62 protein-coding genes, 1 tRNA gene and 1 pseudogene (1 of these 64 cut by a window edge) are annotated in these 56,179 nt (G+C 67.6%); 37 read left to right on the top strand and 27 right to left on the bottom strand.

All coding sequences use genetic code 11. From position 1 onward, the window contains the following. Positions 1–121: 121 nt before the first annotated feature. From ACWDKQ_RS01955 to ACWDKQ_RS01975, 5 genes are all read right to left on the bottom strand, one after another. Positions 122–301 (bottom strand): helix-turn-helix domain-containing protein, encoded by a 180-nt coding sequence (locus ACWDKQ_RS01955; protein WP_450136897.1) that lies wholly within the window; start codon positions 299–301, stop codon positions 122–124. Next, positions 298–870: an IS607 family transposase gene (locus ACWDKQ_RS01960; RefSeq protein ID WP_450136898.1), complete on the bottom strand. Its 573-nt coding sequence runs from the start codon at positions 868–870 to the stop codon at positions 298–300. Before ACWDKQ_RS01960 ends, ACWDKQ_RS01955 begins: the two co-directional genes overlap by 4 nt. 154 nt (positions 871–1,024) lie before the next feature. Then, complete coding sequence (locus ACWDKQ_RS01965) at positions 1,025–1,834, bottom strand: Fpg/Nei family DNA glycosylase (protein ID WP_450136899.1); 810 nt, start codon at positions 1,832–1,834, stop codon at positions 1,025–1,027. Between the two features lie 18 nt (positions 1,835–1,852). After that, positions 1,853–2,182, bottom strand: coding sequence for a hypothetical protein (locus ACWDKQ_RS01970; protein WP_450136900.1), 330 nt, complete (start codon positions 2,180–2,182; stop codon positions 1,853–1,855). Between the two features lie 3 nt (positions 2,183–2,185). Further along, positions 2,186–2,656 carry a ribose-5-phosphate isomerase gene (locus ACWDKQ_RS01975; protein WP_450136901.1) on the bottom strand — a complete coding sequence of 157 codons (471 nt, stop codon included), beginning with the start codon at positions 2,654–2,656 and terminating at the stop codon, positions 2,186–2,188. A 130-nt stretch (positions 2,657–2,786) separates the two neighbouring features. On the opposite strand from ACWDKQ_RS01975, the gene ACWDKQ_RS01980 reads away from it, so the two are divergent. The 6 genes from ACWDKQ_RS01980 to ACWDKQ_RS02005 all read left to right on the top strand — a co-directional run bounded on the left by ACWDKQ_RS01980 (position 2,787) and on the right by ACWDKQ_RS02005 (position 9,428). After that, positions 2,787–3,044, top strand: a complete 258-nt coding sequence (locus tag ACWDKQ_RS01980; RefSeq protein WP_450136902.1) for a hypothetical protein — start codon at positions 2,787–2,789, stop codon at positions 3,042–3,044. A 1-nt stretch (position 3,045) separates the two neighbouring features. Next, entirely contained in the window at positions 3,046–3,255 is a 210-nt protein-coding gene (locus tag ACWDKQ_RS01985) for a hypothetical protein (protein ID WP_450136903.1), read from the top strand. A gap of 233 nt (positions 3,256–3,488) precedes the next feature. After that, entirely contained in the window at positions 3,489–4,070 is a 582-nt protein-coding gene (locus ACWDKQ_RS01990; RefSeq protein WP_450136904.1) for a YbaB/EbfC family nucleoid-associated protein, read from the top strand. 18 nt (positions 4,071–4,088) lie between these two features. Next, complete coding sequence (locus tag ACWDKQ_RS01995) at positions 4,089–4,394, top strand: ESX-1 secretion-associated protein (protein WP_450136905.1); 306 nt, start codon at positions 4,089–4,091, stop codon at positions 4,392–4,394. After that, positions 4,394–8,587, top strand: a complete 4,194-nt coding sequence (locus ACWDKQ_RS02000) for a WXG100-like domain-containing protein (RefSeq protein ID WP_450136906.1) — start codon at positions 4,394–4,396, stop codon at positions 8,585–8,587. The genes ACWDKQ_RS01995 and ACWDKQ_RS02000 overlap by 1 nt, the downstream gene beginning before the upstream one ends. 7 nt (positions 8,588–8,594) lie before the next feature. Beyond that, on the top strand, positions 8,595–9,428 hold the full coding sequence (locus tag ACWDKQ_RS02005; RefSeq protein ID WP_450136907.1) for an immunity 49 family protein: 834 nt from the start codon (positions 8,595–8,597) through the stop codon (positions 9,426–9,428). A 63-nt stretch (positions 9,429–9,491) separates the two neighbouring features. Here the strand turns inward: ACWDKQ_RS02005 and ACWDKQ_RS02010 are convergent, their stop codons facing one another. The 3 genes and pseudogenes from ACWDKQ_RS02010 to ACWDKQ_RS02020 form a co-directional block, all read right to left on the bottom strand. Next, positions 9,492–10,151, bottom strand: a complete 660-nt coding sequence (locus tag ACWDKQ_RS02010; protein WP_450137015.1) for an endonuclease V — start codon at positions 10,149–10,151, stop codon at positions 9,492–9,494. A gap of 88 nt (positions 10,152–10,239) precedes the next feature. Continuing rightward, positions 10,240–10,574, bottom strand: a pseudogene (locus ACWDKQ_RS02015) (aldehyde dehydrogenase family protein). Positions 10,575–10,692: 118 nt separating this feature from the next. After that, positions 10,693–11,307, bottom strand: a complete 615-nt coding sequence (locus tag ACWDKQ_RS02020) for a mycothiol-dependent nitroreductase Rv2466c family protein (protein WP_450136908.1) — start codon at positions 11,305–11,307, stop codon at positions 10,693–10,695. Positions 11,308–11,572: 265 nt separating this feature from the next. Here ACWDKQ_RS02020 and pepN point away from each other — a divergent pair, with 265 nt between their 5' ends. Together pepN and ACWDKQ_RS02030 are read left to right on the top strand one after the other, a co-directional pair. Continuing rightward, positions 11,573–14,146, top strand: a complete 2,574-nt coding sequence (gene pepN, locus ACWDKQ_RS02025; protein WP_450136909.1) for an aminopeptidase N — start codon at positions 11,573–11,575, stop codon at positions 14,144–14,146. 168 nt (positions 14,147–14,314) lie between these two features. Beyond that, positions 14,315–15,061: a response regulator gene (locus ACWDKQ_RS02030; RefSeq protein WP_450136910.1), complete on the top strand. Its 747-nt coding sequence runs from the start codon at positions 14,315–14,317 to the stop codon at positions 15,059–15,061. 300 nt (positions 15,062–15,361) lie between these two features. On the opposite strand, the gene ACWDKQ_RS02035 is transcribed toward ACWDKQ_RS02030, so the two are convergent. The 4 genes from ACWDKQ_RS02035 to ACWDKQ_RS02050 all read right to left on the bottom strand — a co-directional run bounded on the left by ACWDKQ_RS02035 (position 15,362) and on the right by ACWDKQ_RS02050 (position 17,544). Further along, positions 15,362–15,865 carry a DUF5130 family protein gene (locus tag ACWDKQ_RS02035; protein ID WP_450136911.1) on the bottom strand — a complete coding sequence of 168 codons (504 nt, stop codon included), beginning with the start codon at positions 15,863–15,865 and terminating at the stop codon, positions 15,362–15,364. Continuing rightward, a complete protein-coding gene (gene ctaJ / locus ACWDKQ_RS02040; protein WP_450136912.1) occupies positions 15,852–16,112 on the bottom strand; it encodes an aa3-type cytochrome oxidase subunit CtaJ in 261 nt (86 codons plus the stop codon). The genes ACWDKQ_RS02035 and ctaJ overlap by 14 nt, the downstream gene beginning before the upstream one ends. A gap of 347 nt (positions 16,113–16,459) precedes the next feature. After that, the gene (locus tag ACWDKQ_RS02045; protein ID WP_450136913.1) at positions 16,460–16,780 is read right to left on the bottom strand and encodes a hypothetical protein; all 321 of its coding nucleotides are present in this window, start codon (positions 16,778–16,780) and stop codon (positions 16,460–16,462) included. Between the two features lie 113 nt (positions 16,781–16,893). Beyond that, positions 16,894–17,544 (bottom strand): HNH endonuclease, encoded by a 651-nt coding sequence (locus tag ACWDKQ_RS02050; protein ID WP_450136914.1) that lies wholly within the window; start codon positions 17,542–17,544, stop codon positions 16,894–16,896. A 225-nt stretch (positions 17,545–17,769) separates the two neighbouring features. Between ACWDKQ_RS02050 and ACWDKQ_RS02055 the strand changes: the two genes are divergently transcribed. The 7 genes from ACWDKQ_RS02055 to ACWDKQ_RS02085 all read left to right on the top strand — a co-directional run bounded on the left by ACWDKQ_RS02055 (position 17,770) and on the right by ACWDKQ_RS02085 (position 25,666). After that, the gene (locus tag ACWDKQ_RS02055; RefSeq protein ID WP_450136915.1) at positions 17,770–19,887 is read left to right on the top strand and encodes a prolyl oligopeptidase family serine peptidase; all 2,118 of its coding nucleotides are present in this window, start codon (positions 17,770–17,772) and stop codon (positions 19,885–19,887) included. 169 nt (positions 19,888–20,056) lie between these two features. Continuing rightward, positions 20,057–21,028: a mechanosensitive ion channel family protein gene (locus tag ACWDKQ_RS02060; protein ID WP_450136916.1), complete on the top strand. Its 972-nt coding sequence runs from the start codon at positions 20,057–20,059 to the stop codon at positions 21,026–21,028. A 133-nt stretch (positions 21,029–21,161) separates the two neighbouring features. Continuing rightward, positions 21,162–21,545, top strand: a complete 384-nt coding sequence (locus ACWDKQ_RS02065; RefSeq protein ID WP_450136917.1) for a globin — start codon at positions 21,162–21,164, stop codon at positions 21,543–21,545. Positions 21,546–21,674: 129 nt separating this feature from the next. After that, positions 21,675–22,736 carry an alpha-amylase family glycosyl hydrolase gene (locus ACWDKQ_RS02070; protein WP_450136918.1) on the top strand — a complete coding sequence of 354 codons (1,062 nt, stop codon included), beginning with the start codon at positions 21,675–21,677 and terminating at the stop codon, positions 22,734–22,736. A 92-nt stretch (positions 22,737–22,828) separates the two neighbouring features. Further along, entirely contained in the window at positions 22,829–24,127 is a 1,299-nt protein-coding gene (locus tag ACWDKQ_RS02075; RefSeq protein ID WP_450136919.1) for a heparan-alpha-glucosaminide N-acetyltransferase domain-containing protein, read from the top strand. A 108-nt stretch (positions 24,128–24,235) separates the two neighbouring features. Then, positions 24,236–24,502, top strand: a complete 267-nt coding sequence (locus ACWDKQ_RS02080; protein WP_450136920.1) for a hypothetical protein — start codon at positions 24,236–24,238, stop codon at positions 24,500–24,502. Between the two features lie 3 nt (positions 24,503–24,505). Continuing rightward, positions 24,506–25,666, top strand: a complete 1,161-nt coding sequence (locus tag ACWDKQ_RS02085) for a hypothetical protein (RefSeq protein WP_450136921.1) — start codon at positions 24,506–24,508, stop codon at positions 25,664–25,666. A gap of 98 nt (positions 25,667–25,764) precedes the next feature. Here the strand turns inward: ACWDKQ_RS02085 and ACWDKQ_RS02090 are convergent, their stop codons facing one another. From ACWDKQ_RS02090 to ACWDKQ_RS02105, 4 genes are all read right to left on the bottom strand, one after another. After that, complete coding sequence (locus tag ACWDKQ_RS02090; RefSeq protein ID WP_450137016.1) at positions 25,765–26,556, bottom strand: tetratricopeptide repeat protein; 792 nt, start codon at positions 26,554–26,556, stop codon at positions 25,765–25,767. 488 nt (positions 26,557–27,044) lie between these two features. Then, entirely contained in the window at positions 27,045–27,842 is a 798-nt protein-coding gene (locus tag ACWDKQ_RS02095) for a hypothetical protein (RefSeq protein WP_450136922.1), read from the bottom strand. A 176-nt stretch (positions 27,843–28,018) separates the two neighbouring features. Then, positions 28,019–28,216, bottom strand: a complete 198-nt coding sequence (locus ACWDKQ_RS02100) for a DUF397 domain-containing protein (protein WP_450136923.1) — start codon at positions 28,214–28,216, stop codon at positions 28,019–28,021. 23 nt (positions 28,217–28,239) lie between these two features. Beyond that, positions 28,240–29,082 carry a helix-turn-helix domain-containing protein gene (locus tag ACWDKQ_RS02105; RefSeq protein ID WP_450136924.1) on the bottom strand — a complete coding sequence of 281 codons (843 nt, stop codon included), beginning with the start codon at positions 29,080–29,082 and terminating at the stop codon, positions 28,240–28,242. Between the two features lie 136 nt (positions 29,083–29,218). Here ACWDKQ_RS02105 and ACWDKQ_RS02110 point away from each other — a divergent pair, with 136 nt between their 5' ends. Beyond that, the gene (locus tag ACWDKQ_RS02110; RefSeq protein WP_450136925.1) at positions 29,219–29,440 is read left to right on the top strand and encodes a zinc finger protein; all 222 of its coding nucleotides are present in this window, start codon (positions 29,219–29,221) and stop codon (positions 29,438–29,440) included. A 40-nt stretch (positions 29,441–29,480) separates the two neighbouring features. Continuing rightward, a complete protein-coding gene (locus ACWDKQ_RS02115; protein WP_450136926.1) occupies positions 29,481–29,687 on the top strand; it encodes a hypothetical protein in 207 nt (68 codons plus the stop codon). A 325-nt stretch (positions 29,688–30,012) separates the two neighbouring features. Here ACWDKQ_RS02115 and ACWDKQ_RS02120 read toward each other — a convergent pair whose 3' ends face one another. The 7 genes from ACWDKQ_RS02120 to ACWDKQ_RS02150 form a co-directional block, all read right to left on the bottom strand. Next, positions 30,013–30,654: a hypothetical protein gene (locus ACWDKQ_RS02120; RefSeq protein WP_450136927.1), complete on the bottom strand. Its 642-nt coding sequence runs from the start codon at positions 30,652–30,654 to the stop codon at positions 30,013–30,015. After that, a complete protein-coding gene (locus tag ACWDKQ_RS02125) occupies positions 30,647–31,078 on the bottom strand; it encodes an acyl-CoA thioesterase (protein ID WP_450136928.1) in 432 nt (143 codons plus the stop codon). The genes ACWDKQ_RS02120 and ACWDKQ_RS02125 overlap by 8 nt, the downstream gene beginning before the upstream one ends. A 64-nt stretch (positions 31,079–31,142) precedes the next feature. Beyond that, positions 31,143–36,113, bottom strand: coding sequence for an NAD-glutamate dehydrogenase (locus ACWDKQ_RS02130; protein ID WP_450136929.1), 4,971 nt, complete (start codon positions 36,111–36,113; stop codon positions 31,143–31,145). 305 nt (positions 36,114–36,418) lie between these two features. After that, on the bottom strand, positions 36,419–39,247 hold the full coding sequence (locus ACWDKQ_RS02135; protein ID WP_450136930.1) for a hypothetical protein: 2,829 nt from the start codon (positions 39,245–39,247) through the stop codon (positions 36,419–36,421). 107 nt (positions 39,248–39,354) lie between these two features. Beyond that, positions 39,355–41,031 (bottom strand): energy-dependent translational throttle protein EttA, encoded by a 1,677-nt coding sequence (gene ettA / locus ACWDKQ_RS02140; protein WP_450136931.1) that lies wholly within the window; start codon positions 41,029–41,031, stop codon positions 39,355–39,357. A gap of 141 nt (positions 41,032–41,172) precedes the next feature. Continuing rightward, positions 41,173–41,355, bottom strand: coding sequence for a hypothetical protein (locus ACWDKQ_RS02145; RefSeq protein WP_450136932.1), 183 nt, complete (start codon positions 41,353–41,355; stop codon positions 41,173–41,175). Between the two features lie 348 nt (positions 41,356–41,703). Continuing rightward, positions 41,704–43,725, bottom strand: a complete 2,022-nt coding sequence (locus ACWDKQ_RS02150) for a cytochrome c oxidase assembly protein (protein WP_450136933.1) — start codon at positions 43,723–43,725, stop codon at positions 41,704–41,706. Positions 43,726–43,846: 121 nt separating this feature from the next. Here ACWDKQ_RS02150 and ACWDKQ_RS02155 point away from each other — a divergent pair, with 121 nt between their 5' ends. From ACWDKQ_RS02155 to ACWDKQ_RS02175, 5 genes are all read left to right on the top strand, one after another. Next, a complete protein-coding gene (locus tag ACWDKQ_RS02155) occupies positions 43,847–44,404 on the top strand; it encodes a DUF3558 family protein (RefSeq protein WP_450136934.1) in 558 nt (185 codons plus the stop codon). A gap of 128 nt (positions 44,405–44,532) precedes the next feature. Next, a tRNA-Arg gene (locus ACWDKQ_RS02160) sits at positions 44,533–44,609 on the top strand. A 74-nt stretch (positions 44,610–44,683) separates the two neighbouring features. After that, the gene (locus ACWDKQ_RS02165; protein ID WP_450136935.1) at positions 44,684–44,869 is read left to right on the top strand and encodes a hypothetical protein; all 186 of its coding nucleotides are present in this window, start codon (positions 44,684–44,686) and stop codon (positions 44,867–44,869) included. Positions 44,870–44,876: 7 nt separating this feature from the next. Then, the gene (locus tag ACWDKQ_RS02170) at positions 44,877–45,095 is read left to right on the top strand and encodes a hypothetical protein (protein WP_450136936.1); all 219 of its coding nucleotides are present in this window, start codon (positions 44,877–44,879) and stop codon (positions 45,093–45,095) included. Positions 45,096–45,366: 271 nt separating this feature from the next. After that, a complete protein-coding gene (locus ACWDKQ_RS02175; RefSeq protein ID WP_450136937.1) occupies positions 45,367–45,924 on the top strand; it encodes an NUDIX hydrolase in 558 nt (185 codons plus the stop codon). On the opposite strand, the gene ACWDKQ_RS02180 is transcribed toward ACWDKQ_RS02175, so the two are convergent. Then, positions 45,896–46,723 carry an XRE family transcriptional regulator gene (locus ACWDKQ_RS02180; RefSeq protein WP_450136938.1) on the bottom strand — a complete coding sequence of 276 codons (828 nt, stop codon included), beginning with the start codon at positions 46,721–46,723 and terminating at the stop codon, positions 45,896–45,898. The two genes, ACWDKQ_RS02175 and ACWDKQ_RS02180, sit on opposite strands and share 29 nt — an antisense overlap. A gap of 39 nt (positions 46,724–46,762) precedes the next feature. Continuing rightward, positions 46,763–47,287, bottom strand: a complete 525-nt coding sequence (locus ACWDKQ_RS02185; protein ID WP_450136939.1) for a helix-turn-helix domain-containing protein — start codon at positions 47,285–47,287, stop codon at positions 46,763–46,765. Between the two features lie 171 nt (positions 47,288–47,458). Here ACWDKQ_RS02185 and ACWDKQ_RS02190 point away from each other — a divergent pair, with 171 nt between their 5' ends. The 13 genes from ACWDKQ_RS02190 (at position 47,459) to ACWDKQ_RS02250 (ending at position 54,693) form a co-directional block, all read left to right on the top strand. After that, positions 47,459–47,620 carry a hypothetical protein gene (locus ACWDKQ_RS02190; protein WP_450136940.1) on the top strand — a complete coding sequence of 54 codons (162 nt, stop codon included), beginning with the start codon at positions 47,459–47,461 and terminating at the stop codon, positions 47,618–47,620. Then, entirely contained in the window at positions 47,601–48,029 is a 429-nt protein-coding gene (locus ACWDKQ_RS02195; RefSeq protein WP_450136941.1) for a hypothetical protein, read from the top strand. Before ACWDKQ_RS02190 ends, ACWDKQ_RS02195 begins: the two co-directional genes overlap by 20 nt. A gap of 98 nt (positions 48,030–48,127) precedes the next feature. Then, the gene (locus ACWDKQ_RS02200; RefSeq protein WP_450136942.1) at positions 48,128–48,454 is read left to right on the top strand and encodes a hypothetical protein; all 327 of its coding nucleotides are present in this window, start codon (positions 48,128–48,130) and stop codon (positions 48,452–48,454) included. Between the two features lie 518 nt (positions 48,455–48,972). After that, positions 48,973–49,146 (top strand): hypothetical protein, encoded by a 174-nt coding sequence (locus tag ACWDKQ_RS02205; protein WP_450137022.1) that lies wholly within the window; start codon positions 48,973–48,975, stop codon positions 49,144–49,146. A gap of 20 nt (positions 49,147–49,166) precedes the next feature. After that, on the top strand, positions 49,167–49,841 hold the full coding sequence (locus tag ACWDKQ_RS02210) for an SPASM domain-containing protein (RefSeq protein ID WP_450137017.1): 675 nt from the start codon (positions 49,167–49,169) through the stop codon (positions 49,839–49,841). Positions 49,842–49,851: 10 nt separating this feature from the next. Next, positions 49,852–50,589: an AAA family ATPase gene (locus tag ACWDKQ_RS02215; protein ID WP_450136943.1), complete on the top strand. Its 738-nt coding sequence runs from the start codon at positions 49,852–49,854 to the stop codon at positions 50,587–50,589. Next, the gene (locus tag ACWDKQ_RS02220) at positions 50,586–51,422 is read left to right on the top strand and encodes an aminoglycoside phosphotransferase (protein WP_450136944.1); all 837 of its coding nucleotides are present in this window, start codon (positions 50,586–50,588) and stop codon (positions 51,420–51,422) included. Before ACWDKQ_RS02215 ends, ACWDKQ_RS02220 begins: the two co-directional genes overlap by 4 nt. 225 nt (positions 51,423–51,647) lie before the next feature. Next, complete coding sequence (locus tag ACWDKQ_RS02225; RefSeq protein ID WP_450136945.1) at positions 51,648–52,082, top strand: hypothetical protein; 435 nt, start codon at positions 51,648–51,650, stop codon at positions 52,080–52,082. Between the two features lie 105 nt (positions 52,083–52,187). Beyond that, complete coding sequence (locus ACWDKQ_RS02230) at positions 52,188–52,394, top strand: hypothetical protein (protein WP_450136946.1); 207 nt, start codon at positions 52,188–52,190, stop codon at positions 52,392–52,394. A gap of 128 nt (positions 52,395–52,522) precedes the next feature. Next, the gene (locus ACWDKQ_RS02235) at positions 52,523–52,693 is read left to right on the top strand and encodes a hypothetical protein (RefSeq protein ID WP_450136947.1); all 171 of its coding nucleotides are present in this window, start codon (positions 52,523–52,525) and stop codon (positions 52,691–52,693) included. A gap of 63 nt (positions 52,694–52,756) precedes the next feature. After that, positions 52,757–53,698, top strand: a complete 942-nt coding sequence (locus tag ACWDKQ_RS02240) for a quinone oxidoreductase family protein (protein WP_450136948.1) — start codon at positions 52,757–52,759, stop codon at positions 53,696–53,698. A 44-nt stretch (positions 53,699–53,742) separates the two neighbouring features. After that, entirely contained in the window at positions 53,743–54,333 is a 591-nt protein-coding gene (locus ACWDKQ_RS02245; RefSeq protein WP_450136949.1) for a TetR/AcrR family transcriptional regulator, read from the top strand. Between the two features lie 183 nt (positions 54,334–54,516). After that, positions 54,517–54,693 (top strand): hypothetical protein, encoded by a 177-nt coding sequence (locus ACWDKQ_RS02250; protein ID WP_450136950.1) that lies wholly within the window; start codon positions 54,517–54,519, stop codon positions 54,691–54,693. A 277-nt stretch (positions 54,694–54,970) separates the two neighbouring features. Here ACWDKQ_RS02250 and ACWDKQ_RS02255 read toward each other — a convergent pair whose 3' ends face one another. Beyond that, the gene (locus tag ACWDKQ_RS02255) at positions 54,971–55,189 is read right to left on the bottom strand and encodes a hypothetical protein (RefSeq protein ID WP_450136951.1); all 219 of its coding nucleotides are present in this window, start codon (positions 55,187–55,189) and stop codon (positions 54,971–54,973) included. Here ACWDKQ_RS02255 and ACWDKQ_RS02260 point away from each other — a divergent pair. Together ACWDKQ_RS02260 and ACWDKQ_RS02265 are read left to right on the top strand one after the other, a co-directional pair. Continuing rightward, complete coding sequence (locus ACWDKQ_RS02260; RefSeq protein WP_450137018.1) at positions 55,143–55,301, top strand: hypothetical protein; 159 nt, start codon at positions 55,143–55,145, stop codon at positions 55,299–55,301. The two genes, ACWDKQ_RS02255 and ACWDKQ_RS02260, sit on opposite strands and share 47 nt — an antisense overlap. 64 nt (positions 55,302–55,365) lie before the next feature. Then, positions 55,366–55,791 (top strand): DoxX family protein, encoded by a 426-nt coding sequence (locus ACWDKQ_RS02265; protein WP_450136952.1) that lies wholly within the window; start codon positions 55,366–55,368, stop codon positions 55,789–55,791. 1 nt (position 55,792) lies between these two features. Here ACWDKQ_RS02265 and folE read toward each other — a convergent pair whose 3' ends face one another. After that, positions 55,793–56,179: the 3' portion of a GTP cyclohydrolase I FolE gene (gene folE, locus ACWDKQ_RS02270; RefSeq protein ID WP_450136953.1), read on the bottom strand. It continues 210 nt past the right edge of the window; the window shows 387 of its 597 coding nt (coding positions 211–597); the start codon falls outside the window, past its right edge; the stop codon is at positions 55,793–55,795.

Genomic DNA, 56,179 nt, shown 5'->3' on the forward strand with positions numbered 1-56,179 from the left:
AGGTTCGCCAGGCCGGAGGAGTAGGACTCTTTCGAGTTCTCGCCCCACCACGGGGCCACCTCGTCCTTGGCCTGGTTCCCATCCTTGCGCAGCGAATACGCCGACAACGAGATCGAGGGTGTCAGTTCGTCGTCGGCGAGGTCGTAGGACGCTTCGGCTTTGGTTGGTCCATGACCGCTTTGACGCGGTGCAGACCCCAGTTGTAGGCGAAACGCTGCGCGCCGCAGTGCGACCGCAGCTCGTTTTCCTGCGACGGGCTCGGGTCGAGCGCGAACTTGTATGCCTGGACGACCTCGGTCATGTCTGCGGCTGCGCAGCGCAGGCGGCGATGCCGGCCTCTGCTCGTTTCTTCGCCGACCGGCGGCCGTAGAGACGGGCGCACATGCTGGTCAGGACTTCGGTGATGTCGCGGACCAGGTCGTCAGCAACTTCATGAGCGTTGAGCACGACGATGGTGCGGCCGGTCGCGGCCAGCGCGGCTTCGAGGTGTTCGACACCGAACCCGGCGAGCCGATCTCGGTGCTCGACCACGATGCACGCAACGCCAGGATCAGCCAGTAGCTTGGCAAGCTTGGCGCGTCGCCCGTTCAGTCCTGACCCGACTTCGGTCACGGTCGCGTCCAGAGAGATGCCGCGCTTGCTGCATTCTTCGGCGACACGTCCGGCCTGCCGGTGCAGATCATCTTTCTGGTCAGCAGAGGAAACGCGGCAGTAGGCGACGGTGCGGCCGGTCGACTCCTTGGGCGGTTCGACCAGGATTGTTCCGGTAGGAAGCTGACGAGCAGCAACGGGCAGGGTGCCCGCATGGAACCAGTTCAGCGCGGTTCGATACGAGACACCCTGCTCACGTGCCCACTCCTTCAACTTCACGCGCAAAGTTTAGCACGCATAGACACAGACCTACTCAGAACCAGGAACAGTCTCCAGCCCCCAAGTGCCGCTGACGGGAAACCGCGATTTCAATGGAAATCGGACATTCGATTTCCATTGAAATCGCACCGCTTCTGGGAGGCGGGGACGTTCGTCAGTTGGCTTGGCAGGTGGGGCACCAGTAGAGGTTCCGGGCGGCGAGAGCCGCCGTGGCCACCGGGGTTCGGCAGATCAGGCAGGGCATTCCCGCCCGCCGGTAGACGTAGACCTCTCCGCCGTGCCGGTCTTGGCGTGGCGCCCGACCGGTGACCTCCGGCAGGTGCTCCGGCCGCACCGTGTCGATGCGACCCACGCGCACCCCGTCGGCCATCAGCTCGACCAGGTCCGCCCAGATCGTCTCCCACTGCACCCGGTCCAGCGACCGGCCCGGGGTGCAGGGCGGGATGCCGTGCCGGAACAGCACTTCGGCGCGGTAGACGTTGCCGACACCCGCCAGCACCTTCTGGTCCATCAGCAGCGCGGCGATGCTCGTGCGGGACCGCGAGATCCGCTGCCAGGCCTGCTCGGGGTCGGCGTCCCGGCGCAGCGGATCGGGGCCCAACCGCCCGCGCAGCGCGATGACCTCCTCGCCGGTCAGCAACTCGCACGCGGTGGGCCCGCGCAGATCCGTCCAATGTGTACGGCCGATGATGCGCATCCGTACCTGGCCGCGCGGTTCGGACAGCGGGAGCTCGGATTCCGTGAACGTGCCGTACAACCCCAGGTGCACGTGGACGACCCGATCCGGGCCGTAGAAGTGGAAGAGGTGCTTGCCGTGCGCTTCAGCCCGCTCGAACACCGAGCCGTTCAGCAGCGAAGCGCTGGTGGCGAACCTCCCCTGCGGGCTGCCCACCTGGACCTCCGTGCCGGCGAACAGCGCGCCGTGCAACCCGGCGAGCCGGTGCAGGGTGTGGCCTTCAGGCATGTAGGCAGTCCGTCCGCGTCAGGCGAGAATCCACAGCACGACCGACTCCACGAGGTAAGCCGCGACGCACCACAGCACGATGAGCAGGCCCTGCCGAACCGGTCGATCGGAATGCCGGAACACCGTCCCGGCCAGCAACGAGGCGCACAGCGCGATGACACCGCCCACGATCAGCCACAGGCCAACCCCGAGCACGCAATCGGGTTCGGTGCAGACGGCACCGGGGCCACCGGTGAGGACGGGTGCGAGCGCGCGCTGCCCGAAGAAAAGCACCAGCACGCCAGCCGCGGTTCCCGCTGCAGCCACCAGAGGTGTCAGCAGCGCCGCGGTCCGGCGTGCCGGTGTCATCGATCAGCTGCCGGGCAGGGCCGGGGGCTGGCCGGTCTTCTCGTAGTCGGTGAGCAGGTCGATGCGGCGCTGGTGCCGGCCACCCTCGAAGTCGGTGGCCAGAAACGCCTCGACGATCTGCTCGGCCTCCTCGACGGTGTGCATCCGCGCACCGATGCCGGCCAGCAGCGCGTTGTTGTGCTGCCGGGCGAGCTTCGCGGTTTCAACGCTCCAGGCCAGCGCGGCGCGGGCGCCGGGGACCTTGTTCGCGGCGATCTGCTCGCCGTTGCCGGATCCGCCGAGGACCAACCCGAGGCTGCCCTCTTCGGCGACGACGCGGCGGGCGGTCTCGACGCAGAACGGCGGATAGTCGTCCTGGGCGTCGTATTCCGCCGGACCGATGTCGGTCACGTCGTGACCCTTGTCGGTCAGCCACTTGACGAGGTGGTTCTTGAGTTCGTAGCCAGCATGGTCGGAGCCGATGTAGACGCGCACGCGGGCAGTCTGCCAAATGACCCACCACCGCCTTTCACCCCGGTTACGCTACCCGCTGTGACCAGCGCAAACTCCGACGTGCACCTCGACTGGGCGCTGCCCGGCCTGCGAGCCCTGGTGGACTCCCCCGGTGCTGGTGGTGGTCGACGTGCTGTCGTTTTCGACTGCCGTGGACGTCGCCACGACCACCGGGGCCCGGGTGCTGCCGCTGCGCTGGCAGGACGCCTCGATCCCCGCAGGTGCGGTGCTCGCGCAGCCCCGCAGCCTGGACGAGTCGTTCCTGAGCCCGTCGTCGCTGCGCACCCGGACGTGCTGCTGGGATTGCCGTCACCGAATGGCGCGACGCTCTGCGCTGAGGCGTCAGCCACCGGGGCCACCGTGTTCGTAAGTTGTCTGCGCAACGCGGAGGCGCTGGCGCACGCAGCAGCGCGGGAAGGTGGCCGATCGGAGTCATCGCCGCGGGGGAACGTCGGGACGACCAGCTGCGGCCCGCGATCGAGGATCAGCTCGGTGCGGGGGCCGCGGCCAGCGTGGCCGCCGAGGTGAACAGCAGCCGACAAGCACCCGTGCTGCTGGACGAGGTCCTGGAGGCCCGGTGAGGTCACCGGAAATCGGGGCGGGCGGTACGGCGAACGGCAACTCTTCGTCGAGCACCGATGATCGACACGCCCGAACAGGATCAGCCTGAATAACCTGAATCCAGCAATTCGAATTAGCCCACTCGTCGCAACCAAATGAGCCGTTGAGCCGTTTTGTACAATGGAGGGGCACCGATTCCAATCACGGCCCGTCATCCTTTGCCGAACAGGAATTTTCGCGCAGGGGAGGACGTGTGCCCGAGGGTTTCGGCAGGGATATCGGTGCGGCCGAGCGGATGGTTGCGCAATGGCAGGAACGTGCTGCCGAAAAGGCCGAGAAGTTCGGTCGGATGCAACGTGAGATCGAGCAGATCTCCGTCACTGAAACGTCCCGCGACGGCTCGATCCAGGTGACCGTCGGATCGAACGGCATCCTGCAGAACATCCAGCTCTCCGAGAACGCCAACAACCGCCCGATGGCGAAGCTGGGCACCGAGATCATGCGCGCCGTACGGGCGGCGCAGGCGAAGATTCCCGAACTGATGCAGCAGGTGGTGGCCGGCACCGTCGGGCTGGAGGACTCCGCCGCGCAGCACGTGCTCGGCGAGGCCCGCAAGAACTTCCCCGAACCCCCGGCAGCTGAGGAAGAGGCGCAGCAACGCGGGTCCGGCGTGCCGGAGATGCGGTTCGGCGTCGAGGAAGACTACGCGCAACCGTGGCAGCAGCAGCCCCCGCAGCGACCGACCGCGCTACCGCCGCAGCCACCACCACGGCCCGTTCGCCGCCGCCCGGACGACTTCGACGACGACTTCAGCGACCGTTCTTTCCTGCGCTGATCACCGAGGGAGCAAACGATGGCAGACAAGATGAACGTCGTCACCGAGAACTTGCGCGCCCACTCGTCCAGGGTAGACGCAGTGGTGGATCAGCTGAACACCGCATTGGACGCGTCGCAGCAGGTGACGATGGACAACGGGGCGTACGGCATCCTCTGCCAGCCGTTCGCCATGCTGCTGCAGCCTGTTGAGCGCAACGGCGTCGAAGCGCTTCAGAAGGCGACCTCGACGATGGAGGAAATCGCCGAGAATATCCGCGGCGCGGCCGAGGACTACCAGGCCATGGACGACGACAACAGCGCGCTGATCAACAAGGTGCAGTGATGGCCGAAAACAACCTGGTCGTCACCGAAGACACCCTGCAGAAGGACCCGAACGAGACTCCCGACGGCATCAAGGGCATCGGAATCCTCGAATCCGCCCACGACATCAAGAGCCTGGAAGACGGCTCCAGCTGGGTGGAAGCCGGCTTGGCCTACGGCGGCATGGCGATGGAAGTCGTCAGCATGGCCGTGGACCCGATCGGAACCCTGCTCTCCTACGGCCTGTCGTGGCTGATCGAGCACGTCGAGCCGCTGAAGGAGGCGCTGGACTGGTTCGCCGGCGACCCGGACGGCGTCAAGGCTTACGGGCAGACGTGGGGGAAGGTGTCCGAGGCGGTCAGCGCGGCCGTCGAGGAGTACAACAACGCGGTCAAAGCCGATACGGCGGAGTGGACCGGCGCGGCGGGCGAGGCGTATCGCAAGCATGCCGCGGAGAAGGCCGAGGCCGTTGCGGGTGCCGGCGAGTTGGCGGGCACGCTGAGCTCCGTCGTGACGATCATGGGCGAGGTCGTCTCGTTCGTGCGCGAGTTCGTGCGCGATCTGGTGGCCGAGTGCATCGCGGCGATCATCACGTATGCGCTGGAAGCGGTGTGCACCCTCGGGCTGGGCACTCCGGTCATCGTCGCGCAGGTGACCGCGAAGATCGCCAAGGTCACCTCGAAGATCGGCGACGTCGTCAAGAAGCTGATCAAGACGATTAGCAACGTGGCGCCGAAGATCACCAAGATGGTCGAGGTCCTCGGCAAGGTCATCAAGAAGCTCGGCAGCGCGCCGGACAAGATCGCCGAAGGCGTGTGGAAGAAGTTCGACGACGTATTCGGCACGAACGTCGTGGGCAAGCACAACGCCAAGGTCGGCGGCCCGGGCGGCGGAACCGACGGCAACGGGTCCGGGGACAACGGCAGCAACGATTCCGGCAACGACTCTGGTAGCGGGTCGGATTCGGGCTCCGGAAACAACTCCGGCAACGGGTCGGATTCCGGCAATAGCAACGACTCCGGCTCCCGCTCGAATTCTGACAACGGCAACAATTCCCGCAACGGATCTGATTCCAGCAACGGCATCGGCAACGATTTCGGTTCCGGTTCGGACGGCGGATCGGGCTCGCCTGGCAGTGGCACGGATTCCGGTTCGGGTTCGACGAACTCCGGCGCCGACAGCGGATCTCCGAGGTCCACTTCGGACAGTGGCAGGCGGGACTCCTCCCCGAGCAGCTCCGGAAACGGCTCTGACTCCCCGAACAGCAGCTCGACGCCTGACAACGGCACCCGGCACGATTCGCATTCGGACACGCCGAACACACCGAGTTCCACGAGTTCCCCGAGTTCGCCCGACGCCAACCGTCCCACGACGTTCTCCGGCGACCTGTCCAGCGCCCCGAACGCCAGCGGTACACACAGCGGTGGCCATCCGGACGCCCCGAGCAGTTCGCCAAGCAGTCCGGACGCGAGGACCTCAAGCAGTTCGAGCAGCCCCGGCAACGGCAGTTCGCCGAGCAGTCCGGGCACCCCCAGCCATCCCGGCAACGCGCCGAGCAGCGGCGGCGGTCACAGCCCGGACGCCAGCAGTTCGCCGAGCAGTCCCAGCTCGCACAGTCCTGGCGGATCGACCGGCGGAAGCCCGACCGGTGGTGGCGCCCCAGGCGGTGGCCCGTCGCTCGGCGACGGCCCGTCGGCGCCGAGCAACGCGCATTCGCCTTCCACATCGCACCCGAACACCCCATCAAGCACCAGCTCATCCAATGTGGACGCTCCAGCGGCGCCATCGCCTGCCGCCCCGTCTCCCAGCGCACCCCGTGCGGACCAGCCGGGCAGCACTCAGGCCGGTGGCCCGATGGGCAGCCCTGGCGGGCACAGCCCGGGTAGTGCGAGCCCGAGCCGCGGCGGAAGCCGTCCCGGCAGCGGCCCCGGCTGGACCGGCACACCGGGCAGTACCGGCGCCGCCGGACGCCCGCCGTCGACCCCGGGCGGACCGCCGCGGCCCCGCGGCCCGGAGAACAGCGGCACGCGCCCGAGCGCTGCTCCGCGAGGCGGACCAGACACGCCACCCCGCCCCGGCGGACCCGGCGGTTCACCGGACATGCCGCAGTCTCGGCACCCCGGCAGCAACGCTGCGAACGCACCAGGGCGCGGCCCCGACTCGCCATCACGGCCCGGCCCGGATGGCCGGGGCCCCGGCGGCTCCCAACCGCGCGCCGACGCGCCCGGCCCACAGCGGCCGGCAGGCACGAACCCACCTGGCCAGCGCCCGGATGCGGCGGCTCCGAACGGGCCGAACTCACCGGAACCGCCCAAATCACCGGACTCGCCCAAATCACCGGACTCGCCCAAGGCCCCCGGCCCCGACAAGTCGCCGGAAACGAAGCAACTGGATGCCGGCGAAGCACCCGACAAGCCGAAGGACGGGGCGGACTCGCATTCCGAGCCGGACAAGCCGAAGGACGACGCCGATAAGCCGAACGATCCGGACGACGACAAGCCGGAGCAGGGCACACCCGAGTACGACCAGAAGATCAACGACGGCGCCGACACACTCGACAACAACCGCACCGATGCGGGCGCCTCCGGTCACACCGACCCGAACATGCAGGACCTCGCACGCCGGGTCCCGGACGACGGCAAGCATTTCACGGTCGACACCCACATGGGTCCGGACGGCCGCATCGACATCGGGGGCCGCAGCTACTCGCCGGATGAGTTCGCCGACGTGCTGCGCCGCTCCGGCTGGGACGGCGAGAGCCCGATCCGCCTGGTCAGCTGCGACTCCGGCGACTTCGCCAGCGACCTGGCCAAGAAACTCGGCGTGGACGTCACGGCCCCGCGCGGCCTGGCCTGGACCGACACCTTCGGCAACGTCTTCGCCGGCAGCCGAGCACCCGACGGCGGCCCCACCTGGCCCCCGGACGGCGGCTGGGACACCCACCACGCCGACGGCTCCAACTCCCCGGCCAGCGACGACGCCTTCCACCCGTCCAAGAGCGGCGAAAACCCCGGCGAGCGCCCCGACGACGCCGAAGCACGGGATGTCCCGGAACCTGAGTACCCGAAGGGGATGACCAAGGAGCAGAAGCTCCAGAACCAGGACTACGTAGACCACCACTACACGTTCTACACGCGGGAAGACGGAAAAGAAGTCATCGCCGTCAACCCCAACCGTTCACCGGATCTGGACGGCGAAGAGCCGCCGCCTATCCGCCGCAGGCGCGACGAAAATGGCCCCGTAACCGATGAGGACGGCAACCCGGTCTACGAGGAGAATCCGAAAACCAAGCGCAAGGGCGAGAGCCCGGAATTCGCCGACCCGAAGGAGTGGGAATACGGCGAAGGACATCCGAAGCCAGATGGAGATGTCCGCTCTTCGCAGGACGCAACACCCGACGGCGAGTCTTCCAGCAGCGACGGCAGCCCCGACCTCGACGACCAGGACCACCCGAGCACTCAAGACTGGCGCGAGGAGAGCCTGCGCAAGATCGACGAAGCTATCGAGGAGCGTCGCGCCCGAATGAACGAGCGCGATGCCGCGAGGGACGAGTACCGCGAGGGAAGCCCCGAATACAACCAAACCCTTGGAAAGGTCAGCAGCCAATCGGAAACATTCGGGGAGGTCGTCAGCGACCACGCCCAGAAGGAGAAGCTGGAAGCCGACTTCAACGAACCAGGCAGCAACGAGAACACCCTCCACCCGTCGAAAACTCCGGACGGCAGGGACTACATCGAGATCAAGGACAGCGACGGAAACGTCATCGGAACTGCCGAGCAGCGCCAGCCTCCTGGCGCCGGGAGCGGAAAGTTCGACAGCGTCTGGGAAGTCAAGGATCTGCGCACGACGCCGCCCGAAACCAGGTATGACGTTATTGAAGCGAAGGCCCCGCACGCACCACGCGCCTCCCGCGAACTTCCGGACGGCAGGTACGTCCAGCAATGCCGCCGCGATTACCTCGAAGATGTCATCAAGAACTTGAAGCAGCACGACGCGGGAACTCCTGAACATCAGCTCGGCAAGGACCTCCAGCGGGCGCTCGACGAAGAACGTCTTCACTACGAGGAGCTTCGAGCCAAAGATCCCCGTAAAGAAGATGCTCCAGACGGAGAGGATGGCGGAACCGCCGAGGATAGCGAAAACACCGGCAAAACCGTTGACGTGTACGATGGCTGGGTTCGTAAGCCGGTGAACCTGTACGACGACGAGGACTAGGGGCATCGTGGAATACCTTGCGCGTCACGAGGTCGACACCAATAAGATCCAGGCCCGGATAGATTCGCTGGAGCCCGAACTGGAGTGGGCTTTCAGCCGCCTTGGCACAAAGAACGCGATCGTAGACAGGGTTTTCAGCGAATCACTGATGCTGGGAGAACTGCGCTGCGCAGTAGACCCGGCTGCCGAAGCCGCCGAAACACGTCGTCATTTCACTGCAGCACTGGAAGCTGGTTTCGGTCTTTTCGTAGCTTCAGACGGCCCCGCAGACCCCGTGAGCTACCAGATCCTAGGACGAGAATTCACCCTCAAGAAGACCGGACCAAGGCGTTATCACCGAGCGGAAAACTGGCTGATCACGCTCTGGCTCGCGGTAATACTTCGAGACCGCGAGAAGATCGACAAGATTGTATCGGTCCCGATTTCCACCCTGCGAGAATCAGGCGCCGAGTACGACGAATTCATGTACTCGTGGGTAGACTCATTGCAGAAATTCTTCCAGCACAGCACCGGCCTTCAGGACTCCTTCGTCGCAACGATGGACGGCACCAACCCCGATGTCGTCGAAATAGCTTCAGAAGAAGTCCTGCTCGACCTTCTGTACCCCCCGATCGAGATGTTCTACTTCATGCTCCGACGCGACTCAGAGAAATTCAACGAGTCGCTTTCGAGAGCATTGAAAGCACATCACCGCTACTGGTCGAAGCCAGATCGCATGACCAATTCCGACGGAATGATCGCGCTCGGGCCACTCGCGGTCTCCGTGCTTGCGAAGCAGTCGAGCATGGACGTTCAAGTCGAATCGGAATATCTGCCGCAGCATCTCCTTTCCGGAGAGTGAGGCTTTCCGCAACCTCTCGTCATTCTCGTAGGTGCGGAGTCAACCGGAAGGCCGGCGGGTACCTCAGTCCGAGCTTCGCCCCAGGCGGTCCGCCATGCGGGTTGTCTCCGGGAGGCGGTACTGCGGGGCTAGGCGAAGGGTGAGGTCGCAAGCCCCGTCGAGGGTGTAGCGGTGGCCCACCGAGACGAACACCGGCTTCACCCCGCGCTGCGTGCGCAGCGCCCGGCCGACGACTTCGTCGTCCATCCGCAGCGGCGCCCAATCCCCCCGCTCCTCGCCTGGGGGCTCGTAGCGGCCCATCGCCGTCTTGCCGACGCCGATGCTCGGGATCTCCGTCAGCGATCCCAGGTGGCACGCCAGTCCGAAGCGGCGGGGGTGGGCTAAGCCTTGCCCGTCGCAGATCAGGACGTCCGGCACCACCGACAGCCTGGAAAGCGCCTCAAGCAGCGACGGAGCCTCACGGAAGGCGAACAGCCCCGGGATGTAGGGAAAATCAGTCGAGCCGCGCACGACAGCACTGTCCACGACGGACAATGTCGCGACATCGACGACCGTCACCGCAGCGACCAGTTGATCCGAGTCGCGGTACGCCACGTCCAGGCCCGCCGCTGTGCGCACCTCGGCCGGTTCGCCGTCGAACCGGACCAGCGGGCGCAACCGCTCTTGGATCGCAACGGCTTCGACTTCCGTCGAGGGCCACGAGTGCAGGTCACGGACGCGGATCACGCCTCGATCGTATGCCAGGCCGTGCACGCCGGCCGTGAGTCCTTTAGGCAGTCAAATAGGCTGTTTCGGATCCACGACCTCGAGGTCAGCGCTGGATGGACTTGGTTTCCAGCAACTTCTCGATCCCGAAACGGCCGAATTCGCGGCCGTTGCCAGACTGCTTGTAACCGACGAACGGGGCGTTCGGGTTGAACCGGCCACCGTTGACGTCGATCTGACCGGCGCGCAGCCGACGAGCCGCCGCCAGGCCCGCTCCGCCGAGCCGAACACCGCGCCCGCCAGCCGTAGTCGGTGCCGGTTGCGGATCCGCACCGCCTCGTCCTCGTCCCGGTTCGGGAGGATCGACAGCACCGGGCCGAAGACTACTTCGCCGTCGCTGCGACCGCCGGTCGACGGCGCCCGCTGGCGCCGCTGTGGCATCGGCGTGCTCGTGTTACAGGACGACAACGGTCTTTCCCATTTCTGTGGCAACACCCGCCGATCGCCTCGCCGAGCGCGCTGGGGAGGTGCCGGCCCGACACCTCCCCAGCCGGCGACCTCAGTCGAACCGCGGCGACTCGGTGCGGCTGCGCTTGAGCTCGAAGAAGTACGGGTAGCTGGCCAGCGCGAGGGCGCCGTCGAACAGCTTCGCCGCCTCCTCCCCGCGCGGGATGCGGGTGATCACAGGGCCGAAGAACGCCACCCCATCAACGTGAATGGTCGGCGTGCCCACCTCGTCGCCGACCGGGTCCATGCCCGCATGGTGGCTGGCGCGTAACTCCTCGTCGTACTCGGTGCTGCTGGCCGCCTCGGCCAGCGACGCGGGCAGACCCACCTCGGCCAGCGACTCGCTGATCACCTGCTCGAAGTCCTTGTTGCCTTGGTCGTGCAGGCGGGTGCCCATCGCGGTGTAGAGCGGCGACAGCACGTCCTCGCCGTGGTGCTTGGCAGCGGCGATGGCCACCCGCACCGGTCCCCACGCCATCTCCAGCAGCTCCTGGTATTCGGCGGGCAGGTCGCGGCCCTGGTTGAGGACCGACAAGCTCATCACGCGGAAGTTCAGGTCGATGTCGCGGACCTTCGCGACCTCCAAGATCCAGCGTGAGGAAACCCACGCGAACGGGCACGCCGGGTCGAAGTAGAAGTCGACCCTAGGTCGGGCTGCGGCGTTCATCAAGCCTCCAGTGTTCTCTGGGACGGGCGGGGATCGCCCGATGCCCCGGCGTTCGAGAAGTCCGGTCGCGGACGCGTTCCGGATCGCGTCGTCGTGGGTACCAACCCCGGTATAGCCGAATGTCTTCCCACCCGACCAGACACGCCGACGAAGAAGGCGGACCCGCCCGGCAGCACGCCCGCACGCGGACGTGATTTGATGCCTGCGCCAGGTGCGCCAGGGCGCCTCTGGCCTGACGAGTTCCCGACGAGCAACGAGGTGATCCGTGGCCCCGCCGAACCTCACCCGCGAACAGGCCGAGCAGCGCGCGGCCCTGCTGGAGGTCCAGTCGTACGTGATCGAACTGGATCTCAGTGCCGGCGCGGGTGGCCCGGACGTGGAGACGTTCGGTTCCACCACCACGGTTCGGTTCCGCAGCAACGAGGCCGGCGCCGACAGCTGGATCGACCTGGTCGCCGACCGGGTGCACGGCGCCGTTCTCAACGGAGTCGAGCTCGATGTCAGCGACTACGACGAGTCCACCGGCATCCGGCTGCCGAATCTGGCCGCCGACAACGAGCTCGTGGTGCGCGCGGACTGCGCCTACACCAACACCGGCGAGGGCCTGCACCGCTTCATCGACCCGGTCGACGGCGGCGTGTACCTCTACAGCCAGTTCGAGACCGCCGACGCGAAGCGGATGTTCACCTGCTTCGACCAGCCCGACCTGAAGGCCACCTACCAGATCACGGTGGACGCCCCAGAGTCGTGGAAGGTCATCTCCAACGCCACCGCCGAAGTCACCGACTCGGCCAACGGCAAGCGGCACGAATTCGCCACCACCAAGCCGATGTCCACCTACCTGGTGGCGCTGGTCGCCGGGCCGTACGCCGAGTGGCGCGACGTCTTCCCCGGCGAGGACGGCCAGGACGAGATCCCGCTGGGCATCTACTGCCGCGCTTCGCTTGCCGAGCACCTCGACGCGGAGCGGCTGTTCACCGAGACCAAGCAGGGTTTCGGCTTCTATCACAAGGCGTTCGGGGTGCCCTACCCGTTCGGCAAGTACGACCAGTGCTTCGTGCCGGAGTTCAACGCGGGCGCGATGGAGAACGCCGGCTGCGTCACGTTCCTGGAGGACTACGTCTTCCGGTCGAAGGTCACCGGCTACCTCTACGAGCGGCGCTGCGAGACGGTGCTGCACGAGATGGCGCACATGTGGTTCGGCGACCTGGTGACCATGCGCTGGTGGGACGACCTGTGGCTCAACGAGTCGTTCGCGACCTGGGCCAGCGTGCTCGCGCAGGTCGGCGCCACCCAGTACGGCCACGCGTGGACGACGTTCGCCAGCGTGGAGAAGTCCTGGGCGTACCGGCAGGACCAGCTGCCGTCCACCCACCCGGTGGCCGCCGACATCCAGGACTTGCAGGCGGTCGAGGTCAACTTCGACGGCATCACCTACGCCAAGGGCGCTTCGGTCCTCAAGCAGCTGGTCGCTTACGTGGGCCTGGAGAACTTCCTGGCCGGGCTGCGGATCTACTTCAACCGGCACGCCTGGGGCAACGCAACCCTCAACGACCTGCTGCGGGCGTTGGAGGAAGCCTCCGGTCGCGACCTGTCGTGGTGGAGTGCGCAGTGGCTGGAGACCACGGGCCTGAACATGCTGCGGCCGCGGTTCGCCACCGACGACGAGGGCCGGTTCACCTCGTTCGAGGTGGTGCAGAACGGCGCCCGACCCGGCGCGGGCGAGCTGCGCACGCACCGGCTAGCGATCGGCATCTACGACAACGAGGGCGGCAAGCTGGTGCGCAAGCACCGCGTCGAGCTCGACGTCACCGGCGAGCGCACCGGGGTGCCCGACCTGGTCGGCGTGCATCGGGGCAAGCTCGTGCTGGTCAACGACGATGACCTGACCTATTGTTCGCTGCGCTTCGATCCCGAGTCGCTGGCCGCGCTGATCGACCGGATCGGTGACATCGACGAGTCGTTGCCGCGGGCGCTGTGCTGGTCCACCGCGTGGGAGATGACCCGCGAGGCCGAGCTGAAGGCGCGCGACTTCGTGACCCTGGTACTGGGTGCGTCGGCGGAGGGCGGCATCGGTGCCGAGAGCGAGATCGGCGTGGTGCAACGGGTGCTGCTGCAGACCCAGACCGCACTCGCGTCCTATGTGGACCCGTCGTGGCAGGCGGAGGGCTGGCGGCGGTTCACCGGTCGGCTCTTCGAGCTCGTCCGCGCCGCCGAGCCCGGTTCGGACCACCAGCTCGCGTTCGTCAACTCGCTGACCGGATCGGTGCTCTCGGCCGAGCAGGTCGCCGAGCTGCGGGGCTGGCTGGACGAGTCGGCGCCGCTGGCAGGGCTGACCGTCGACACCGACCTGCGCTGGCAGCTGCTGCAGGCGCTGGTCGCGCACGGCGCGGCCAGCGAGTCCGAGATCGATGCCGAGCTGGAGAAGGACCAGACCGCAACCGGTCGGCGGCGCGCGGAGCGGGCGCGGGCGCTGATCCCAACTCCGGAGTCCAAGGAGAAGGCCTGGCAGCGGGCAGTGCACGACGACCAGCTGCCGAACGCAGTCAGCGACTCGATCATCGCAGGCTTCCAGCACCCGATCCAGCGCGAACTGCTCGCGCCGTACGTGCGTCGCTACTTCGAGGAGATCGACGAGGTCTGGCAGCGCCGTTCCAGCGAGCGGGCCCAGCCGACGGTGATCGGGCTGTTCCCGTCGTGGGCGGTCACCGAAGACACGGTGGCGGCATCGGACGCGTGGTTGGCCGACGAGCACCCGTCGGCGCTGCGCCGCCTGGTGTCGGAGGGTCGTGCGGGTATCGTGCGCGCCCTCGCGGCCCGGGAGTTCGACCGCTCCTGACCTCCTGCGGGCGAAAGGTGCAGGGCACCTTCGAGCAAACCACAAGCAACTCATGGCTCGAAGGTGCCCTTCACCGCGTTTACCGGGCAGGTGAACACGAATCGTGTCGTGGCGGATACGGCGAGTAAGATTCCGTTGATCTGCCCGATGCCAGGGGTGGGAGCGTCGATGCCCGAACTGATCTCCGCCATCTCCGAGCTGCTGTGGCCGTTGATCGCGCTGATGGCGATCTTCGTGTTTCGCCGCGCCATCTGGCGGGTGCTGCGCACCGCCGAGAAGCGGGAGCTGGAGTTCGAGATCGGCGGCCAGCGTCTCACCATGCACCAGCTCAACGATCAGCAGAACGACATGATCCAGGACCTGCAGCGGCAACTGAGCCTGCTCAGCAAGCAGCTGGAGGACCGCGACCGGGTCGGCGCCCCGGCGGAGGCTCCGGTGCCTGTTCCGGCACTACCCGAAGCACCCGAGATCTCCGGCAACGGCGACGTGAGGCACGAGGCAGAAATCGAACTGCCGCCGGTGCACTCTCCGGCCGGGCCGGAGCCGCTCGCGGTGCTGTGGGTTGCGGAGAAGCCGGAGGCGCACGCCATCCTGGCGGAGCAACTCCGGGACAACGGCGTGCGGGTGACCATGACGACGACCAATGATGCGGCGCTGGCGGAGCTATCCCAACGCCAGTACCGGCTGATCGTGGAGGACATGGGCCGCAAGGAGAACGGCCGATGGCGCCCCGACGCCGGGCTCGCGCTGCTGCGCGAACTGCGCGATCTGGGCGTGGACACCCCGGTGATCGTATACAGCAGCCAGCGGGCCCAGCAGCAATACGGCGAACAAGCGCGACAGCTGGGCGCGATCGGCACGACGTCGTCGGCCTACGAGATGTTCCAGAACCTCCAGAGCTTCGACCTGATCTGATCTCCTCCGCGCACTTCCGACAGGGGCTGCGCAGCCTGGACGCCACGCGGAACGAGTCGGAAACGCCACCCGAGGCTTGACCGCAGGTGGCGTCGGGCAAGCGGCGTTAGCCGCTTTCTCCTTTCCCACGAAACTCGCGCTACCGCGGGTTCTCAGGCCGCGCCCACCCCGTCGGAGTTCTTGGCGATGCCAGTCCCCAGCATGTCGTATCGGTCGTACCTGAGTCGGGGATGCCGGGGTCGAGCCTGGCGTCTGAGGTTCCGCGACACGCACCGCTAAGCAAACCGAGCTGGGAGCACCTTAGTGGCGGGAACGGGACTGCTGGTAGCTGGTGCCGGCCGTGTCGGCGAGCATCCGCAGGGCCCCGATGAGGCCGTCGATCAGCTCGCCCTCTTTGAAGGACGCGACCATGCTCATCGCGGCGAGCTGGCAGCTGCGGTCCGGGATGCGCCGGTGCGCTTCCTCGCCGGTGAGGATCTCGAACTTCTGCTGGCCCGGCGAAACCGCGATCAGCACGGCGTCGGAGGCTATCGCCCCGAGGTTCGCGTGCAGCTCCTCGGCCTGCTTGCGGGTGTCCGCACCGAGATCGCCGAGGTAGATCGCGAACTCCAGCCCGGTGCTGCGGCTGGACAGCGCCAACGCCTCGTCCAGTCGCGCGAGCTGGCCAGGGCCGAACGGCAGCCGCGGCCGGTCGGGCTCGACGTGGCGGGCGACGGACAGCCGACCGGTGGCCATCATCGCTTCGCCGATGCCGAGCTCACCGGCGTCCGCGGCCGGCCGCCCCGCGATCTCACCAGTTGCCACGTGCGCCTCCCCGAGCAGTGCTGGGCCGCGCATCGCCCTGCGCAGCCTCCGAACCCACGTCTGCCACCGGTGCAGCGGTGTTCACGCCCGCCGGGTTGGACACCCAGAACACCGGGGCGAAATCCCACTCCTGCCCCGCGCGGTAACGCGGACGGGTGAGCCGAGGCCACATCGCGATGAGCACGACCAGGCCGTAGATGGCCGCGGGGATCACCGCCAGGAAGAGAACAGTCTCCAGGACAGTCACGCGAGTACGGTATCCGATGCGCCCTGCTTGGTGCCCTCGACCTGTGCGGCGCATGATCGAAGCCGTAGTTAACGCGGAGCCACCGTTGCGACACGTTCGAGTGATTCGACGGCGAGCAAAGTCGCCCGCAACGCGATTCCCGCTGGTCGGAACCCGATTACAGGTACCTCGAAACTACACGCGGTTACTAGTCAAGAGTGTTGTATATCACTTAAAGTAACTCGTTCAGAGTAATCGCTGCCCCCGAATGGGGTCCAACCAGACGGTTGCAATGCGCGGCGACTTGGCGGCTTGTCCCTGAGGGTTCCTGCTCCTAGTTTTCACCTGTATGGGTCTTGCATATTTGATCACATGCGTTCAAAGCGTCCTTTGAATGCGGGAGGCACACTATGTCGATCATCGAAACCGCCACTCAGAGCAGCGCCCTCACCCTTCTGACGGTTAACCGGCCACTGCTTGAACACGGCGTCCGGATCAGCGGCCGACACGGTGTGCGCATCAGCGGACAGCACGGCGTCCGGATCAGCGGTGAGCAGGGTGTGCGGATTTCCAACGGTGTGCGGATCAGCGGCCGACAGGGCGTCCGGATCAGCGGCGAGCGAGGTGTGCGCATCAGCGGACAGCAGGATGTCCGGATTTCCAACGGTGTGCGGATCAGCGGCCGACACGGTGTGCGCATCAGCGGACAGCAGGGTGTCCGGATCAGCTGATCAGCCCACGTGGCATTGGACCCCCGCCAGCCCAGCGAGCAGCGGTTCTCCGGTCGCCCGAACCAGCACCCTCAGGCCGCAGGCTCACCGAGGTACGGCAACCACAGTGGGTCCGTTTCGGAAAGCCCTGCCAGCAACCGCCAGTGCCGCCCGCGCGGCGCGTGCGGTGCCACCGGGAGACGCCAGCCCAGCTCGCTGAGCGTCTTGTCCGCCTTGCGGTGGTTGCACTTAGTGCAGCAGGCGACGCAGTTCTCCCAAGTGTGCGTCCCACCGCGGCTCCGCGGCACGACATGATCTATCGTTTCAGCGCGAGCACCGCAGTACACGCACCGGTAGTTGTCCCGCAGCATCAACGCCGCCCGGGTCAACGGCACTCGACCCCGGTACGGCACTCGCACGAAGTTGCTCAATCTAATTACCGACGGGACTTCGACGCTGGCAGTCGCGGAATGCAGCATCATGCCGGCCGAGTCGCCGTGCACGACCTCGGCCTTGCCACAGACGAGCAGCACGATCGCTCGGCGCAGCGGGAGCGCGGTCAACGGTTCGAACGTGGTGTTGAGCAGGAGCACCCGGCGTTTTCGCCAGGACGGTGGATGACCGGGAGGCCGGTCCGACTGCGGCGGCGAAGTGCCAGCGCGGCTAGGCGGGCACAAAGACGCCCGCGACGCGAGGCCAGTGGCCTTCAGCGCCGGTTGTCGGATCGGTTGTCGGTCGGGCACGCGACCACCTCCACCGGTGTCGGGCCTAGTCGAACACACAACCCTGTCCGAACGCACGTGTGATTCGACACGCCACGTCTGGTGCCCGTCGAACGCACGCCAAATCATTCCCGATCATGGGCTGCGCAACGATAATGATCATTCCGGGTGAATCGGGTCAGGTTCCGGCGAAATGATCACGCCGAGATCAACGGTCGACCACGGAATGCACGTATCGTCGCTGCCGTGAACGACGTGCAAGCAGCGCATCTGACCTACCCTCGCGCCGACCGCGACGACATCATCGAAGACCTGCACGGCCACCAGGTGGCCGATCCGTACCGGTGGCTGGAGGACCCGGCCGAGCCGCGCACCGAGGCGTGGTCGACGGCGCAGGACGAGCTCGCCCGCACCTGGCTGGACGCGTTGCCCGGCCGCGAAGCGGTCGCGGAACAGATGCGATCGCTGCTGGCCGCAGGTTCCGTGTCGGCCCCGGCCTGGCGCGCGGGGCGGGCGTTTTTCACCCGCCGGGAGCCGGGGCAGGAGTTCCCCGTGCTTTACGTGCGCGAGCCCGACGGCGCCGAGCGGGTGCTGCTGGACGTCACCGAGCTGGACCCGTCAGGGCTGACCACGCTGGACAGCTGGACGCCGAGCCTGGAGGGCGACCGGCTGGCCTACCAGATCTCCGTCGGCGGCGACGAGGAGTCGCTGCTGCACGTGCTGGACGTCGCCACCGGCGACCTCGTCGAGGGCCCGATCGACCGGTGCCGCTATTCGACGATCTCGTGGCTGCCCGGCGGCGAGGATTACTTCTACATCCGGCGGCTGGCACCGGAGCGGGTGCCCGATGGCGAGGAGCAGTTCCACCGCCGGGTGTGGCGGCACCGGGTAGGTGCCGATCCCGACCGGGACCTGCTGGTGCACGGCGAGGGCCTGGACCACACCTACTACTACGGAACCCGGGTTTCGCGGGACGGCCGTTGGCTTGTCGTCGAGGGCAGCCCGGGCACCGCGCGGCGGGATTCGGTGTGGATCGCCGACCTCTCCGAGGGCGGCGACGTGCCGAACCTCCGGCAGGTCGTGGACACCTCCGACGGGTACCGGGTCGGTGCCTGGGTGGAGCGCGACGGCCGCCTGTACGTGATGACGACGCTGGACGCCCCGCGCTGGCGGCTGTGCGTGGCGGACCCGACCAACCCGGAGCCGGCGAACTGGACCGAGCTGATCTCCGAGGAACCCGACTCGGTGCTGGAGGCCGTGCGCTGGTTCGACACCGGTGACGGCGACCCGCAGCTGGTAGTGCTGCGAACGCGGCACGCGGTGTCCGAGGTGACGCTGCACGATCCGGCCACCGGTCGGCGGACCGCAGAGGTCCCGCTGCCGAGCACCGGAGAGGTCACCGCGCTGGCTACCGTGGACGAAGCCACCGAAGGCGACCGCGACCGGCTGTGGATCGGCTGGTCCGACTTCGCCACTCCGCCGTGCGTGCACGCCTACTCTCGCCGCACCGGGCAGACCGTGCTGGACGAGCAGGCGCCGGGCACCATCGAGCTGCCCACGGTGCACACCCAACAGGTCACCTACTGCTCGCTGGACGGCACCCCGGTGCGGATGTTCCTGCTGAGCTCGGCGGCCGAACCCGACCGCCCCCGGCCGGTGTTCATGACCGGCTACGGCGGTTTCTCCCTGTCCCGCGAGCCCGGCTACACGCCGTCCGCGCTGGCGTGGGTCGCCGCCGGCGGCGTTTGGGCGTTGCCCTCGCTGCGCGGTGGCGGCGAGGAAGGTGAGCAGTGGCACGTCGCGGGCATGCGCGAGCAGAAGCAGCACACCTTCGACGACTTCCACGCGGCGGCGCAGCACCTGATCGACGAGGGCTGGACGACCGCCGAGCAGCTGGCGATCTCCGGTGGCTCGAACGGCGGCCTGCTGGTCGGGGCGGCGCTGACGCAGCGTCCGGACCTCTACCGGGCGGTGGTGTGCTCGGCGCCGCTGCTGGACATGGTCCGCTACGAGCAGTTCCTGCTCGGCCGCACGTGGAACGACGAGTACGGCACCGCCGACGATGCGGAGGAACTGGGCTGGCTGCTGTCCTATTCGCCGTACCACAACGTGACCGACCAGACGGACTACCCGTCGGTGCTGTTCACCGTCTTCGAATCGGACTCCCGGGTCGACCCTAACCACGCTCGCAAGATGTGCGCGGCATTGCAGCACGCCACCAGTTCCGACCCGGCGAAACGTCCGGTTCTGCTGCGCCGGGAGACCGAGGTCGGGCATGCCGCGCGTTCGGTGTCCCGTACGGTGGGTCTGGCGACCGACCAGCTCGCCTTCCTCGCGGAGGCCACCGGACTCGCCCTGGACTGAGCCCGAACTCGGTCCCGGCGGTCAGCTGTTCGAGACTCGTGCGCGGCGGGGCGCGCACGATGCTCGGTTGGCCGGTTGCCGACCCGGTGATGTGCCCCAACGCATCCGGCACCCCCATGCCGGTCACCACCGCGGGCATTTGAAAGACAGCATGGAGAACCCCCGACCCATGGATCTGCCGCTTTTGACCCAACCGAACTGTGCCGTGGACTCGCTCTGGTGCCGGACCATTTCCGACTGGACCGGCAACCAGTGGCTGGCGTCCTACGCCGACCTTCTCATCGCCAAGCCCGTGAACATCGTGCTCATCCTGATCGTCGCATTCATCGTGCGATGGCTGGTGCACCGCACGATCAACCGCCTCACCCGCGGCAACGGCAAAACCCCGAAACTGCTGACTCCGCTGAAGGAGCGCCGGGCGGACACGATGACGGCCGAGCTGCTGTCGGAGCGGCGCGTCCAGCGCGCGCGCACGATCGGCTCGGTGCTCAAGTCGATGGCCTCGTTCGTGATCTTCGGCCTCGCCGCGATCTACGTGCTGCAGGTGTTGAGCATCCAGATCGCCCCGGTCCTGGCCTCTGCCGGTGTGCTGGGTGTCGCGGTCGCCTTCGGCGCCCAGAACCTCGTCCGGGACTTCCTGTCCGGCATGTTCATGCTGGTCGAGGAACAGTACGGCGTCGGTGACGTGGTCGACCTCGGCGAGGCTAGCGGCACCGTCGAGTCCGTCGGCCTGCGGGTCACCACGCTGCGCGACATCAACGGCACCGTCTGGTACGTCCGCAACGGCGAGATCCTCCGGGTCGGCAACTCCAGCCAGGGCTTCGCCGTGGCCGTGGTGGACTTCCCGATCTCGCACACCAGTGACGTCCAGAAGGCCATCGAGGTGGCGGCCAAGGTCGCCACCGAGGCTGCCTCGCGGGAGCCGCTGACCAAGGACGTGCTGAACCCGCCGGAAATGCTGGGCGTGGACAAGATCACCTCGGACACCATCACCCTGCGCCTGACCGCCAAGGTCCGCCCCGGCAGGCAGTGGGCGGTGCAGCGGCGGTTACGCGCGGAGATCAAGCGCGCTTACGACGAGCAGGACATCGAGCCGCCGTACCCGTACGGTCGGCCGCTGCCTTCCGGCCCGGTCGTCTAGCCGCTGGTCATTCCGGCCGCGAGTCCTCGGGTCGCCATCGCTGTCGGGAGGCTCGCGGCCGACGTGTGCACAGGTGTGAGGCGTTCGTTCGCCAGGTCGTCCAAAATCCACGCGCTCCTGAGAGGATGGAGCCGTGACTTCCGTGGAGACCTTCTACCAGCAGGTCGGCGGCGAGGCGACCTTCCACCGGATCGTGGCTCGGTTCTACGAGGAGGTGGCCAAGGACGAGCTGCTGCGGCCGCTCTACCCGGAGGAAGACCTCGGGCCCGCCGAGGAACGGCTGCGGCTGTTCCTGATCCAGTACTGGGGCGGCCCGCACACGTACTCCGACCGGCGCGGCCACCCCCGGCTGCGGATGCGGCACGCCCCGTTCAAGATCGGCCCGGCGGAGCGGGACGCATGGCTGCGCTGCATGCGGATCGCGATCGACGAGGTCGACCTCAAACCGGAACACCGCGACCAGCTGTGGCAGTACATGGAGATGGCCGCCAACAGCATGCTCAACTCCTGGTTCTGACTAGCTCGTCCTGCGCGGCGACCCCTGCGGGAGTTACCGTCACCGCCTCGTCGGCGACTCGTGCACGACGCCACTTCAAGGACAAGACTGAGAACATTCGAAGACAGCCACTGAGACGAGGACCTGGTGATGCGACGGGCGGCCGCACAGGCGGGCCGCGGCGAACAGCCGTGGTGGTGGGACGCGGTGTGCTACCAGGTCGACGTCGGCTCGTTCGCCGACGGCGACGGCGACGGGGTCGGCGACCTCGCCGGGCTGACCGGTCGGCTCGGCTACCTGGACCTGCTCGGCGTCGACGCGGTCGTGCTGGCCGGGGCAGCCGGGCTGGATCCGTCGGCAGCGCCGTTCGCCGAGCTGCTCGGCGAGGCACGCAAGGCCAGCATGCGGGTGATGGTCTCGCTCGATGTGGATCCCGCGCGCAGCGACCCCGGACCGGTGCTGCTGCCCTGGCTAGAGCACGGCGCCGACGGGTTTCACCTTGCGCCGCGTCCCGACCCGGCCGGTGCCATCGGCGCAGCGCTGGCCGGCTACCCGGATCGCGTGGTGATCGGCAGCGGACCGGGCGACTGGCACCTGTCGTTCAACCTCGACTTGGCCGTCGCCGGTTTCGACGCCGAACGGGTCCGCAAGGCGATCACGGAGGTGTTCGCCTCCCCCAGGTCGCGCCAAGCGTGGGCGATGGCCAGCCGCGACACCGAGCAGAGCCGGGATGACGCGGCGCTGACCCCGGTCCGCGCAATGGCCCTGGTGCAGCTGGCGCTACCCGGCGCGGTCTGCCTGCGGCACGGCGAGGAGCTCGGCCTGCCCGGGACCCAGCGCGTCTGGATGCCGTGGGAGGGCGACCGACCGCCGTTCGGCTTTTCCACCGCCGAGGCCGACTGGTCGTCGATCCCGGCGGACTGGGTCACGTTCACAGCGGAGGCCCAACTGGAGGACGAGACGTCCACGCTGTCTCTGTACCGGCACGCGCTGGAGACCCGGAGCACGCATCCGGCGTTCACCGGCGACGACGTCGAGTGGTTCGGGGCGCCGGACGGGTGCTTAGCGTTCCGGCGTACCGGCACGACCCTGATCTGCGCGTTGAACACCTCGCCGGCCCCGGTGCCGCTGCCTCCCGGCGAGGTGCTGCTGACCTCACGACCGCTGGAATCCGGGGAGTTGCCGCCGGGCACCGCCGCTTGGCTGGTGTGAGCCCGACCTCGCCTAGGCGACCGGGCGCGAGTGGGCCGGAGCGGGTGCCGGTAAATTTTGGTGAAGCTGCCCCTGACGACCCGCTGGATGCTATGTCTGCCCGTGCGCCCGAGCTGAGCTCCCCTCGGACAACGGAACGCACCCGCCGGTTGGTCGGCGTCGACATCGCCCGGTTCGTCGCGGTGTTCGGCATGTTCTGCATCCACTTCGGCGTGCCGTTCGCGCAGGGCGACGTCGAGGTTTGGGTCGCGCAGTTCTCCAGCGGCCGGTCCACCGCTCTGTTCACCCTGCTGGCCGGGGTGTCGCTGGCGATGATGACCGGGCGCGGCGAGCCGCCGATCGGTAGCGCGCTGCGCGACGCCCGCGTCCGAGTCGCGGTGCGCGCGGTGCTGCTGCTGGTGGTCGGCCTCGCGCTGGCGCGGGCGACCAGCGCGACGGGTTTCCTGCTCACCGTGATCATCCCGTTCTACGGGCTCTACTTCTTGCTGGCGGCGCCTTTCATCCGGTTGCGGGCGCGCGGGCTGCTGATCGCCGCGGTCGTCTCGGCCGCGGTGGGTCCGCAGCTGTCGTTCGTGCTGCGGACCTGGGTCACCGGGGACACGCCGCTGCGCGCGGTCGTCGACGCTATCGACCTGATCGATCCGGGGCATCTGATCGCCGACGAGGGGCTGTTCGACCTGCTGCTGCTCGGCTTCTACCCGGCGGCGTCGTACCTGCCGCTGGTGCTGGCCGGGATGGCCGTCGGGCGGTTGGACCTGCGGTCGACCAAGGTGCGCATCTGGCTCGGCGCGATCGGGCTGGCCGTGTCGTACTCGGGCTACGAGCTGTCGAGCTGGCTGGTGGAGGCCACCGGCACGGTACTGCCGCCGGGACCGAGCGAGGGCACTGTCCCGATCGACCACCCGGAGTGGCTGCTGACCGCAACCGCGCACAGCGGCACCACGTTCGAACTGCTGGACTCCGGCGGCATCGCGCTGGTGATCCTCGCGGTCTGCCTGGAACTGGCCGACCGGACCGGGCGGGCGCTGAAGCCGCTGGCCACGGCCGGGTCGATGGCACTGACGCTGTACGCGATCCACGCGCTGACGCTGGCCTGGCAGATCGTCGTCGGCGGCTGGCCGCTGAGCGGCGTGCCGGACACCCTGGCCAAGCTGGCTAGCATGGGCCCGGCGCTGCCGACGGACGTCCCGAACATGCCGGCGTTCCCACGCGACGGCCACCACCCCGAGGGCGTGGTGGCGTTCGTCAACACCTACATGCCCGAGGTGTTCCTGATCTTCTCGATCGTCTTCCCGCTGGTCTGGAAGCGGTTCTTCGGCCGCGGGCCGCTGGAGGCGGCCATTAGCGAGACCGTCCGGTGGGTGACCGGGCGTTCGGCCCGTCAGCGCTGAACAGGTAGAACGCGGGCTTCGCAACCGGTGGGACTTTCGCCTCTTAACAGCCGCGCGCCGGAAGTCGTTGCGTTGACAAATGGCGTCGCCCATCCGGAGGTGATCTTGATGAGTTTCCGGCACCGGCCCGACGACGCACCGGACGCAGTCGGAATCCCACCCGCCCTCGGCAAAGCCATGGCCAGCTACCGGTCGCTACTCGACGAGTTGGAGGATGGCAGCATCGATGACGCGACCTTCCGCCGCCGCGCTCTCGGCGTCGGGCTAATCGTGCGTGAGCACGACGCCTGGATCCTGGATCTCTCGACCGAACGGTGGTGGCGCTACGACGGCGTTGCGCTGTCGAGCCTGCGGTTCCGGGAAGTCGAGGGCTGAGCGGTGCCGGCCCCGACCGACCCGGCGATTCTCCGGGAACGCCTCGACGGCCTCGCCGACCTGCTCCGCGACGCGGAACCGAGCCCGTCCGGGCTGGGCGATCCTCTCTCGACGAGTCCGCTCCCGGTGGCCGCTCTGCAGGACCATCTGGGCAACGCGACGAGTTGGCTCGGCCGGGTTTGCGCTGCTGTCGCGCGGGAGGGCGCGGCGGTGCGGCGGTGGCTGGTGAGCGAGCCGCTGGGCTCGCCCATCCCGCCCCAGGAGCCGACGTCCCTGCCCCTGCGGAAGCAGTTCCGCCTTTCGCTGGCGACGGCGGCGCTTGGTGCCGGCATCGCCACGGCCGCCTACACGTTGACGGCGCCGCTCGCGGATCCCTTCTTTGGCCTGATCCCGCCGGGCATCTTCAGCCGGCTCCCGCCGTTCGCCGAGAACACGGCGCCCGCGCCGGTAGGCGAGGCGCCCGTGCCCCTGCCCCTGCTCAACACCAACCCGCCTCACGACGTGGTGGTCCCCGGGTTGCCGCTCGTGGCGAGGGCTCCGGGGCCACCCCAACCACCTCCTCCGCCGCCAAGCACGGCTGCTGCCCCGGCTCCGCCAGAGACGGGGGCTTCGGACGGGAAGGCGGGTTCGCCGGACATCAGCACCGGTCGGCAGGACTCGACCGGGCCTGGCGCGGCGCCGCTCCAGCTCTCGGGCGCCGCCGGGCAGCAGGGCGGTGTTGCTCCGGCGAAGCTGGCCGCCCCGCCACCTGGCCCACCACCGGAGATCTCCGGCGGACCGATCAAGGAGCCAGCCGCTTCCCCGCAATCCACACCGACTCACCAACCAACGCACAACACGCCGCCCGATCTGCCGACGCCGACCACGACGCACCACCAACCACCGCAGAACACGGCACCCGATCTGCCGACGCCGACCACGACGCACCACCAACCACCGCAGAACACGCCGCCCGATCTGCCGACGAGAACCACGACTCACGAGCCGACGCGAAGCACGACGGCCGACCCACCGACGCAGACCGCGGCGACTCACCAACCGACGCGAACGCCGGAACCCACGCCGACCACGACGGCGACGGAACCCACTACTGATCCCGCGACGCCCACTCACGTCCCCACCACGACCGCGCCGACCGACACCACGGATCGCGGCACGTCCTGAGCTCGCGTCCGGCGCCGCCACTGGTCGCGCCCCGACGGCCACCTCAACGCAGTTGCCGTTACGAATCCAATTCTTGTCGCACAGCATCGGCTTCGGCATCATTGAGGTCCTCGAAGACCGTGAGTGCTTTGTTCCAAGTGAGTGCGGGCCTGCTCGTGGTCACCGGCAGCGCGCAAGGCATTGCCCAACCCCCGGAGGCTCTGTCCTTCGCCTCGCCGATACCCGATTCCTCGACGTATTCGAAGTGCTTCTCGGTACATGGTCACTGCCGCAGCCGGATCGCCCGAGGCAAGGTTCAGCTCACCGAGCTCGTTCAAGACGTACGACTCCCCATACACTTCGCCGACTTCTCGGTAGAGGTCCAACGCATCCTTGAAGTAAGAGCGCGCTTTCTCGCGTTCGCGTAGGCCCGCATACGCTACGCCGAGGCACCCATTTCCGTAACCTCGACCGTTGAGATCCCCGACCTTTTCCTGCAACTCAAGGCCTCGTTCGGCCATTTCCAGTGCTGCGTCGTACCGGTTAAGTCGACTGCTCGATTCACTGCCGATCAAAAGGGACATTGCGGCATGATAGCGATCACCGGCCCGTTCGAAGAGCTCACGTGCCAACTCGCTGTGGTACACCACCTTTTCGTGCTGCTTCGCTTCGAAATAAGCAATTGCGAGGCCATGCAACAGCTGCGCCTCAGCCTGTCGGTCCCCAAGTTCATGCACGGCCTCCAACGCCAGCTCGAAATTCCTGATCCACTCTGCCAGGTACCCGCGAAGCCGAAAGAAGTAGAACATTGTGAACGCCAAGCTCCACGCGTGGATCCGGAAACCTCGCCGGTGTGCCTGCCTGATGCCGGCAGTTAGATTCGCGTACTCCTCATCCCACCAGCCGAGCATTCGATCTTCATCGTCGAGGGTGCTTCCAGTCACCTCCGAAGGAGGCAGTGCAGGAACGAACTTGCGCGAGTGTCCGACTAGATGACGGTCGATCGCATTGCTTGTGCGAAGGTAGTGGTCAAGAAGTCGACGGATGGCGGCCTCGCGGTCCGGCGCAGCTTCGTCTACGGCTGCGCACTCGGCAGCGTAGGCGCGGAGCAAGTCGTGGAATCTGTAGCGGCCTGGTTCGTGCTGGTCGAGAAGACTGGCATGCGACAGTTCAGCAAGCAAGGCACGAGTTTCGCGCTGTGAGCGTCCAGCCAGACCCGCTGCGGCCGCGAGGCTGATGTCCGGCCCGGTCGGCAGGCCGAGCAGACGGAAAAGACGGGCCGCCTCGGTTGAAAGCGAGCGGTAGGACCAGGAGAAAACCGAGCGCAGGCCTGTTACCCCGCCTGCATCCAAGGCATCGAGTCGCTCCCGCTCGTCCTGCAACTGCGAGACTAGTTCGATCAGTGGAAAGCTCGGATTCTCGCCTGCTCGGGCCGCAACAATGCCGAGGGCAAGAGGAAGCCCGGCGCAGTGCCGGATGAGCTCCCGCACCGCCTCGTGCTCTTCTGCCACCCGCTGATCGCCGAGGTAGCAAGCCAGTAGCAGCTCCGCTTCGTCCATGTTAGTACGTCCAATGAGATACGACTCGCGCCTTCTCGAACGACCAACTCGTGCAACCGGTTCCGGCTGGTAATCAGCGCCAAGCAGCTTGGGCTGCCAGGCAGCAGCGGCCGGACCTGCTCGGCTGTGCGGGCATTGTCGAGCAGGATAAGCATCTGCTTGCCGTGCACCAGACTGCGAAACAGCCCTGCACGAGCGTCCAATTCCTGAGGCATCCGCTCTGTTGGAACCCCCAAGGCGATCAAGAAACTACCCAATGCATCGGCGGCTTCTAATGGCTCGGCGATCGGGTCGAAGCCCCGTAGGTTCACGTAGAGGTCGCCGTCCGGGAACCGATCCCTCACGCGGTGCGCCCAGTGCACGGCCAACGTCGACTTACCTACTCCTGCGACCCCATCAACCGTCGAGATCAGTACGAACCCGTCACTGGTCGCGCCACCGAGTAACGTCGTGAGCGCGTCTTGCTCCACCGCCCGATTTACGAAATAGCGAGCAGCGACCGGCAATTGTCGCGGGATCAGTTCTTCTTCGTGCGCATGGTGGAAGTGCACGTCGCCGTGAATCTGACCGGCTTGCACGCTGTGTCCACCAATCTGGGCTGCCGACTCGTTGTGCACTCCATCACGCACGTTCACCAATCCCCAAACCTTTGATCGACGTGGCCCGAGTGTCAGATACCGCTTCAAGCCCGCTACCGCCGATGAGCATGCCATTCTCACGGTTGCTGCAGGGGCGCGGCGAGAGCGGGTGACGAGTGAGGGGTGCCTTGACCGGCATATCGGTCAAGGCACCCCTCACACATCAGACCAGCGCTTCAGAGCTCGTAGTGGGCGGACTTCGCAGCAGCCATGAAGCCCCGCCACTGACGTGCTGGCACGATAAGGACGCCACCGGCCCGGTCCTTCGTGTCCCGCACCCAGGTCCAGTCAGCCCCCACGGCCACCTCGACGCAGTTGCCGTTACCGCCGCTATAGCTACTCGTGATCCAACGCACCTCAGCTAAGTCAGCCACTGACATGGCTTTCCCTCTCCCGATCAGTCATGCACCAGCGACTCGATGAACCTCACCGATTCAGGAGGCGACAGCGCGACTTCCCGCAGGTTCTCCGCTGCCATGCTATATCCGCGCATCCGCTCTTGATCGTGAATGTAGACGGCGTCGTCTTGGAGTTCGACATACCCGACCGAGTGCGCATGGTCGAAGCCAAGGATCGCGAAGGCACCGGTAAACCCACTGTGGATGCCGTCTTCAGGGCGCAAGACCTGCAACTCGACATTCGGCAACGCCGCCAAACGAATCAAGTGCCGGTACTGCTCTTGCAGGATGGCAGGGTCACCGACATCAAGGCGAAGCGCTGCTTCTCCGACGACAACAGCAAGCTCCAGCGGCTCCGAATCTGTCAGCACAGCCGCCCTGGCCTGCCGGAAGGCGACGAACCGGTCGACATGATCTGGCCGTACCCGAGGCGTGGCCGACGTGACAGCGTGTGCATACGCTTCCGCCTGCAACAACCCTGGAACGAACACCGGCTCGTAAAGAAACTCGCGCGCGGCTTGGCCTTCCAAACCAACGAACGGCTGAAACCAGGTTGCCGTGACATCACTCCAGGGCGCCCACCATGCGCGCTGATCGGCCCGCTCCGCTAGCTCCGTGAGTCTTTCGACCACACCTTCGGGCGCACCGTAGTACTTCAGCAGGGCCACCACTTCGTCGGGCTGCTGTCGATTCCGCCCGCTTTCCAAATGGTTGATCTTTCCTGGGGTACAGCCGATTGCCTCCGCCGCAGCAACGGCGGTTTGGTTCGCCAGCTGCCGATAGTGCCGAAGCTCAACACCGATGAGCCACCGTTGAGCTGCCGGGTCCGTCCACTGCGCCACGGCTCAACCCCTTCCACGAGAACACCAACAGTCTGCATGGCGCTACTCAGAGCAACTACACCTGATCGAAGTATAGACATCAGTAAATTCCTACGTGGATTATTAATAGGTCAGTTGATCGACGGAAGGAGTCGGGATGTTGCCTGGTGGCGCGAAAATCGGGCGGTGGCAGCCGGTCAGCGGTGGTCGGCACGCCTTCGATTCGGCAGCGCGGAAGGCCATGCCGGGGCTGGTCGTCAACGCCTTGTGCGGCGTTGAGGTCAGCACCGACGAACTGCAGCGGATCGCGCCGGAGATCGCCTGGATACGCGAGAGCACCTGCATGGCGTGCTGGCAGGTCCTCGCATCGCGCCAGTAGCGCTCAACCACAACCGGATTCGACAGCGACGGAAATCCCCATGTTCTGGCTCCAGGTCGCGACGCTCGTGCTGATCAACGTCATCATCTTCGGCATGGTCTTCTCGTGCTTACCGCAAGCACGGCACAGCGGCAGCCGTGAAGGCGATTACACGGTCTGGCACCTGATCGCCGAGATCGAGGCGGAACGTCAAGCGGCGCAAGAAGAATCCCGCATCGGACGACATCGCCTGCGCGAGCCGACCTGACGCCCGACCCGAAACCGGATCGCATTCCTGAACCACGTCTGGCACCCGACCCCGCTCCGCGGGTGCCAGACCGCCAGGGTGGGCCGGGCAGTCCCCTCCCCCCTGCCCGGCCCACCTCCCCATCCTCAGATCCGCAAGCTCACCGGGGCATACATGGTGCGATCACTGCGCCACCTTCAGCGCCTCACCACACTCGCCCACACCTGGTCGTAGTCCTCGCTGATATCGACGACAATCACGCCGTCGCCCGCGTCGAAAATCGCGGAGCAGATCCGGGCGGCCCTGCCGCTCTCGCTGATGGCACTCGCCGCTGCTCGGCCGACGGTCAGATCAGCAGCGGGAGCAGGGCGTGGCGGCGGCGGACCACCGCGCCGTAGCGGGAGTCGAGGCGTAGCCAGGCGTCCGTCGCGCTCACCCGGACGATCTCCGACTCCGCCGGCTTGGGCACCAGGAAACCCATGCCGGACAACACGAACAGGCAGCGCAGCGGAACCTTCACCTCGAAACCGGAACCGCTGACCGTGAAGACTTCCTGATCCATCAGGGACGCCGGTGGTGTCCCCTTTGGACCGACGTGGTCCTTGGCCACGTCGATGCCGCGCTCCGCGACCTCCCCGACGAGCTTCGCCGGCAGGTCGTCCACCCTGTGCCAGCCCTCGACCGGCGGCAGTTCGCAACGCCACATCAGATCCCGCGGCGGTCCGGGGTCCATCACCGGGGCACCCGCCACCGTCAACGTGGCCAGCAGCTCGTTGCCGGACACCGTCACGTCGGACGGCTCGACCTCGCCCTCGACCGACCTGGTGGACAGCGCGTCGAACGGCGTCGCCGCCCACACGTCGACGCGGCCTGCGCCAGGCCTGTTGCGCAAGCGCACCAGCGCCTGGCCGTCCAGCCGCACCGCGCGGGCCACGAACGCTCCGAGGTCCTCGCGCTCGACCGGGTCGGGCATCCGCAGCTCAGGCACGGCCCAACCCCGACTTCGCCGGTTCGACCTGCCGCTCCGCGAGGAAGTCCCGCTCCTCCGAGGTCAGCCGCCGCGGCCGCCCCGCCCGCAGGTCATAGGGCACCATCAGGGTTTCCGCGGTGGCCACCGCCTCCTGCACGTAGGCCGTGTAGTCGATGATGAACGACGCGGCCTTCAGCTCCCGCACCGACATCCGCACCTGAAGCGACCTCGCCTGGTACAGCAGCGGACTGTGGTAGTCGATCACGACCCGGGCGACCACCATGCCCTCCGTCAACCCGAGCAGGCCCTGCCGTTGCGCCTCGGTGAACAGCAACTCGGCCCGCGCCTCCTCCAGCAACGTGATCGTCCTGGCATGGTTGACGTGGCCGAACGCGTCCATGTCGGACCAACGCAGGGCCACCTTGGCTACGAACGCGCCCACTGGCGAGCTTCCTTTCTGCCGTTCGGGTGGCCTGCGGCCGGCACGACCGCAGGCCACCCGACATTCACCGGACCATGCTGCGCAGCTGACGGGCCGCCACCGACAGCGTGGCCAGATCCAGCCGACCGGAGTTCTTGATCTGCTCCAACGACGAGTTGGACCGCGCCAGTCGCGACTCGTTGGTCGACTCCCAACGAGCGATCTTCTCCTCCGGACTGTCCTCCGGATCGCTGGTCCGCAGGACGTCGATGGTGATCGCGCGCAGCGACGCGTAGAAATCATCCCGCAACGCCAACCGGGCCAGCGAGTGCCACCGGTTCCCGCGCTCCAGCTCGTTGACCGCCAGCAGCATCCGCTCGACGTCGAGGTGCTCCGCGAGCGAGTAGTACAGGTCCGCGCTTTCCCGCGGGCTGCGCTCTGCCGCGACCCCCGCGTCGCGTTCCGCGAGCTCGGCGATCTCCCGGATGTCCAGCAGCGCGAACGAATCCAGCTGCACGCCGACACGTTCCGCCAGGTCCTCCGGGACGCCAGCCGCCTCCCAGCGGTCGATCATCTCGGTGGCGCCTTCGGCCGCCCGGCCGCGAAGCAGGCCGCGGACCGAGTCGGACAGCTCCGCCACCACTGGCTGGAACCGGCTGATCTCAGCACCGATCGCCAGGGGCTGCGGCCGGTTCGTCAGCATCCAGCGCGCCGCTCGGTCCAGCAGTCGGCGGCTTTCCAGCACCAGTTCGTCGGCCACCGAACTCGGAATCGAACCACCCAGCGCGTCGATCTGCGCCCACAGCTCGCGCAGCCCGAAAACATTGGTGACCACCGCGAACGCCCGAACCGCGTCGGTCGTCGAAGCGCTGATCTCCTCCGACAGGCGGTAGGCGTAGGAGATGCCCGCGCCGTCGACCATCTCGTTCACCAGCAGCGTCGTGATGATCTCCCGGCGCAACGGGTGCGCAGCGATCGCGTCGTCGTAGTGCTGCCGCAGCGGCTTCGGGAAGTACTCCGGGAGCCGACTGCTGAACGCCTCGGCGTCCGGCAGGCCGCTGGCCAGCACATCGCGCTTCAGCGACAGCTTGACGTGCGCCATCAGCGTCGCCAGCTCCGGCGAGCTCAGCCCCTCCCCGGCCTTCTCGCGGTCACGGAACTCCTTCGACGTCGGCAACGCCTCCAGCTTGCGGTCCAGCCCCGTGGCCTTCTCCAGGGCGGCCACCTGACGGGCGTGCACTGACACCATCGGGGCGGCGTGCGCCCGCGAGATGCCCAGCACCTCGTTCTGCGAGTGGTTGTCGGCCAGGACCAGCTCGCCGACCTCGTCCGTCATGTCCGCGAGCAGCTCGTTGCGCTGCTCGCCGGTCAACTTCCCGTCGGCCACCAGGTGGTCGAGCAGGATCTTGATGTTGACCTCGTGGTCGGAGCAGTCCACACCGGCGGAGTTGTCCAGCGCATCGGTGTTGACCTTGCCGCTGGCGCGGGCGAACTCGATGCGCCCGAGCTGCGTCAGCCCGAGGTTTCCGCCCTCGCCGACGACCTTCACCCGCAGGTCGGCTCCGTTGACCCGGACCGCGTCGTTGGCCTTGTCGCCGACCTCGGCGTGCGTCTCGGTCACAGCCTTTACGTAGGTGCCGATGCCGCCGTTCCACAACAGGTCGGTCGGGGCCAGCAGGATTTTCTTGATCAGCTCGGCCGGGGCCAGCTTGCGCACCGACTCGTCGATGCCCAGCGCCTGCCGGATCTGCGGGTTCAGCGGGATCGACTTCAGCGACCGCGACCACACGCCACCGCCGGAGCTGATCTTGGTGCGGTCGTAGTCGTCCCAGGTCGACCGCGGCAGCTCGAACAACCTGCGGCGCTCGGCGAAGGACACCGCCGGGTCCGGGACGGGGTCGATGAACACGTGCATGTGGTTGAACGCGGCCACCAGCTTGATGTGCTCGGACAGCAGCATCCCGTTGCCGAAAACGTCCCCGGCCATGTCACCGACGCCGACCACGGTGAAGTCCTCGGACTGGGTGTCCACGTCGAGCTCGCTGAAGTGCCGCTTGACGCTCTCCCACGCGCCCTTCGCGGTGATGCCCATCGCCTTGTGGTCGTAACCCACCGAGCCACCGGAGGCGAACGCGTCGCCCAGCCAGAACCCGTAGGACTTGGCCACGTCGTTGGCGATGTCGGAAAACTTCGCGGTGCCCTTGTCGGCCGCCACCACCAGGTACGTGTCGTCGCCGTCGTGGCGCACCACGTCCCGCGGCGGGGCCACCTCGCCGCCGACCAGGTTGTCGGTCAGGTCCAGCAGCCCGGAGATGAACATCCGGTAGCAGGCGATGCCCTCGTCGAGGGTGGCCTTGCGGTCCACCGCCGGGTCGCCGGTGGGCGTCGGCGGCCGCTTCACCACGAAGCCGCCCTTCGCGCCGACCGGCACGATCACCGCGTTCTTCACCGCCTGCGCCTTGACCAGGCCCAGGATCTCGGTGCGGAAGTCCTCCCGCCGGTCCGACCAGCGCAGACCGCCGCGGGCCACCGAACCGAACCTCAGGTGCACACCCTCCACCCACGGCGAGTACACGAAGATCTCGAACTGCGGGCGCGGCTCCGGCAGCCCCGGGATCTCCCTGGGCTCCAGCTTCAACGCCAGGTAGGAGCGCTCGCGCTGCTCGGCCCCGGCGAAGTAGTTGGTCCGCAGGGTGGCGCGGATCAGGCTCAGGTAGCTGCGCAGGATCCGGTCCGCGTCGAGGCTGGTCACCTCGTCGATCAGCTTGGTGACATCTTCGGTCAGGTCCGCCTCGCGGGACGCCCTGTCGTCCGCGCCCAGCGCCGGGTCGAAGCGCGCCTCGAACAGCCTTACCAGCGTCGTCGTGGTGGTGCGGTGCGCCAGGATCGCGTCCTCGATGTAGTCCTGGCTGTAGGCGATGCCGACCTGCCGCAGATACTTGGCGTAGGCGCGCAGTACCGAGGCCTGCCGCCAGTTCAGCCCGGCGCGCAACACCAGCGCGTTGAACCGGTCGACCTCGGCGTCACCGAGCCAGGCGGCCCGGAAGGCGTCCTCGAAGCGCTCTCGCAGGGTGTCCAGCAGGCCCCCGCTGGTCGCGCTGTCCAGCAAGCTCGGGTCCAGCCGCAGCCCGAAGTCGTAGATCCAGTACTGCTGGTCGGTGTCGCCGACGATCACCTCGTACGGACGCTCGTCAACGACCTCAACGCCCATGCTCTGCAGCACCGGCAGCACCCGGGACAGGGTGACCCGGCCGCCGACGTAGAGCTTGAAGCGGCGCTGGCCCGCGCTGGCGTCGCGCGGCGCGTAGAACGACATCTTCAGGTCGCGGGGACCCGACAGCGACTCCAGCCGCCGCAGGTCCGCCAGGCCCTCGGCTGCTGTGAAGTCCTCCTTGTAGGACTCCGGGAAGCTCGACGCGCAGCTCTGCCCGATCTGGCTGATCGCTTCCGACAGGCTGCGCGTCGCGTGCCCGTCGCGGCCGGCACCAGACTGCTCGGCGTCGACCTCCTCGATCATCTGGTCGTCCCAGGTGTGGATAGCCTCGTCGAGCCGCCGCTGGATGCGCGCCAGGTCCGGCTCGACCTGGTTCTCCGGGTCGGTGTGCACCACGAAGTGCACCCGCGCCAGGGTGGATTCGCCGACCCGCGTGCTGTACTCCAGGCCGGTGCCGTGGAGTTCCTCCAGCAGCACCTCCTGCATCGCCAGCCGCGAACTGGTCGTGTAGCGGTCCCGCGGCAGGTACACCAGGCAGGAGTAGAAGCGGCCGTACGGGTCGCGGCGCAGAAACGGCTTGAGCTTGCGCCGCTCGGCCAGCGCCAGCACGCCGGTGATGGTTTCCTGCAGCGTTTCCGGATCGGTGGAGAACAGCTCGGTGCGTGGATAGTTCTGGATCTCCTCGAGCATCCGCTGGCCCGAGTAGGACTCCATCGGGAACCCGGCGCGGTGGATGATCTCCCGCACCCTGCGCTGGATGAACGGGATGTCGAGCACGTCTTCGTGCAGCGCGGCGGTGTTGAACAGCCCGAGGAACCGGTGTTCCCCGTTGACCTGCCCCGACTCGTCGAAAGTCTTGACACCGACGTAGAACGGGTGCACCGGACGGTGCACTGTGGACGGTGCGCTGGCCTGCGTGAGCACCAGCAGGTCCTTGGACAGCGCGCTGGCCAGGGCGTCCGGCCCTACGGTCAGGCTGCGCGCCGCGACGCTGTCGCTGCGCAGCACGCCCAGCCCGGAGGCCAGCACGGCCTGCAGCGCTGGTTCGGAACCGTCGATCAGCTCGTAGTGCCGGTAGCCGAGGAACGTGAAGTGGCCGTCGGCCAACCAGCGCAGCAGCTCGGCCCCGTTGTGGACGTCCTCGCCCGGCAGCAGCGGCGGAGTCCGCTCCAGCTCGTCGGCTAGCGCCTTGGCGGTGGCGTGCATCCGCTCGGTGTCCTCGACGACCTCGCGCACGTCGTTGAGGACGTCGTTCAAGCCGTGCTGGAGGACGCTCAGCCGCTCTTCGTCGACGACCCGGTCGACCTCGATGAACATCCAGCTCTCGGCGATCGCGTCGGCCGGTGGTTCCGCCGGGTCCTCACCGGGCAGCACTTCCTGCAGCTCGCCGGCCACGTCGCGGCGGACCACGAAGATGGGGTGGACGATGCGCTGCACCTCGGCGCCATCGCGACCGAGCTCGGCGATCACCGAATCCACCAGGTAGGGCATGTCGTCGGTGACGATCTGCACCACCGTCGCCTGGCTCTGCCAGCCGTCATCGATGCGGTCCGGATTGGAGATCTGCACCAGGGGGCGTCCGGCGACGCGCGCCGAGGCGAGCCGGTAGTGCGACCGCAGTGCTCCGACGAGGTCGGTGGGCTCGTCGTCGACGAGCTCCTCGGCGGGCACGTGCCGGTAGTAGGCGCGCAACAGCTCGGCGAGGTCCGGGGCGAGCTCGACCGCTCTGTCCAGGAGGCGGCGCTTGGCCAGTTCGGGGTTCTCGGAGCGCTCGCCGGCCGCGTCATCCCCATCGGCTCGCGGGCGTTCTCCGGTCTTCGACTGTCCGGGGTTCGAGGTCATCTTCAGGCAGCTCCACGCTTGACGGCACCTCATTGTGCCAACAGTTTCCACCTTAAGACTGCCAGTCCAGGGAGCAGGCGGAGGGCGGCAACGCAGTCGAACACGTGAAAAGCGGCACAATGATCGATGTCTTGGACGTTTCAGAAGGACGATCTTGAGTCCGGTTTGCGCCGAACCCGCCAACAACCGCCCCGGAAGGACTGCGGGATCGCCTACACCGCGCGGCCGCTTTCGCGCGGCGCAGCCGGAGATCACGAAGTGCGCATTTGGGCGAATCGGCGGCGCGGTTTCGGCAGAAAAAGCTTTCAGAACAGCGGATCCACCACTGTGGAGTCCATCGCGGCGCGGCGGTGCCGGGCGGCCAAGCCCGAAACTCGATCGTCCGATGTGGACGAATGTGTCGCATGGGAAACCTGGGAACGGCCGTTGATTCCGGACACACGCGCTTCGCTGTGCCGACCGGACGGCGCGGATTCCTCGGCTTCCGGTTGCTCGCGCCGACCGGTCTCGTAGGCCATCAGCGCCTCGGTCAGCAGCTCGGCGAGTCCGATCTTCCCCGGCGGGCCCGCATCCGCTCCCGCCGACTCGGCCGCGGGCTCAGCTGCCGGTGCCGCTTCCCCCGGCTGCCCTGCGGTGGCTAACTCCGCAGCAAGCGGCACTGCGATGGATGGCTCGGCAGCTGGCGGCGCAGCGTCGTCTCCGTCGCCGACGGGTTCCTCCCTTCGACGCCGTTTCACCACCGGGAGATTCGGTTCGGTCGCCCAGTCCTGGCGGTGGCGGCCCAGCACTTCTGCGGCTGGAGTTGGTGGTGCGACCGCAGGTTCGGATGTTACTAGTACGCCGGATGATTCGACCGGTTCAGCCGAATCGGCCGGATCGGCGTGCCGTGCTCGGCGACGGCTTCTGCGCGGCTCCGCGGACAGCTGGAGGCTGGCGCGAATCTCGGCCAGCGATTTGCCGCGCGCCCGGCGTCCGCCCTCGCGCCGCTGCGTCCCTGGCGGAGCCTCCGACACCGAGGTCCGGCTCGCCAGGGTCGCCTCCGCCGGAGCCCCACCCGTTGGTGTCTTGGCTGCCGGTTCGGTTTCGCGGCTGCCGTGCGCCGGTTCGTTCTGCGGTACGTCGTGGACCTGGTAGCTACCCGGCTGTTCGTTGGCGGGGACGTCGTTGCCCGGCAGGTCTCGGCCATACCGCGAATCCCCGTACCGCGAATCCCCGTACCGCGATTCCCGAGAGTGCAGGCCTTCCGGCGACGATTCCTCAGGTCGGGTGCGCGCTGCCGATCCGGTTCCCAGTAGACCTGCCGGTTCGGCCGGGCCGCCGATCACCGGCAGGATCGCCGTGGCGTCTATCACACCGTGATCGTCGTCGGCGGCCGGCGGACGCAGGTGGGGGTCGTCCGCCGCTGCGGCGAGCACCGCCGTGCTGGGCAGCGGCTCGACCGACGGAGCCCCGGCAGGCTGGAACTCCACCGACAGCGGCTGCTGCGACTCGGCGGGCTGGGGTTCGTACGCCACCGGCACCTCGGTGATGGTGTGCTCGGCGTTCTGCGTCTGATCCGGATTCTCCGACGGCCACCAGCTCGCCTGCGCCGTCGCTGCGACCGGTTCGGCGTGCTCCTCGGAAACCCGTTCTTGGCTCGGAAAACCTTGGTCGGCCGGCTCTGCGAAGGCGACCGCCTCGACCTGCGGCACCTGGATCGTCCGGACCTCTTGGGCATCCGCAAGTTCGGCGGCCGCCTGCCAGTCCTGCTGCCCGACCCCGGCCGCCTGCGGCTCCAACGCCGACGAGTCGAACACGACCGTCTGCGACACCGCCTCTTCGGCGACTTCCAGCACCCCGGTGGTCCGGGATTCGGACAGCTCCTGCCGTCGGTGTCCGCCTTCGCGCAGCTCAGCGGTCCGATTGGTGAGCGTCTCCATCAACTGGCGTGCCGCATCGTGCGTTTCCTCGTACCCCGACCGGCGCCTGGACGTCGCCTGCTCCGGCTCGGAAGGCTCGGGAAAGCCCTCCTCAGGAAGGCCCTGTTCGGGTCGCCGAGGTCGTGGCGCCACGGGCTCCGGCTGCTTGCGTTCCGCTGCCCGGGGCCCGACCAGCTCGGGGCCCGACGCCTCCGGGCCGCCCGGTCCTAGCTCGGCTGCTGCGCTCGATCGCCGAGCCACGTCGACATGGCCCGAGTGGGCCGGGTACTCCGCGAGCAACCCGACTCGCGCGTTGTGCACGGTCGCGCGCCAGCGCCGGTCGGCGGAATACGCGCCCCGGAGCGCACGAAGCGCTTCAGGGAACTCCGCGCCGCGTTCGTGCACGTGGGACAGGGTGTTCAGAGTTTCGGCGAGCAGTCCGTCCAGCTTGTGCCGCTCGGAGATCGCCGCGGTGTCGTTCAGCGTCCGCACCGCCGCACCGTGGTTGCCCTCCGGCAGATGCACGCGGGTGGCCATCGCGAGCCCCAACCAGCCGACCGGACCCGCCGCTGCCGCGCGAACCGGCTGCGCAAGCAGGGATTGCGTCGCTTGAACGACCTCCGTGCGGCGCCCCAGTTCCAGCAGCGACAACACCCGCTCCAGCACCAGCCGAGCGCGCATCTCCCCGCTGTCCGCAGCCGGGTCCCCGAGCTGCCCGAGCAGCGCCAGTCCGGCGTCGGCCACCGCGATGGCTTCGTCGAACTCGCCCAGCCTGCGGCGATGCCCCGCACGCGCAGCGCAGACCCGCGCCTTGAGCAGCCGGGCGGTGTCCCGGCCGAGACCGCACGCCTCGTACAGCCGCTCGGCCTCGTCGAGCGCCTCGGAGCGGTCCCCGTCCTGCCCGCGCACGGGCAGCGACGCCGCCAACGCGAGCAGGGCATGCGCCCGCACCTCGGGCTCGGCCCGGTCCTGCTCCAGCACCGGGTTCAGCACGCGAACGGCGACCACGCCGCTGCCCGCGCTGCTGGCGCACCATGCCAGCTCGACCCGTAGCTCCGCCTCGACCTCGGCGTCGCCCGCCGCCTCCGCGTCGCGGACCGCCGCGAGCGCCCGACTGCTGGCCGCGACACTGCGGCCCAGCCGGTTCGAGGCAAACAACGCGAGGGCCTCGGCGCGTAGCCGAATCGCCCGATCACCGGCGCGCCTAGCGAGCGCAACCGCGCGATCACTGAGCACCAATGCCAACTCGGGTACTCGCCACCGCATCTGCCGTGCGGGTTCGAGCAGTCCCTGTGCCGAGCTTGTGTTCGGTGAAGCGGGCACGCTCGCCAAGGCGCCTCCGTTCAGCCCCGGGTCAGTTTTCGGTGCGTCACGCGGTGCGGGCGGGCCGCGTCCGGCCCCAGTCTCTCGAGCTTGTTCTCCTCGTAGCCACCGAAGTTGCCCTCGAACCAGAACCACTTCGCCGGGTCCTCATCGTCGCCCTCCCACGCGAGGATGTGGGTGGCGACGCGGTCCAGGAACCACCGGTCGTGTGAGATCACCACAGCGCAGCCGGGGAACTGTTCGAGCGCGTTCTCCAGCGAGCTCAGCGTCTCCACATCGAGGTCGTTCGTCGGCTCGTCCAGCAGGATCAGGTTGCCACCCTCCTTGAGCGTCAACGCCAGGTTCAGGCGGTTGCGCTCACCACCGGAGAGCACCCCGGCCGGCTTCTGCTGGTCCGGGCCCTTGAACCCGAAGGCGCTGACATAGGCACGCGACGGCATCTCGACCTGGCCGACCTGGATGTAGTCCAGCCCGTCGGACACGACCTGCCAAACGTTCTTGCCCGGGTCGATGTTCGCGCGGTTCTGGTCCACATAGGACAGCTTGACGGTGTCGCCGACCTTGACCGTGCCGGAATCCGGCTGCTCCAGACCCACGATGGTTTTGAACAGCGTCGTCTTGCCGACACCGTTCGGCCCGATCACGCCCACGATGCCGTTGCGCGGCAGCGTGAACGACAGCCCGTCGATGAGGAGGTTGTCGTCGAAGCCCTTCTTCAGGTTCTCGACGTCGACCACGACGTTGCCCAGGCGGGGACCCGGCGGGATCTGGATTTCCTCGAAGTCGAGCTTGCGGGTCTTCTCCGCCTCAGCGGCCATCTCCTCGTAGCGCGACAGACGGGAACGCGACTTGGTCTGGCGGGCCTTGGCGTTGGAGCGGACCCACTCCAGTTCGTCCTTGAGCCGCTTCTGCAGCTTCGCGTCGCGCTTGCCCTGCACGGCCAGCCGCTCGGCCTTCTTCTCCAGATAGGTCGAGTAGTTGCCCTCGTAGGGGAAGGTGCGGCCGCGGTCCAGCTCCAGGATCCAGCCAGCGACGTTGTCCAGGAAGTACCGGTCGTGGGTGACGGCGAGCACGGCGCCCGGGTAGGTGGCGAGGTGCTGTTCCAGCCAGAGCACGCTCTCGGCGTCGAGGTGGTTGGTCGGCTCGTCGAGCAGCAACAGGTCGGGTTTGCTCAGCAGCAGCTTGCAGAGGGCGACCCGGCGGCGCTCGCCGCCGGATAGGTTCTTGACCTCCGCGTCCGGCGGCGGACACCTCAGGGCGTCCATCGCCTGCTCCAGCTGGGAGTCCAGTTCCCACGCGTCGGCGTGGTCCAGGTCTTCCTGGAGCTTGCCCATCTCCTCCATGAGCTCGTCGGAGTAGTCGGTCGCGAGCAGTTCGGCGATCTCGTTGAAGCGGTTGAGCTTCTGCTTGATCTCCCCGACGCCCTCCTCGACATTGCCTAGGACCGTCTTCTCCTCGTTGAGCGGAGGCTCCTGCTGCTGGATGCCGACGGTGTAACCCGGCGTGAGGAACGCTTCACCGTTGTTCGGCTGGTCGAGTCCCGCCATGATGCGCAGCACGGTCGACTTGCCAGCCCCGTTCGGACCGACGACGCCGATCTTGGCGCCGGGGTAGAACTGGATGGTCGCGTTGTCGAGGATGACCTTGTCACCATGCGTCTTGCGCACGTTCTTCATGGTGTAAATGAACTCGGCCATGACATGAATCGTAGTTGCGCCCCGTGTCGGACCGCGCACGCGGTCCCCCCGCCCCTCACCGTAGGCATCGACCTGCCTTGCACCAGCGGTTATCACCTCCTCCAAATCGACGTTGTCGCTGGTCGGCGGCGAAGACCGCGATCAGCCGCCAGGCAGGCAAACCAGCCCGCGGCCACCTCCCGGAGGTGGTCTTGACATGCCGGGCACCCCCGGCGCCGCGCCGCGCGCCAGGTCCAGCCCGATCGCGTTGGCCTCCGACTCGACGACGGTGCGCCACTGCCCGCCCGCGTAATCGCGGGTGCGCAGCCGTCCGGTCGCCACCACCGGATCTCCTTTGCCCAACACACCTGGCGACCCCGTCGGCCAACCACTTCCAGCAGTTCACCGTGGCATAGAGCCGGTCGCCGTCCACCCATTCCCCGGTGTCCCGGTCGAGCCGGCGCGAGGTGGCCACCACCCGGAAGTTGGCCACCCGGTGGCCGGTCTGTGACTCCCGCACGACGGGGCCGGTGAGGACGTTGCCCACCGCCGCCACTTGCGTCTCGAAATCTGCCGCTCCGCTCGGTCCCGCGGAGGGCGATTTCCGGCCCGCAACCAGAAGATTGCCCGAGCGATGTCACGCGGCGCGACCGATTTACCACGTTTCGCGCACATCCCGGCCGATCGGCCAGGTCACTGGCTACGAGGGGGGTCCTTCTCGGCGAGTTGCCTGAGCATTTCGTTGTACGCGGCCAGATCCGCGCCGCCGTCCGCATCGGCCTTCCGGTCGATCCTCCGGGCAGCCCGGGAATCGGCCCTGGACCACTGAATCAGCAGCGCCAGCATCACCACGACCAGCGGCACCTCGCCCGACGCCCACGCCAGGCCGCCGCCGAGCCGCTGGTCGCCGAGTAGGTCGGTCATCCAGGGCAGGTCGAGGCCGCGGTAGAAGGCCGCCCCGATCACCGTCTGCGACATCATCAGCACGATTCCGAAGAACGCGTGGAACGGCATTGAGGCGAAGACCAGGCCGACCTTGCCCATTGACGGCAGCGGGCGCGGCGCCGGGTCGATGCCGATCACCGGCCAGTAGAAGATGTAGCCGACCAGCAGGAAGTGCGCGTTCATCGCCAGGTGCGCCCAGTGCTGGGTGAGCGCCACGTCGAACAGGCCGGAGAAGTACAGCACGTAGAAGGAGCCGACGAACAGCGCCAACGCCACGAACGGGCTGGTCAGCACCCGCGATACCGGCGAGTGCACCAACGCCAGCAACCATTCGCGGGGCCCAGGCGGCTGCGTCTTCCCCGCGGGCTTGAACACGCGCAGCGCCAGCGAAGCCGGACCAGCCAGCACCAGGAAGACCGGTGCCAGCATGGACATCAGCATGTGCTGACCCATGTGCACGCTGAACAGGGCGGGTGCGTACTTGCCGATGCCCGACGAGGTGGCCATGAAGATCGTCGCGCACCCGCACAACCAGGCGATGGTCCGTCCGACCGGCCAGGCGTCGCCGCGCTTGCGCAGGCGGTAAACGCCCCACAGGTACAGCCCGGCCAGCGCGAGCGCGAACGTGCCGTAGATCAGGTCGAACCGCATGTCGAACAGCAGGCGCAACAGCGTCGGCGGGGCATCCAGCGGGTAGCCGATCAGCAGCTCCGTCCGGCCCGGCACCGCCTTGCTCCCCTCCGGTGGAGGGGTACGTCCGAGGGCGATAGCGACGCCGATTGTGGCGAACATGATCAGTACCTCCGCCGCGCCCAGTCGCAGCAGCGCGGCTGCACCGGCCCCGTCGTCCAACCGCCGGACAACGCTGCGGCGCTGGAAGTACCCGAACGCGCCGAGCGCCACCAGGCCGACGACCTTGAGCACCAGCAGGAAGCCGTAGGTGGAGGTGAACAAGTCCGCTGGCGACACGCGGACCAGCGAGTTGATCACGCCGGAGGACGCCATCGCGATCCAGCACACCAGGGCGATCCGCGAGAATCGCCGGGCCACCAGGGGGAGGTGCGCACCACGGCGGGCGGCGTGCGCCAGCAGCGCCACCAGGCCACCCACCCACAGGACCGCGCCGAACAGGTGGAGGAGCAGGCTGTTGGTCGCGATGTCGTGCGCGCCGCCGCTGGCGGAGTGGCCGGTTGCGATCACCGGGAACAACCCGACCAGACCCAGAACGAAGGCCACCACGGTCCAGCCCCAGGACAGCACCACCCGGCAGACCAGGGCGACCACGAACGCGATCAGCGCGGTCAGCGCCCACGCCTTGGCTTCTTCCAACGCGTCGACCAGGCCGAAGAGCACGTCGACGCTGAGCACGTCCCCCACCGGGCGCCCAGTGGCGTCGGCAGCGATGAACGGCACCATCAGCGCCGCACCCACGCACCACACCGCGGCTGCCCAGCTAGCGGTCCGCACGGCGGCGTAACCGTCGGCGGCCAGCCGACCCGAACGCTTCGCCGGAATCCCGAACGCGGCCAGCATCAGCGAACCGATGCACACCACCGCACCGGATTCGGCCACCACCCGGACAACCGGCAGGCCGTACTGCGTGATCGGCCCAGGGTCGGGCAAGCCGAGCACCGCGTAGGAAGCGCCGGCGGAAAGCGCGGTGAGGGCGGCGGCGATCAGCGCCGCCAGCACCCCGGCGGTGACGACCAGCACTCCGACCGTGCTCGACGTGCGCCGCTCCGGTGCTGGCGCGGGGGTCTCGGATGGCACATACCGAGCGTAACGGCCGGTCCCGGGCGGCCACCTTGCAGGATGGCGGCCGGGAGCGTGGTTTGCCGCACGTGCGGGCCGCTACGGTTGCGGAGTGACCACTGTCCGTCGCCGTGTGTTTATGTTGCCGATGTTGCTGCTGTGCACGGTGACCGGCTGCGCCTCGAAGATCCCGGGCGAGCCGATCCCTGCGGCGGGTTTCCACGAGAACCACCCGGCAGAGCCCGCCCAGCCGAGATCGACCGTCGCCGCGAAGGCGCGCATCGCGATCCCGCGCAACTTCGACGGGATCGATCCGTGCGCCCTGCTGACACCGGCGGACCTCGCGTTCGTCGGCGGTCCGGTCGGGCCGCCGCACCCGGACAACCCGATCGCCGGGACCTGCTCCCAGCTGTTGACCAGCGGCCCGGAGAACACCGCCGCGGCCGGCTTCTACGAGCCCTACGAGGTCGCGTCCCGGCGACAACCGCGCGGCGTGCAGCTCGACATCGAGGGGCATTCGGCCTGGTTGTACTGCGAACTGGTGAACAGCCACCAGACATGCATGGCGGCCACCGCGATCCGGTCCGACCGGACGCTGCTGACCATGCTCGCGATGCAGGGGGCGACCGCGGCCGACACCGCTGACCAGCTGGGCAAGCTCACCGCCTCCGCCTTGCACAAGCTGCCACCGGCCTGATCGGGCGGCGCCTGGTTGTCGATCAGCTTTCCATTCGGTACCGGCTCGGCAACAGTGCGGCGTCAGTCCCACACCTGCGGGCGGGTGCGGTTACCCTGCTTGCTGCAGCTCAAGCTGCGCTCCGATCGGCCCCCATAGCTCAGCTGGATAGAGCAAAGGACTTCTAATCCTTAGGCCGCAGGTTCGAGTCCTGCTGGGGGCACCACCAGGCAAAACGTAGGGACTGTGTCCCGCACAACGCATAACAAGCAAAGGACTCGGCGGCCTACTCTCGGTGTCATGACGATCACCCAGGGCACGCCACGCTCTTCGCAGACTGCCGCGCTCGACGACCTCGGCGAGCTGCTGACGGACTGGCGGCGTCACCTGCGCGCCACGAACACCGCGCCGAGCACGATCGTCTCCTACCTCAACGTAGCGGGCTGGGGAGGTCACGCCGCTGGAACTCGACGACCTCGACTTTGAGGCCGACGTGGCGCATGTGATGGGTAAGGGGTGCCGAGGGCGGGCTATCCCGTTCGGCAACAAAAAGGGTGCGGCGCTTCGCCGGTACATCCGGGCGCGGGCACGGCATCCGAAGGCCGCCGGAAGTTCCCGGCTGTGGATCGGCAAGCAAGGGCCGCTGACCGGGTCGGGCATCGCGCAGATCCTTCGCAGGCGTGCCAAGCAGGCAGGCATCGGGCACCTCTAACCGCACATGATGCGGCACCTGTTCTCACACAATTTCTTGTCCGCAGGCGGCCGAGAGCAGGACCTAATGCGATTGAACGGATGGAGGTCCCGCGAGATGGTCGCTCGCTACGGGGCATCTGCCGCCGGCGAGCGGGCACGCGAGGCGCACCGCCAGGCCGCGTTGGGTGACCGGTACTGAGCGAACGCCGCGGCGCTCCCTCCCGACTCCAGGTCACCGGGGGTCCGCTGTGATGGAGGACCTACGCAGGGTTCCGGTAGCGTTCCGCTCCGTGGCGAACGAGACGAACGCGCCCGCGCTGGCGACTTGGACTATCCGCGGCGAACGACTGATCGACGACACCCGGCGGCTCAAGCTGAGCATCGCGTCTGTCGGGCTGCCGGACGGTGTCACCTTCGAGCAGTACGTCTTGCGCATGCCCAAGGCCGCGATGACCGTGGTCGTCAATGACGACCGCGTGCTGATGATCTGGCGCCACCGGTTCATCCTCGACCAGTGGGTGTGGGAGCTGCCCGGCGGCTACGTCGACCCGAAGGAAGACCCTACGTTGACGGCGGCCCGGGAAGTCGAGGAAGAGACCGGGTGGCGCCCGTTGTCGATCCGACCGTTCGGCACCTTCCAACCGATCACCGGCACGGCCGACTTCGAGAACCTGCTGTTCCTCGCCGAGGGCGCGGAGGACACCGGCAAACCGGCCGACATCAACGAAACCGCCCGCGTCGAGTGGGTGCCACTCGCCGAGATCTCCGACCGCATCGAGCAAGGACTGATCCCGGGCGCTGCTGCTCAAGTCGCGTTGTTCAAGCTGTTGGCGCAGCGTCGAAGCTGATCCCCATCGCGGCCAGCTCCTCGCCAAGCTCAGCTACTACCGGCACGGCCTGGTGACGGTGGAGGCGCTTGGCGAAATCCTGCAAGTAGAGCCGAGCGCGCGCTGACTGCAACTTGCGACCGAGGCGTAGGGCGTCGCGACCAACTGCGCATGCCTTTTCAATCTCCCGCAGGTCAGCGACGATGGACGCGAGCAACGCGGTGTTGAACAACTTGCCGCGGTCGTACCCAGCGCTCATTTCGAGAGACCGGCGGGCGAAACGCTCCGCGGCGCGCAGGTCGCCGAGTTCCCGCATGCAGTGGGCCATCTTGGCGGCGAGGTAGGCGGCGTCGTAATAGCTGAGCCATGACGGGTGCTCGACTTGGTCTGCCCGGCTGAACGCGGCCTCTGCGTCCCGGAGCGCGGCCACGCTTCCGCGTTTGTCGCAGACCAGGGCCAGGCCGTGTGCTTCCATGACGGCGGTCTCGGATTCCAGTGCGGCGAGCCCGGTTCCGGCTGCTGTGTCGCGGGCCGCTCGCGCCAGCCCCACCGACACCGCTCCGTCACGGGCGTGTGCGGCCTGGTGGCTCATGCCAGCGAGCATTTCGGCCGAAAGCGCGTTGTCGCTGACCCGTTGGCACAGCTGCAATGCCTGTTGCAGGTGGCGTCGACCCGACAGCATGTCGCCGACGTCGTAGGCCATCCACCCCGCCAGTTGGTTGAGTTCGGCGACGGCTGAGACGAACTCGACCTGGTCGCGGCCGGGGCGATGGTCGTGCATGGCGGGGGCGACCTCATCGGCGAGGTAGGCGCCGACCATGCCCCTGGCGTGGCCGCCCCCGAACCGGTTGTCGAGCCCTCAAAACGTCGCTGTGGTCTCCCTGATCGATTCCACATCGAGCGGCACACGCATGCCGGTGTTCAGGGCGGGTGCTCGGCGGCGCCCACAGAACCACCCGAAGTCGACGCGGGAGGTTGTGGCCGGCGCCGAGGTTTCCCGTGCGGGGAGCTTGAACCACAGCGACGACTCGGAGATGTGGAGAACCGACGCCCACGCGGTGAGTTTATCGAGGTCGCTCGGGGGTTTCGCGCCGCGCTCCAGTCGGCTGATCTGGGCCTGTGTCATGTTGAGCCACCGGCCCAACGCGGCCTGGGTGATCACCGGACGGTGCTCGTACCGGTAGGCGTACATGACTTTGCCGAAGTCACGCGACTTGAGAGCTTCGGCCATCGTCGGGCGCTGCCAGAACTCCTCGTTCTTCGGCTCCGGGCGTGACTTGCCGACCGTATCGTTCCGCCGGCACGGACTGCACTGCACGTCGTCGTTGTCCACGCGCAGGCGGGTGCCGCACGTGCGGCACGAACGGTTGTTCCTGGCGCTCATGGTCACCCCATCAGTGCAATCTCACGATCAGTGTACGAATAGCGACCGCCTGTCACGTGCGGATATACGCGGGATGTATATCGCACACCGCTCTGTCGTTTCCTCGCAGGCCAGCAGGGTCGAAAGTCATTGCTTCAGTAGGAAGTCCGCGGCAACCGGAAGGCACGGCCGATGTCAGCGCTTGGGTTCGTCCTCGGGGTGCTGGCCATGCTCGGCGGCTTGGCCATCTTCACCGCCTGGTGGAGGCGGCGCTGCGGACTAGCCGACGCCAACCGAAAGAACGTCGAGGACGACTGGCAGGAGGCGGCGCGCCATGCACTCTTCCGAGATTGACTACCTGTTGGCCGAGCTACGCCGCCAGTCGTGGGGGGTGTGGGTCTTCGGCCCGAAGTCAGCCCCCGACATCGTCGCGGTGGTGCGCCGGTGGCCGACGTGCGCGGATGTGGTGATCCTTCGTGGCAAGGATGGCGAACACGACGCGACTGCCTACCGCACGGCCACCATGCCCGGCGCCGACCCGCTCATGCCCGAACTGGTGTCCTGGCAATACCACTCATCGGCGGCGTGGACCTTGCGAGCAGTGCTCGCGCTGCCCGAACCGGGGCACGCTCAGGCACCGATCGCGGTGCTGCGACCCGACCCGCTGTGCTTCCTGCCCACGGACCTCGGCCGCCCCATCAGGTATCGGCCGCCGTCGATCTTCGGCGACCCGCCGCACCCAGCGCGGCCGATTCGCCACTGATTTCGGCGTTGAGAGGCGACGCGGGACGGCCGGGCCGGTGCGCACCGTGGCAGCGGCCCGGCCACCACCAACCGTCACAAGCAGAAAGGGCCGCCGCGGTGGTCGTCTTAGCTATTGCACTTGGCGTTGCCGCTGTCGCATTGCTGACCGCGTGGGCGATTCGCTACTACCCGGCACAGCGGCATTGCGACGGCGCGGTGTCCGTGCGAGAAGTGGTCGACCGCGTCGAGTCCGAGGCCAGCAGCGGCGGCCGACGCCGGAAACGCGAGCCCATCACGATCCGCGGTGACCTCGCCGACGATCTCGCCGACATGCAGACCCGAATCCTGCTGCTGCCGCCCGAAATTCGGTCACTCGACCGCGACGACCAGGCGCGCAACCTGCTCATGATGCACCGGGTCCTCGCGGGCGTGAAGTGGCTTTAGACCCGGCCCGGTGTCGTGAAGCGCCCCCCGACCGGCACCGGGCCGCCCGGCCTGTCCAGCGCATTCCCCCGGCGCGTTGGGCGGCCGGTTCCAACTTCCCGCACCAACGACGTTGCGGGCCGAAATGGCCACTATGGACAACGGAAGGAGGTGACCGATGCCGGACAATCCCGGGCCCGAATCCGATACTGCCACCGAGCAGGACGACAGCAGCGAAAGGCGAACCGTACTACGACGCGAACCGCGTAGCGCACTGGCTGGGAGTCGGCCCGCAGCTCTGACCCCCGCTGGCCGGGCAGCGTCGAGTGACGTTCCAACTGCCCGGCCAGCTTCCCCAGGGCCCGGCGTGGAACAGCCACGCACGGGCCGCTGTGACCGGATCGACGAGCGGCACGGCGCCGCAACCGACCGGACCGCGCCGGGGCCTACCCGCGGTGCCTGAGAGGGGCACCACAAGAACGAACGATCAATGCAAGCGGCGAATTCGGAGGTTCACTGTGGACGCAGGGATTTCGTTCGTGTGGTTAGAGATCACCGGGAGATGTCAGCTGGAATGCACGCACTGCTACGCCGAGTCCGGCCCAACCGGCGACCACAGCACCATGCAGGTGAACGACTGGCGGCGGGTCATCGACCAGTCCGCCGAGTTGGGCACTCGGATCGTGCAGTCATCGGCGGTGAGCCGACCCTGAACCCGGCGTTACCGACGCTGATCAACCACGCCCTCGGTCGAGGCGTCGAGGTCGAGGTGTTCACCAACATGGTCAGCATCCACCCCGCCCTCTGGGATGTGCTCACCCAGCCCGGCGTGCGGCTGGCGACGTCGTACTACTCCACCGATCCCGGCGAGCACGCCGAGATCACCCGCCGGCCGACCTACGAGCGCACCAAAGCCAACATTCGAGAGGCGATCCGCCGTTCGATTCCGGTTCGAGCAGGCGTCATCAACCTGTGGGACGGCCAGCACAGCGACCAGGCCGTCGCCGAGCTGCGCGAGCTGGGCGTGACCGACGTCAGCGTTGATCACATGCGGCAGGTGGGCCGCGGTGTCCGCGACCAGCAGCCCAGTATTGATCAGCTCTGCGGGCACTGCGGGCGGGGCGTCGTCGCCGTCTCCCCCACCGGGGACGTGTGGCCGTGCGTGTTCTCGCGGTGGATGCCGGTGGGCAACGTCCGTCGCAAGCCATTCGCCGAGATCATCACTGGTAAAGGCATGCGCAGCGCGAAGTCCCAGCTTGCGAGCCGGGTACCGTCGGCGGGCAAGAGCTGTGACCCGACCTGCTGCCCGAACACGATGTGCGACCCGCAGTGCAGCCCCTCCTGTAGCCCCTCGTGCAGCCCGGCGGGAAACTGCACACCAAGCGGGAACTGTTCGCCGAACTACTAAGGATCAGCCTGTGCTCGTCCGCCGTGCCTACATCCCTGAAGCCCAGCGCCCGGAGGCGTTCGACGCCTGGCCGTACACGGTGCCGTGTGTCGCCGAGCTCGCCGAGCACGGCCTGACCTTCACCGCGCCGGTGACCATGCTGGTCGGGGAGAACGGGTCCGGGAAGTCGACGTTGGTCGAGGCAATCGCGGAGGGTTTCAAGCTCGACGCGCACGGCGGGCGAGCGGGCCGCAAGTACGTCAACGACCGGCCCAAAACCCCACTCGGGGACGTGCTCAAGCTGGACACAACCCCAGCCGGGGGCCGGCTGCTCACCGGGCCGCGGTCTCGGCGCAAGGGGTTCTTCCTGCGCGCCGAGACCGCGTTCGGACTGCTGAACACCGTCAGCGGCATGTACGGCTACTGGGATGAGAGCACCGCGGAGATGTCCCACGGCGAGGGCTTCCTGACCGTGTTCGGCTCGATGTTCCAAGAGCGCGGGTTCTACGTCATGGACGAGCCCGAGGCCGCGCTGTCCTTCGAATCCTGTCTCAAGCTGGTGGGGCTGATGCACCAGCTTGGCGAAACCGGTGCACAGGTGGTGTGCGCGACGCACTCGCCAATCCTGGCCGCCACACCGGGCGCGGACATCATCGAAGTGGGCGAGCACGGCACCCGCCGCGTGAAGTGGGACGAGCTTGATCTCGTCGACCACTGGCGCCGCTACCTGGCGGACCCCAGCCTCTACCTGCGGCACATCACCGAATGAGCCCGACCGCCGCCGAGGTCGCCGAGGCCGACCGCCGGTTCGCCGAATGGATGCGCTGTAACCTCGCCCACGCCGCCGAGCGCTTCCGGGTCGCCGTGGCCGGTGAGCCGGTGTTCGGGTGGCGGCTGCGGTCGATCGGCGCTCCCGTGGACAGCTCCGACGGTCGCCGATGGCTGCGGGTGCTGTCCGATCAAGTCCAGTGGGCCGAGGGGGATTGGTGGACGGGCAACGCCGACGCGAACACCATCACCGGCATCCGCAAACCGCGCGTGCTCGATGTCGTCGAGTGGGAAGTACCCGAGGTGCGGCGCCAACGCGCCGAGCTGATGACCTACGTGGCCGGCCAACGCTGCTCGGACACCGACGCGCTGCGGGCCGAGGTCGAGTTGCCGTCTGAGTGGTGGGCTGAGCTGCGCCGCAGTCTCGACGTGATCCGCTCGACCCCGACGGCGCGGGTACGCAAGGAAGGGGCGGAGATCCGCCAATCTGTACTCGACCGGTTCGGGCTGTCGATCGAAGTGCAGGAGTGGGAAACCGTCCACGGCGATCTGCACTGGGCGAATCTGTTGCAACCCGAGTTCGGCCTACTCGATTGGGAACACTGGGGGCGCGGCCCAGTCGACGCCGACGCCGCGTCTCTGTACTGCTACAGCCTGCTCGCGCCCCGGACCGCCGCCACCGTTTGGGCCACGTTCGCCGACGTGCTCGACACCCCCGCAGGCACGACGGCGCTGCTCTACGTCGCCGCCCGGCTGCTGCACCGCGTCGACATGGGCGACCATCCTGAACTCACCGCACCACTTCGCCGCCTGGTCGACAATCTCGAAACCTAGGAGCCTGTCTCTGCTACGGACACGCACAAGCGGGCGCCCGTTACAAATCCGGTCGTTCTGCACCCCAAGCGCGCGCTCCGGATGGCACACTCTTGATCATGGGTCGAACTTAAAGAGCTGCTCAGCCAGTTCAAGGGGCTGGTCCGCCAACGGAAGCCGCAGCAAACGCCGACTTATCAGGTGCTATCCCAGCGCACCATCACAACCTGGGCTATCGGGATTGTCGTGGTTGCGCTCGGCTCACTCTGGGGGATGCTGCACTATTTCGGCAACGACGATCCCGCCAGCAAAAACCGACTCGAAGCCATCCGCATCGCTAGCACGATCGTCGTCGGCACCGGCGGAGCCGCCGCCCTACTTCTCGCCGCACGCCGTCAACGCTTCACCGAACTTGACGGCACTGAACGCCGCATCACGGAGCTGCAGACGAAAGCCGCCGACCAACTCGGCCGTGAGGCGGCTGCGGTACGTCTAGCTGGGCCTCATAGCTTGGAGCGTCTCGCCCACGATCACCCAAGCCACCGACAGACCATTGCCGATATTATTTGCGCCTACCTACGTATGCCCTTCGATCCTCCAGCGGGCGGCCCGCAGCGCCGCCTGATCGCTGGGAGCCTTCGGCAGCGACGCGAACCGGCATGGGGAGCGGCCCGTATCTAGGGAGCTGTCCACTCAGGCGCAATCTAAACAAGAAGAAAGACAAGTCAGGATTGATAGCTCAAGGTATCTGATGACGCCCTGCCCGCCCTAGCCGTCGTCCTCCAAGTGCCCGTCAGCGACGTGCTCAATGCCGCCGCCGAGTCAGTGGGACTCAAGATCAAGCGCACGGACGCCGGAGACGAGGCAACGCGGACCTTCACCGCATTGATCGAGGATCGCGACCCCGACGAGGTCGCCGCCGCCCTCGACATCGTCCAGTCAGCGCTACGCATCCGACCCCGCAACGACCAAGAGCGCCGCGAGGTCGAGTAGTCACACAACAGCGATCACCGCCGCTCTGCGCGGGTGAACTTTTGTTCGAACGGGCGTCGGTCGTTGGTGGCAAGTCACCCCATCCGTGATGTCCAAAAGGGGAAAGGTTCAGCCAAGGGGAGGATGGCGTGGCAGCCGTTCAGTTCACGTACGTGAATCTGCCGACGCCCGACGCTGTGATCGTCGAGCGCTACGGACACGTCACCGTGGTGGCCGATCACCGCGTCGCGGGCGACTACCTCGCCAACGTCCTCACCTACGCCCAGATGCTCAGCGATGCCAGCCGCGACAAGGCTTGACGCTTGACAACCTCTCCCAATAAAGTTCCGATCCGTATCGGAACTTTATTGGGAGGGGTCAGCGTGAAAGCCGTGGTTGTCAGGTCGTCCGAGGAACTCGCCGTGGTCGACGCGCCGGAACCGGCTCCCGGGCCCGGCCATGTGCTTGTCGAGGTCGACGCGATCGGCGTCGGCTACGTGGACGTCATGGCCCGCCGAGGCGAGTACCCATACTTTCCCGGCGCGGGTTCGGTGCCTGGCCTGGAAGTCGTCGGCTGCGTGACGGCGGTTGGACCGGACGTGCCCGAAGGACTGGTCGGGCAGCGCGTTCTGGCCTTGCCCGCCTTCGGCGGCTACGCCGAGAAGGTCGTCGCTGAGGCCGATCGGGTTTTTCCGGCGCCGCCGGGCACCGACACGGGCGGCGTGGTCGCGGTGGGTGTGAACGCGATGGTTGCCGAGCTCGCGCTCCATCGGGTGCGGGTGGCATCCGGAGAACGTGTGCTCATCCGTGGCGCCGGCGGCGGGATCGGCGGACTCGCCACACAGATCGCACACGCTCGCGGGGGCGAGGTGACTGTCGTTACCTCGTCTGCGGCACGCGGCGGACGTCTGCGAGCCCTGGGCGCCGCACGGGTCGTCGACCGGACCGACTCCGCCCTTCCTAGCGGGGCCTTCGACGTCGTCGTGGACCCCGTCGCCGGCCCCGATCTGGGGAAGCATCTGGAACTCCTGCGGCCCAACGGCCGTTACATCCTCTGCGGTGCCGCCGGTGGCGTTCCCGGGCCGGAATCCTTCGAACCGTTGCTGCGCGATTTCCACAGGTCACCAACGCTGTTCGCGTTCAGCCTGAATTCGGTCACCCCGGAAGACCTTCGACTGTCCTGGAAGAGGATTGGCACGCTGTTGGAGGAAGGTCGGATCTCGGCCGTGGTCGATCAGCGTTTCCCGCTCACCGAGGCCGACGCCGCGCTTCGGCGGGTGGAGAGCGGAAAGCCGTTCGGCAAGGTCGTCCTGCTCCCTCGGTAGGGTGGCTGGACTACAGGATTTCGGTGCGGTTCCAGGAGAGTTCGATGGCACGCCAGCGGGACGAGCGGATCGATAACGCCGTGCTGGCGGCGGTGACCGCACTCCTGCGGGAAGTCGGTTACTCGGCCCTGACCATGGAAGCCATCGCGAAGCGGGCGGGCACCAGCAAACCCGCCATCCGCCGGCGATGGAAGAGCCAGAAACACCTGGTGGTCGCGGCCATGGCACACGACCGGATCGGTGTCGTGGAGATCGACACCGGGTGCACGCACTGCGACATCGTCGGGCATCTCGAAGCGCTCCGGGTCGCGATGGACGACCCGACCCTTGGCCACGTCCTCCCGGCACTCGTGGCCGACCTCGCCGATGATCCGGAACTGCGGGAAGGCTTCCTCACCGCCGTCTGGGGACCTCGCCGGGGAGCGTGCATCGTCTCCCTGCAGAAGGCAAAGACACGCGGCGACATCCGTCCCGGCCTCGACATCGACCTCGTGGTCGACCTGTTCGCAGCCCCCGTCGTCTTCCGGGCGCTCTTCGGCCATCGCGAACTCGGGCCGGAATTCGCGGAGGACGTCGCACGCGCCGTGCTTGTCGGCGTGGGTACCGGCGACCGGCCCTGCTGCGCGAAAACCTGATCAAACTCGCCCAAACCTCAGCAGTTCGACCTCGCTACTCGGCGTGCGGCAGCCGGCAAGCAGACCGAACATCAGCGTGAGGGTGACCCGTGCGGTAGAAGTCACGACAACGCTCTGCACCAGTACATCCGGGCGCGGGCACGCCACCCAAAGGCGGCCGGGATCTCCCGACTGTGGATGCCGATGACTGCTTCGGGCCTTGCGCAGATCTTTCGCAGGCGTGCCAAGCAGGCCGGCATCGGCTACATCTACCCGCACCTGATGCGGCACGTGTTCGCGCACAGCTTCTTGGCCGCCGACGGCCAAGAACAGGACATGATGCAGCCGCAACGCAGGACTGAATGCGTTCGGCACGTATGAAGATCAACCGTTCGGACCCCAGTGGCAATGCCAACGCGCTCGCTCGGTGTGTCCGAAACCACCCCCACTGGAGCTCGTTGATCGATAGCGTCCGCCGCGGTCGATAAGCCAGGGGAGGCAATGACTCAGGTGAATTCCAGGCGGCGGCGGAGGGACTGAACGCCATCCGTCAAACCGAAAGGGCCGCCAAACGCTGACGCAGACCAGATCGCTCAGGTGTCTGGGCCGGGCAACTACCCGGACGGCCAGCAGCTGACGCAGCGGTTCATGGACAAGGCTAACCATGGCGAGGCGCCGTCTCGCTGACCGTCGCCGTCTCCCCGAAGAGCTCCGTCCCGACGTCGTCCTGGCCGACGGCCCCGCGCTGCTTCGGCCGCTGCCCGCCGGCCTCGCGCCTCGCGAGGCCGTAGTGCTCTCCCCCATCACCGCCAGCCTGTCCCAACTCCGAGATCGCCGAACACCTCGTCGTCAGCGAAGGCACGGTCAAGAGCCACATCAACCACCTGCTGGCCAAGATCGACGGCGACCGCGCCCATGCCGTCGCTTGCGCCGCGGCCTCGTCCCGTGAGGCGCGTCGCGGGCCTTGCGTCGAAAGCCCGCCCGATTGAGAAGGCACCGGGGTGGAAACACCTATTGGTGTCGCAAGGACACCCACCGTCTTTGGGGGCGGGCGTGACGCAGGATTCTTCGGAGAGACTTGGCGGGATCGCGCTGTCCGTGACGCGGATCGTCGTGTCGTTCCTGTTCATCCAGCACGGGGTGGCGGCCCTGTTCGGCTTGCTGGGCGCCCCCCACGCCGTACCGCTGTTCGAGTGGCCGAGCTGGTGGGCGGGGTTAATCCATCTCGTCGGCGGGGCCTTGGTTTTCCTCGGACTTTTCACCAGGCCGGCCGCGCTGGTGTGTTCCGGCGCGATGGCGTTCGCGTACTTCACCGTGCACCAGCCACGGGGGCTGCTCCCGATCCTCAACGGTGGGGTTCCGGCCGCGCTGTACAGCTGGTTCTTCCTGCTGTTCGCGGTGCTGGGGGCCGGACCGTTCGCGCTCGACGCGCTGCTCCGCCAAGCCCGGCAGGCCCCCGCGCCCACCCGGGCGGGCTGAGTCAGGCGTTGACGCCGGTAAGGGCGAAGAACTCCTGCCTCGACCGCGCGTCCTGCCGGAGGGTGCCCAGCAGCGTCGAGGTCACGGTGTTGGAGCCGGTGGCCTGCACGCCTCGCAGGGTCATGCAGGTGTGCTCGGCTTCGATCACGACGCCGACGCCCTTGGGCTCCAGCTGCTCGCACAGCCAGTCGGCGACCTGTTTGGTCAGCCGTTCCTGAACCTGCGGACGGCAGGCGAAGTGCTCGACGACCCGCGCCAACTTGGACAGCCCGAGGATCCGCTCGCCGGGCAGGTAGCCGACGTGCGCGGTGCCGACGAACGGCAGCAGGTGGTGTTCGCAGACCGAGCGGACCGGGATCGCCCGGGCGAGCACCAGCTCGTCGTACTG

The sequence above is a fragment of the Saccharopolyspora sp. NPDC000995 genome, assembly GCF_053599315.1.

Excerpts from the sequence above, each read along its gene's own strand:
- ACWDKQ_RS01955 (WP_450136897.1), bottom strand. The coding sequence starts at position 301 with ATGACCGAGGTCGTCCAGGCATACAAGTTCGCGCTCGACCCGAGCCCG.
- ACWDKQ_RS01965 (WP_450136899.1), bottom strand. The coding sequence starts at position 1,834 with ATGCCTGAAGGCCACACCCTGCACCGGCTCGCCGGGTTGCACGGCGCG.
- ACWDKQ_RS01970 (WP_450136900.1), bottom strand. The coding sequence starts at position 2,182 with ATGACACCGGCACGCCGGACCGCGGCGCTGCTGACACCTCTGGTGGCT.
- ACWDKQ_RS01995 (WP_450136905.1), top strand. The coding sequence starts at position 4,089 with ATGGCAGACAAGATGAACGTCGTCACCGAGAACTTGCGCGCCCACTCG.
- ACWDKQ_RS02000 (WP_450136906.1), top strand. The coding sequence starts at position 4,394 with ATGGCCGAAAACAACCTGGTCGTCACCGAAGACACCCTGCAGAAGGAC.
- ACWDKQ_RS02020 (WP_450136908.1), bottom strand. The coding sequence starts at position 11,307 with ATGAACGCCGCAGCCCGACCTAGGGTCGACTTCTACTTCGACCCGGCG.
- ACWDKQ_RS02030 (WP_450136910.1), top strand. The coding sequence starts at position 14,315 with ATGCCCGAACTGATCTCCGCCATCTCCGAGCTGCTGTGGCCGTTGATC.
- ACWDKQ_RS02060 (WP_450136916.1), top strand. The coding sequence starts at position 20,057 with ATGGATCTGCCGCTTTTGACCCAACCGAACTGTGCCGTGGACTCGCTC.
- ACWDKQ_RS02070 (WP_450136918.1), top strand. The coding sequence starts at position 21,675 with ATGCGACGGGCGGCCGCACAGGCGGGCCGCGGCGAACAGCCGTGGTGG.
- ACWDKQ_RS02075 (WP_450136919.1), top strand. The coding sequence starts at position 22,829 with ATGTCTGCCCGTGCGCCCGAGCTGAGCTCCCCTCGGACAACGGAACGC.
- ACWDKQ_RS02080 (WP_450136920.1), top strand. The coding sequence starts at position 24,236 with ATGAGTTTCCGGCACCGGCCCGACGACGCACCGGACGCAGTCGGAATC.
- ACWDKQ_RS02090 (WP_450137016.1), bottom strand. The coding sequence starts at position 26,556 with ATGCTCGGCTGGTGGGATGAGGAGTACGCGAATCTAACTGCCGGCATC.
- ACWDKQ_RS02110 (WP_450136925.1), top strand. The coding sequence starts at position 29,219 with ATGTTGCCTGGTGGCGCGAAAATCGGGCGGTGGCAGCCGGTCAGCGGT.
- ACWDKQ_RS02115 (WP_450136926.1), top strand. The coding sequence starts at position 29,481 with ATGTTCTGGCTCCAGGTCGCGACGCTCGTGCTGATCAACGTCATCATC.
- ACWDKQ_RS02130 (WP_450136929.1), bottom strand. The coding sequence starts at position 36,113 with ATGACCTCGAACCCCGGACAGTCGAAGACCGGAGAACGCCCGCGAGCC.
- ettA (WP_450136931.1), bottom strand. The coding sequence starts at position 41,031 with ATGGCCGAGTTCATTTACACCATGAAGAACGTGCGCAAGACGCATGGT.
- ACWDKQ_RS02155 (WP_450136934.1), top strand. The coding sequence starts at position 43,847 with ATGTTGCCGATGTTGCTGCTGTGCACGGTGACCGGCTGCGCCTCGAAG.
- ACWDKQ_RS02165 (WP_450136935.1), top strand. The coding sequence starts at position 44,684 with ATGACGATCACCCAGGGCACGCCACGCTCTTCGCAGACTGCCGCGCTC.
- ACWDKQ_RS02180 (WP_450136938.1), bottom strand. The coding sequence starts at position 46,723 with ATGGTCGGCGCCTACCTCGCCGATGAGGTCGCCCCCGCCATGCACGAC.
- ACWDKQ_RS02185 (WP_450136939.1), bottom strand. The coding sequence starts at position 47,287 with ATGAGCGCCAGGAACAACCGTTCGTGCCGCACGTGCGGCACCCGCCTG.
- ACWDKQ_RS02190 (WP_450136940.1), top strand. The coding sequence starts at position 47,459 with ATGTCAGCGCTTGGGTTCGTCCTCGGGGTGCTGGCCATGCTCGGCGGC.
- ACWDKQ_RS02195 (WP_450136941.1), top strand. The coding sequence starts at position 47,601 with ATGCACTCTTCCGAGATTGACTACCTGTTGGCCGAGCTACGCCGCCAG.
- ACWDKQ_RS02220 (WP_450136944.1), top strand. The coding sequence starts at position 50,586 with ATGAGCCCGACCGCCGCCGAGGTCGCCGAGGCCGACCGCCGGTTCGCC.
- ACWDKQ_RS02245 (WP_450136949.1), top strand. The coding sequence starts at position 53,743 with ATGGCACGCCAGCGGGACGAGCGGATCGATAACGCCGTGCTGGCGGCG.
- ACWDKQ_RS02250 (WP_450136950.1), top strand. The coding sequence starts at position 54,517 with ATGACTGCTTCGGGCCTTGCGCAGATCTTTCGCAGGCGTGCCAAGCAG.
- ACWDKQ_RS02255 (WP_450136951.1), bottom strand. The coding sequence starts at position 55,189 with ATGTGGCTCTTGACCGTGCCTTCGCTGACGACGAGGTGTTCGGCGATC.